At 55.5% G+C, this 57671-nt stretch carries 48 protein-coding genes and 1 tRNA gene (1 of these 49 only partly in view); 39 read left to right on the top strand and 10 right to left on the bottom strand.

Annotated elements, in window-relative coordinates; translation table 11 throughout:
• The first annotated feature begins 29 nt into the window (after positions 1–29).
• The 4 genes from CE153_RS05210 (at position 30) to CE153_RS05185 (ending at position 4842) form a co-directional block, all read left to right on the top strand.
• The gene (locus tag CE153_RS05210) at positions 30–2081 is read left to right on the top strand and encodes an MDR family MFS transporter (RefSeq protein ID WP_099595404.1); all 2052 of its coding nucleotides are present in this window, start codon (positions 30–32) and stop codon (positions 2079–2081) included.
• A 417-nt stretch (positions 2082–2498) separates the two neighbouring features.
• On the top strand, positions 2499–2738 hold the full coding sequence (locus tag CE153_RS08850) for a hypothetical protein (protein ID WP_180753426.1): 240 nt from the start codon (positions 2499–2501) through the stop codon (positions 2736–2738).
• 58 nt (positions 2739–2796) lie between these two features.
• On the top strand, positions 2797–3582 hold the full coding sequence (locus tag CE153_RS05190) for a hypothetical protein (RefSeq protein ID WP_099595403.1): 786 nt from the start codon (positions 2797–2799) through the stop codon (positions 3580–3582).
• Positions 3583–3777: 195 nt separating this feature from the next.
• Positions 3778–4842, top strand: a complete 1065-nt coding sequence (locus CE153_RS05185; RefSeq protein ID WP_099595537.1) for a YeiH family protein — start codon at positions 3778–3780, stop codon at positions 4840–4842.
• A 106-nt stretch (positions 4843–4948) separates the two neighbouring features.
• Here CE153_RS05185 and CE153_RS05180 read toward each other — a convergent pair whose 3' ends face one another.
• Positions 4949–6259, bottom strand: coding sequence for a Na+/H+ antiporter NhaC family protein (locus tag CE153_RS05180; RefSeq protein WP_236824475.1), 1311 nt, complete (start codon positions 6257–6259; stop codon positions 4949–4951).
• Between the two features lie 250 nt (positions 6260–6509).
• Between CE153_RS05180 and CE153_RS05175 the strand changes: the two genes are divergently transcribed.
• The 9 genes from CE153_RS05175 (at position 6510) to CE153_RS05135 (ending at position 16113) form a co-directional block, all read left to right on the top strand.
• Entirely contained in the window at positions 6510–7427 is a 918-nt protein-coding gene (locus CE153_RS05175) for a DUF362 domain-containing protein (protein ID WP_099595401.1), read from the top strand.
• Between the two features lie 11 nt (positions 7428–7438).
• A complete protein-coding gene (locus tag CE153_RS05170) occupies positions 7439–8035 on the top strand; it encodes a uridine kinase family protein (RefSeq protein ID WP_099595400.1) in 597 nt (198 codons plus the stop codon).
• Between the two features lie 37 nt (positions 8036–8072).
• Positions 8073–8663, top strand: a complete 591-nt coding sequence (locus CE153_RS05165) for an ECF transporter S component (protein ID WP_099595399.1) — start codon at positions 8073–8075, stop codon at positions 8661–8663.
• A 120-nt stretch (positions 8664–8783) separates the two neighbouring features.
• Positions 8784–9623 (top strand): sulfite exporter TauE/SafE family protein, encoded by an 840-nt coding sequence (locus CE153_RS05160; RefSeq protein WP_099595398.1) that lies wholly within the window; start codon positions 8784–8786, stop codon positions 9621–9623.
• Between the two features lie 74 nt (positions 9624–9697).
• Positions 9698–10444 (top strand): helix-turn-helix domain-containing protein, encoded by a 747-nt coding sequence (locus tag CE153_RS05155; protein ID WP_099595397.1) that lies wholly within the window; start codon positions 9698–9700, stop codon positions 10442–10444.
• A 224-nt stretch (positions 10445–10668) separates the two neighbouring features.
• The gene (locus CE153_RS05150) at positions 10669–11481 is read left to right on the top strand and encodes a histidine phosphatase family protein (RefSeq protein WP_099595396.1); all 813 of its coding nucleotides are present in this window, start codon (positions 10669–10671) and stop codon (positions 11479–11481) included.
• 160 nt (positions 11482–11641) lie between these two features.
• Positions 11642–12931, top strand: coding sequence for a uracil-xanthine permease family protein (locus tag CE153_RS05145; RefSeq protein WP_099595395.1), 1290 nt, complete (start codon positions 11642–11644; stop codon positions 12929–12931).
• A 292-nt stretch (positions 12932–13223) separates the two neighbouring features.
• Positions 13224–13934, top strand: coding sequence for an SDR family NAD(P)-dependent oxidoreductase (locus CE153_RS05140; RefSeq protein WP_099595394.1), 711 nt, complete (start codon positions 13224–13226; stop codon positions 13932–13934).
• Positions 13935–14040: 106 nt separating this feature from the next.
• Complete coding sequence (locus CE153_RS05135) at positions 14041–16113, top strand: DEAD/DEAH box helicase (protein ID WP_099595393.1); 2073 nt, start codon at positions 14041–14043, stop codon at positions 16111–16113.
• Positions 16114–16253: 140 nt separating this feature from the next.
• On the opposite strand, the gene CE153_RS05130 is transcribed toward CE153_RS05135, so the two are convergent.
• Together CE153_RS05130 and CE153_RS05125 are read right to left on the bottom strand one after the other, a co-directional pair.
• The gene (locus tag CE153_RS05130; RefSeq protein ID WP_099570725.1) at positions 16254–17042 is read right to left on the bottom strand and encodes an ABC transporter permease; all 789 of its coding nucleotides are present in this window, start codon (positions 17040–17042) and stop codon (positions 16254–16256) included.
• Positions 17039–17836, bottom strand: a complete 798-nt coding sequence (locus CE153_RS05125) for an ABC transporter ATP-binding protein (protein WP_099595392.1) — start codon at positions 17834–17836, stop codon at positions 17039–17041. Before CE153_RS05125 ends, CE153_RS05130 begins: the two co-directional genes overlap by 4 nt.
• 284 nt (positions 17837–18120) lie before the next feature.
• Between CE153_RS05125 and CE153_RS05120 the strand changes: the two genes are divergently transcribed.
• The 3 genes from CE153_RS05120 (at position 18121) to gndA (ending at position 23767) form a co-directional block, all read left to right on the top strand.
• Positions 18121–19524 (top strand): alpha/beta hydrolase, encoded by a 1404-nt coding sequence (locus CE153_RS05120; protein WP_099595391.1) that lies wholly within the window; start codon positions 18121–18123, stop codon positions 19522–19524.
• A 109-nt stretch (positions 19525–19633) separates the two neighbouring features.
• Positions 19634–22183 carry a bifunctional lysylphosphatidylglycerol flippase/synthetase MprF gene (locus CE153_RS05115; protein WP_099595390.1) on the top strand — a complete coding sequence of 850 codons (2550 nt, stop codon included), beginning with the start codon at positions 19634–19636 and terminating at the stop codon, positions 22181–22183.
• A 135-nt stretch (positions 22184–22318) separates the two neighbouring features.
• On the top strand, positions 22319–23767 hold the full coding sequence (gene gndA / locus CE153_RS05110) for an NADP-dependent phosphogluconate dehydrogenase (RefSeq protein WP_099570721.1): 1449 nt from the start codon (positions 22319–22321) through the stop codon (positions 23765–23767).
• A 130-nt stretch (positions 23768–23897) separates the two neighbouring features.
• Here the strand turns inward: gndA and CE153_RS05105 are convergent, their stop codons facing one another.
• Positions 23898–24695: an SDR family NAD(P)-dependent oxidoreductase gene (locus tag CE153_RS05105; RefSeq protein WP_099595389.1), complete on the bottom strand. Its 798-nt coding sequence runs from the start codon at positions 24693–24695 to the stop codon at positions 23898–23900.
• A 102-nt stretch (positions 24696–24797) separates the two neighbouring features.
• On the opposite strand from CE153_RS05105, the gene CE153_RS05100 reads away from it, so the two are divergent.
• From CE153_RS05100 to dtd, 7 genes are all read left to right on the top strand, one after another.
• Complete coding sequence (locus CE153_RS05100) at positions 24798–24998, top strand: hypothetical protein (RefSeq protein ID WP_143433094.1); 201 nt, start codon at positions 24798–24800, stop codon at positions 24996–24998.
• 54 nt (positions 24999–25052) lie between these two features.
• A complete protein-coding gene (locus tag CE153_RS05095; RefSeq protein ID WP_099595387.1) occupies positions 25053–26240 on the top strand; it encodes a MalY/PatB family protein in 1188 nt (395 codons plus the stop codon).
• Positions 26241–26366: 126 nt separating this feature from the next.
• Positions 26367–27938 carry a glucose-6-phosphate dehydrogenase gene (gene zwf / locus CE153_RS05090; RefSeq protein WP_410050011.1) on the top strand — a complete coding sequence of 524 codons (1572 nt, stop codon included), beginning with the start codon at positions 26367–26369 and terminating at the stop codon, positions 27936–27938.
• Positions 27935–28891, top strand: a complete 957-nt coding sequence (locus tag CE153_RS05085) for a glucose-6-phosphate dehydrogenase assembly protein OpcA (RefSeq protein WP_099595535.1) — start codon at positions 27935–27937, stop codon at positions 28889–28891. Before zwf ends, CE153_RS05085 begins: the two co-directional genes overlap by 4 nt.
• A gap of 43 nt (positions 28892–28934) precedes the next feature.
• Positions 28935–29726: a 6-phosphogluconolactonase gene (gene pgl, locus CE153_RS05080; protein ID WP_099595534.1), complete on the top strand. Its 792-nt coding sequence runs from the start codon at positions 28935–28937 to the stop codon at positions 29724–29726.
• Positions 29727–29940: 214 nt separating this feature from the next.
• On the top strand, positions 29941–31671 hold the full coding sequence (locus CE153_RS05075; RefSeq protein ID WP_236824473.1) for an MFS transporter: 1731 nt from the start codon (positions 29941–29943) through the stop codon (positions 31669–31671).
• Between the two features lie 120 nt (positions 31672–31791).
• On the top strand, positions 31792–32262 hold the full coding sequence (gene dtd / locus CE153_RS05070) for a D-aminoacyl-tRNA deacylase (protein ID WP_099595384.1): 471 nt from the start codon (positions 31792–31794) through the stop codon (positions 32260–32262).
• 101 nt (positions 32263–32363) lie between these two features.
• On the opposite strand, the gene CE153_RS05065 is transcribed toward dtd, so the two are convergent.
• Positions 32364–33206, bottom strand: coding sequence for a DUF3737 family protein (locus CE153_RS05065; protein ID WP_201797253.1), 843 nt, complete (start codon positions 33204–33206; stop codon positions 32364–32366).
• A gap of 265 nt (positions 33207–33471) precedes the next feature.
• Between CE153_RS05065 and CE153_RS05060 the strand changes: the two genes are divergently transcribed.
• Positions 33472–33762 carry a branched-chain amino acid transporter permease gene (locus CE153_RS05060; RefSeq protein ID WP_272896713.1) on the top strand — a complete coding sequence of 97 codons (291 nt, stop codon included), beginning with the start codon at positions 33472–33474 and terminating at the stop codon, positions 33760–33762.
• 52 nt (positions 33763–33814) lie between these two features.
• On the opposite strand, the gene CE153_RS05055 is transcribed toward CE153_RS05060, so the two are convergent.
• On the bottom strand, positions 33815–35050 hold the full coding sequence (locus CE153_RS05055; RefSeq protein WP_180753415.1) for a glycoside hydrolase family 3 protein: 1236 nt from the start codon (positions 35048–35050) through the stop codon (positions 33815–33817).
• 133 nt (positions 35051–35183) lie between these two features.
• On the opposite strand from CE153_RS05055, the gene CE153_RS05050 reads away from it, so the two are divergent.
• The 14 genes from CE153_RS05050 to CE153_RS04985 all read left to right on the top strand — a co-directional run bounded on the left by CE153_RS05050 (position 35184) and on the right by CE153_RS04985 (position 51822).
• The gene (locus tag CE153_RS05050) at positions 35184–38432 is read left to right on the top strand and encodes a UPF0182 family membrane protein (RefSeq protein ID WP_099595381.1); all 3249 of its coding nucleotides are present in this window, start codon (positions 35184–35186) and stop codon (positions 38430–38432) included.
• 106 nt (positions 38433–38538) lie between these two features.
• Entirely contained in the window at positions 38539–39051 is a 513-nt protein-coding gene (locus CE153_RS05045) for a GNAT family N-acetyltransferase (RefSeq protein WP_099595531.1), read from the top strand.
• Positions 39052–39138: 87 nt separating this feature from the next.
• Complete coding sequence (gene pth, locus CE153_RS05040; protein ID WP_099595380.1) at positions 39139–39738, top strand: aminoacyl-tRNA hydrolase; 600 nt, start codon at positions 39139–39141, stop codon at positions 39736–39738.
• Positions 39728–43276, top strand: coding sequence for a transcription-repair coupling factor (gene mfd, locus CE153_RS05035; protein WP_099595379.1), 3549 nt, complete (start codon positions 39728–39730; stop codon positions 43274–43276). Before pth ends, mfd begins: the two co-directional genes overlap by 11 nt.
• Before the next feature lie 137 nt (positions 43277–43413).
• Positions 43414–44712, top strand: coding sequence for a phosphopyruvate hydratase (gene eno, locus CE153_RS05030; protein WP_099570708.1), 1299 nt, complete (start codon positions 43414–43416; stop codon positions 44710–44712).
• A gap of 78 nt (positions 44713–44790) precedes the next feature.
• Entirely contained in the window at positions 44791–45348 is a 558-nt protein-coding gene (locus CE153_RS05025) for an FtsB family cell division protein (RefSeq protein ID WP_099595378.1), read from the top strand.
• Between the two features lie 8 nt (positions 45349–45356).
• Positions 45357–45923 (top strand): DUF501 domain-containing protein, encoded by a 567-nt coding sequence (locus CE153_RS09015; protein WP_099595377.1) that lies wholly within the window; start codon positions 45357–45359, stop codon positions 45921–45923.
• A 27-nt stretch (positions 45924–45950) separates the two neighbouring features.
• Positions 45951–46946, top strand: a complete 996-nt coding sequence (locus CE153_RS09010; RefSeq protein ID WP_065447412.1) for a Ppx/GppA phosphatase family protein — start codon at positions 45951–45953, stop codon at positions 46944–46946.
• A 40-nt stretch (positions 46947–46986) separates the two neighbouring features.
• Positions 46987–47069, top strand: a tRNA-Leu gene (locus tag CE153_RS05010).
• A 251-nt stretch (positions 47070–47320) separates the two neighbouring features.
• Entirely contained in the window at positions 47321–48445 is a 1125-nt protein-coding gene (locus CE153_RS05005) for an MFS transporter (protein WP_236824471.1), read from the top strand.
• A 326-nt stretch (positions 48446–48771) separates the two neighbouring features.
• Positions 48772–49347, top strand: coding sequence for a cadmium transporter (locus CE153_RS05000; RefSeq protein WP_099595375.1), 576 nt, complete (start codon positions 48772–48774; stop codon positions 49345–49347).
• Between the two features lie 33 nt (positions 49348–49380).
• The gene (locus tag CE153_RS04995; protein WP_099595374.1) at positions 49381–50841 is read left to right on the top strand and encodes an L-serine ammonia-lyase; all 1461 of its coding nucleotides are present in this window, start codon (positions 49381–49383) and stop codon (positions 50839–50841) included.
• Positions 50842–50892: 51 nt separating this feature from the next.
• Positions 50893–51300 carry an FKBP-type peptidyl-prolyl cis-trans isomerase gene (locus CE153_RS04990; RefSeq protein ID WP_080788427.1) on the top strand — a complete coding sequence of 136 codons (408 nt, stop codon included), beginning with the start codon at positions 50893–50895 and terminating at the stop codon, positions 51298–51300.
• 42 nt (positions 51301–51342) lie between these two features.
• Positions 51343–51822, top strand: a complete 480-nt coding sequence (locus CE153_RS04985) for a GreA/GreB family elongation factor (RefSeq protein ID WP_003835271.1) — start codon at positions 51343–51345, stop codon at positions 51820–51822.
• 132 nt (positions 51823–51954) lie between these two features.
• Here CE153_RS04985 and trhA read toward each other — a convergent pair whose 3' ends face one another.
• A complete protein-coding gene (gene trhA, locus CE153_RS04980) occupies positions 51955–52842 on the bottom strand; it encodes a PAQR family membrane homeostasis protein TrhA (protein WP_099570703.1) in 888 nt (295 codons plus the stop codon).
• A gap of 143 nt (positions 52843–52985) precedes the next feature.
• Here trhA and CE153_RS04975 point away from each other — a divergent pair, with 143 nt between their 5' ends.
• On the top strand, positions 52986–54470 hold the full coding sequence (locus CE153_RS04975; protein ID WP_180753414.1) for a sensor histidine kinase: 1485 nt from the start codon (positions 52986–52988) through the stop codon (positions 54468–54470).
• A gap of 120 nt (positions 54471–54590) precedes the next feature.
• Here the strand turns inward: CE153_RS04975 and CE153_RS04970 are convergent, their stop codons facing one another.
• The 3 genes from CE153_RS04970 to CE153_RS04960 all read right to left on the bottom strand — a co-directional run.
• Positions 54591–54869, bottom strand: a complete 279-nt coding sequence (locus CE153_RS04970) for a WhiB family transcriptional regulator (protein ID WP_003835265.1) — start codon at positions 54867–54869, stop codon at positions 54591–54593.
• A gap of 109 nt (positions 54870–54978) precedes the next feature.
• A complete protein-coding gene (locus CE153_RS04965; protein WP_099595373.1) occupies positions 54979–56757 on the bottom strand; it encodes an FtsK/SpoIIIE domain-containing protein in 1779 nt (592 codons plus the stop codon).
• 84 nt (positions 56758–56841) lie between these two features.
• Positions 56842–57671: the 3' portion of an LCP family protein gene (locus CE153_RS04960; protein ID WP_180753413.1), read on the bottom strand. The gene runs 613 nt beyond the window's last position; only the last 830 of its 1443 coding nucleotides appear in the window; the start codon falls outside the window, past its right edge; the stop codon is at positions 56842–56844.

Raw genomic sequence — 57671 nt, 5'->3', positions numbered from 1 at the left:
ACATGCCGTTACCAACAGAAGGAAATGCTGTGACCTCACAGAAAACCGCGGAACTCGGGTCCGCCGCCAGTTCCGTAAAGCCTATTGATCCGCACACCCGATTCATCGTCGTGGGTGTGATCGTCGTCGGCTCGTTCATCGCGCTGCTCAATCAGACCGTCATGTCACCGGCCTTGCCGGCACTGATGCGTGATTTCAATATCACCACCGGCACCGTGCAGTGGGTGACCAGCGTCTACATGCTGGCCTCGGGCATCATGGTGCCGATTTCAGGCTATCTGATTGATAAATTCTCCACCCGAAAGCTCTTCGCCGGAGCTCTTGCCACTTTCATGGTCGGCACACTGCTGTGTGCCGTCGCGCCGAATTTCATGCTGTTGCTCGTCGGACGCATACTGCAATCCGTCGGCTCCGGCGTGCTGTTGCCATTGGTCGCCGTAGTGCCGATGCTCGTCTATCCGCCGGATAAGCGCGGCACCGCCATGGGCATGGCCGGTATCGTCATGGCCGCCGGCCCGGCTATCGGCCCGGTTGTCGGTGGTCTGGTGATTGACAGTTTCGGATGGCGCCCGATGTTCATTGGCATCGCAGTCGTGGCACTGGTCATCCTTGTCGGAGGCACGATGATGCTCAAGAACGTCAGCGAGTTGAAGAACCCAAAGCTCAACATCCTGTCCGTGGTCCTTTCGACCATCGCGTTCGGTGGCCTGCTCTATGGCTTCTCGTCCGCTTCCACGATGGGATGGGCCAGTCCGGTCGTCATTACCTCAATCGTCGTTGGTCTTGTGGCCTTCGTCGCATTCGTATACAAGCAAGTCAAGCTCGATGAGCCATTGTTGCGCGTTGACACCCTTGCCACCCGCAACTTCCGCAACTCCGCGATTCTGGTCACTCTGATCAACGCCGCAGTCGCCGCAACCAACGTGACGTTGCCTATCTTCATCCAGAATGTGCTCGGCCAATCCGCCACCGTCACCGGCATGGTCATGCTGCCCGCCGCGGCGGTCGGCATCATCCTGAGTCCGGTCGCCGGTGCCGCATTCGACAAATTCGGCCCGCGCGGCGTGGGTATCGGTGGCCTTGCGCTCATGACCATCTCTCTTGGTCTTCTCGGTACCATCAGCACCAGGACATCAGTGCTGTTTGTCGCCGTGCTCTGCGCATTGCAGGCATCCGGTCAGGCTATCGCCAACATGCCGATCAACACTTGGGGCATCAACGCTTTGCCGAACGACATGATCGCCCATGGCAACGCCATCGCCAACACCGGCCGTCAGATCGCGGCAGCCATTGCGACCTCGCTTCTGGTCACCGCAGAAACATCCGTGACCGCCTCGCACATGTCCCAGGGTGTGAAGTCCGCCACGGCCAGCGGCATCGCGTTCTCCTACCTGCTGTGCGCCGCCATCTCGCTGGTCGCCCTGATCATCTGCATCTTCACCGTCACCAGCCGTGCCAAGGAGAAGGCCGCACGCAACGCCAAGGCCTACGAGGCGCAAGCCTCCGCCGAAGTCGCGGCCGAAACCACTGAAGGCCAGCCCGCCGAGCATCACTACGCCGGCGCATACGTGGCCCCCGCCGCCTCCCTGTTCAAGCAGGCCCAGGAACAGTCCATCGGCGGGATCATGGACGATCAGCCCTACAGCTGCCTGGACAGCGATGACATCACGCATGTGGTGCGCGAGTTCATCCGCCTCAACGTCTCCAGCCTTCCCGTGGTGAACGGCGAGGGCAGGCTCGTCGGCTTCGTCAGCGACGGCGATGTCATGAAATCGATTGCCACCTATGAATCCCGTACGGTTTCCACCGGCACCGGTTCGACGATGGTGGTGTTCGACGACGAAACCGTGGCCTCCAAGGTGCAGGCACTCTCCGGCAAGAAGGTGATGGACATCGCCACGCGTAAGGTCGTTGCCGCCACGCCCGACCAGCATGTTGGAGAGGTGGCCCGAATCCTCGCCAAGAAGCAGTTCAAGAAACTGCCGGTGGTGGATGGTGATGGCAGGCTCGTCGGTGTGATCCGCCGTAAGTCCGTGATGGAACATGCCTTCGACGCGCTGTTCCCAAAGGATGATCGGTGATTAGGCGCCATCATCGCTGAATAGAATGAATGGAACATGAGGCTTCCTTCTCGCAGGGAAGCCTCATTGCTTTGTCCGCGGAGTCTTACGGCACCTGCGCAAGGGCAACGTCACGCCTTCGTGATGCACTATTTAAATAGTGTGTTCCTATCGTTGCATGGTGACGCTAACGCATGGCGTCACGATACTGAAGCCTGCCATCTAACGGCGGGTACGGCTCGTTGCTGGAGTCGTGCACGCATACGCGCGTCGGCGTGCGTATGCCGTGATGTGACCTTTGTAGTGGAATTGAAGAATTGAGGGGCTTCTGCTGTTTTCGTGGGTTAGGTTCTTGGTTGTGGTAGGTGTATGTCGAGTCCGCCGCAGCGGAGCATGACGAGCGCGATGAGGCTGCTGACGTGGTGGAAGCCATAGGTCATGCGGATGGTGACCTTGATGCGGCTGTGGGGCTTCATCCGTGGAGCCAGCGTGATCATCATTTCGACGATCACGGCGCTGTGGCTGTTGCAAGGCATTCCCGTGGTCGCCGGCACAGGCGGATTCACGCACGTCGACGATGTGCATGAATCCGTGTATGGTATGCCGACCCGACCCCGCTTCGTTGGTGTGCGTGGGATGTCCATTCAGGTTTTTCCCATCTTCGGACTCGTAAAATAGGCGAGGTTAACAAGACGAAGAACGATGACATCCGTCGATTCGCAAGGGGTGGACGCATATGGATTATCAGTATCAGGCCGTTGAACAGCCTTCCAATCCCCGCAAAACCTGGCCGATTGTCCTTTCCGTGGTCGTGGCGCTCACTGTGGCATGCGGCGCAGGCGTGTACGTCTATCACGCCAAACAGCAAGAGGCGCTCGCATCATGCCGTCAATCCGTTGCGGAATTCAGTGCGGCACGTAAGGCGATTCTCGACACGTCCGACAATAGTAGCGAATTGCAGAAAGTGCTGCGCGATGTGCTTGGCGTCGACGATATTCTGGATGCGTTCGCGGACGCCGCGACCAGCGCCGAAGGCACCGTCGACGTGGAAGGATGCAAAGCCAACGCCACCATCACGCAGCTCAATCTCGTCTCCAAAACATTGGACAGCGCAACTGACTCCCTGAACGGCAGTCTGAAGACAATCGAAAAGAACCAGCAGTCGCAAAGCGGCGGCGATACCTCCGATGGCACGTCGAATTCAACGCAATCCAATGATGGGACGAGTCAAAACAAGTCAGACGACAATGCCGAATCGTTGGAAGACTCCAAACTTGCTTTGCAGGAATCGCTTGACAAGGCAAACGCGCTTATCGACAAACTCGGCAATGACGGCGATCTCACCCTTATCGGACGCAAACTGTTGAGCGCGCTATCCAAAGCCGTTGATGCGGGCCAGCAGCTGATCGACAATAGCGGCGTCAAAGAATCCAAGTATTACAAGGCCGCCAAAACCACGCTTGATGAAGCCATCGAAATGGCCGACAACTGGGTGAATCAACAAGCAGCCAAAGCGCAGTAAAACATTTTCCAAAGTACCGCGTGGCATTCGAAATCTCGTTTGCGCTTACCGTGCCGTCAGTATGCGGATTCGCGCTGATTTTCGCCGCAATCATCTTCTCCGAAGTGCAACTCCCACATCGCAGCAAATCGTAATGCCGAATATGTGAACTTGACTGTTGATTCCACGCTGTATCTGCTTTATTCTTGAATGCTTGTGAAAGAGTTTTGTGAGAAGTGGTGGAAACGTATCTCCACCAAAGAGATGGTATTCATCGGCATTGTGACGCTGGCCGCGTCCATTATCGCCTCATGGCTGAAGCAATTCCCTGGATTCAGCCTGTTCGGTGCGCTGATTATCGCACTGCTGATCGGCATGGTGCTGCAGTTTCCGATTCGCAAATGGTATTCCAGCCGTTCACCAGAGCATAAGGCCGGTGTGAAAGACGCAGCAGGACTGATCTCCAACAAGCTGCTCCGCCTGGGTATTATTCTGCTTGGATTCAAACTCAACCTGCAGGTGTTGTTCACGCAAGGCATCAAATGCTTGCCGATTGCCGCTGTTGTGGTGACGCTCACCATCGTCGTGTGCTACAACATCGCCCGTAAGCTCGGCGTTGACCCGCAACTGGCCATCCTCGTGGCAGGTGGCACCGGCATTTGTGGTGCCGCAGCCGTCATGGGACTTTCCGGATCCATCAAGGTTCCACCGGAACAGGAAGACGAGAAAGCCAACAATGAAGTGATGGCCGTGGCCATCATCGCCATCATGGGCACGATCTTTGCCCTCGTGGAAATCGCGCTCGGCCCTCTTACCGGACTGACCAACACCCAGCTGGGCATCACAGCCGGCGCGTCCCTGCACGAAATCGCACACGCAGTGGCGGCTGGTGACGCGTTCGGCGCGGTCGACATCGCCACCATCATGAAGCTGTCGCGAGTGCTTATGCTCGTTTTCGCAGCCATCATCATCGCCATCTGGTGGGATAAGAACCATTCGCAGATGCCTTCGGACGGCAAGCGCAAGATCTCATTCCCGTGGTTCATGCTCGGCTTCATCGGAGCGTCGATCATCGGCACGTTCGTGCCGTTCATCGCCACCATCACCCCGCAGCTGGTCGATTTCGCCTACATCGTGCTTGGCATGGCCATGGCCGCATTGGGCATCACCGTGAACTTCTCGGCACTCGCCAAGAAGGGGCAGAAGGCGTTCCTTGCCAGCCTCATCACTTCGATCCTGCTCATGTGCTTCGCAGCGGGAGTGGCAGCGCTGTTCTTCTAAAAATCTTCTACATATCTTTTAGATATCTTCCAAATACCGTTGTGCCGTGCGCTGGGATAATCAGTGCACGGCACATTTTTTTATTTGCATTAAAAGTAATCTGGTATTAATCCGAAACTTTGCGACGATCCGCAATCAAGGTACGAACCAGCGAACAAATCGGCAGCAAATACAGAAAACAGCTCAACAACAGACTTTCCGTAGGAGCCCCAACCGAAGCAAGCGGCACCGCGCCGGCAATCGACCATGGAATCAATGGAGCCACCACAACGGCGGTATCCTCCAAATTAATAACCTTGCGCCGCTCGTCGTTTTCCAAATTGCCGCACAACTGATCAGTCAACATAATCGACAATGTCTGATTACAGGCAACCGCGCTCGCAACCACAGACGTGACCAAAGTCGCACCAAACACGCTGATGTGCTCCGCCATCGAAGCGATAAGCCGATGCGTGCCATCCAATAACCCCGTTTCCTGGAAAATACCGGAATACGACGAGGAAATGCAGACGATCAGTATCACCTTGATCATCGAAACAATGCCGCCACCGTCAATCAACGACGCCACCTGAGCGTTCGAACAATGAAAACCGAACACCAAAGCACGGCCAATCTCCAGCCAATCCATATGCTGCACCAGCACGCAAACCGGCAATGCGGTAAGAATGCTCGCGCCCATCGTAATACGCACATCCACTCGGGCGATCGCAAGCACCACAAGCACCAACGCGGGAATAACGGTAACCCAATGAAGATCGAACGCGCTTGAGAACAATCCCGTGATGTCAATGGAACCTGCGGAAGGATGCGTGCACAAAGCCAACACAGCATAAATCGCACACGTGATGATGAACGGAACAATAGATGTTTTCAACATCAGTACGATATTGTCGAAAATATTCGTATGTGTGAGTGTTTTGACTAATTGCGCGCTGGTGGAAACAGGGGAGCAGCGGTCGCCGAAATAGACGCCCGACAGAATCGCACCGCCGAGGAATACGGGCGAAACCTGCATGGACGTGCCGAGCGTCATGGTGATGACGCCCATGGTGGCGGCCGACGCGAATGATGAGCCGGTCAACAGCGACATGAGGCAGTTGAGCAGGAAGGCGAGCAGAATCACCACATGCGGACGCACTAGGCTGGAAGTGTTCGCCACGATGAACGGCACGGTGCCGGCGGCGCGCCATAGCGTGGTCAGCAGACCAATCAGCACGAACGTCACCACCACAATGCTTGCGGCGCGTACGGAGGCGAATCCTTTGGAAAGCATGGTTGTAAACCTGTGACCAGTGAGTTTTCCGTGGATGAGGAACATGACCACGCCGGCCAGCAGTGCGGGAACGATGGATATGTTGGTTATGATGCAGGCGATCAAAGCCGCACAGAACAGTGCCATCGTAACAAGTTCCGCCATGATGTTCCTTTCTTTAATGATTATCGCGCGGTACGTCAACGCCTTCGACATTCTTTTGGCGAATCGTGAGAACTCGGTAAGCGTAGCAGTCAACATGTAAACGCAATGAGTTCGGGTTAAGACATGGACATGGTCTTGCGCTGTTCCGATGGAATGGTTGAAATGACAGGAGTGTCGGTTTGGTTAAACCAAACTTGAGCTTGATAATCTGAAATCGGTTATGCTGAAGTGAGCAGAATCGAGGAGGATTATGACTGATTTCGATATTGCGAAAGCGCAGGAATTGGAGCATCGTACAGATGATGCGTCGGCTCCCGAGGTGTTCTTCACTCCCGTGATTACGCCGGAAAGCCTGGTTGTCGCGTACCATGCGTTGGGAGCCAAGACGGAAGGTAAGGTCGCCATCAAAATCCATTCCGGAGAATCCGAAAAATCCAATAATCTGAATCCTGCGCTGGTCAAGGATTTGGTGCAGGAGATTGGTGGAACATTGGTTGAATGCGCCACGGCATATGACGGCAATCGCGAGACGCCTGAGAAAAGCCTTGCCGTGTTCAAGGAACGTGGATACGCGGATATCGCACCGATCCAAATCATGGACATGGGCGGTGAAATCGAAATTCCGGTAGCCAAGCACCGTCATATCGCTTATGACATCGTCGGCAAGCATATCGACGACTATGATTCCATTTTCGTGCTCTCGCATTTCAAGGGGCATCCGATGGGCGGCTTCGGTGGCGCGCTCAAAAACGTGTCCATCGGCATCGCATCGTCGAACGGCAAACGCTGGATCCATTCCGCGGGCGTGGCCACCGACCGCTGGGTGGAAGCCGACCAAGATGACTTCCTCGAATCGATGGCTGAAGCCGACGAAGCAGTGATCAGCCACATGCATGGCAACATGATGTATCTGAACGTCATGAACCGCCTGTCCGTGGACTGCGACTGCTTCCCCACCCCATCCGAACCGGACATGCACGATATCGGCGTGTTGTCATCGCTTGACCCGGTGGCGCTCGATCAGGCATGCGTGGACCTTATCCACGTTGCCCCCGACGGAGCTTCCGTCACCGAACGCATCGCTTCCCGCCACGGCGAACACACGCTCGAATACGCCGAAGAGCTCGGCATCGGTTCACGCTCGTACCGGCTGACCGTGCTCGGCTGACAGTGTCCGCAATGACCACGAAACCAGCGGGAACCGGTGGTGTCGCAATCGCCCATATCGAAGCGCTGCTTGCCGAACGCGACCATGTGTTCGTTGCCATAGACGGGCCGTGCGCATCCGGCAAAACCACGCTCGCCGCAACCGTCAACAAGCGTTTCGGCGGCAACGTGCTGCATATGGACGATTTTTTTCTACGTCCCGAGCAGCGCACGACGGAACGATTCGCGCAGCCCGGCGGGAACGTGGACCGCGAACGGTTCGAAATGGAAGTATTGGCGCCGCTTCTCGCCGGAAAAACCGCGCAATACCGTCCATGGGATTGTCGTGCGGGCGATTTTGCGGCCTCTCGTACCGTCGAACCGGCACGTCTGACCATCGTGGAAGGCAGCTACAGCATGCATCCCGATCTGCGCGGGTACTACGATTGCATGATCTGCCTTGCGATTACGCCTGCTGAGCAACTGCGTCGGCTCGAGCAACGTAATCCGCGCATGCTGCGACGATTCGTCGATGAGTGGATTCCGTTGGAAAACCGTTATTTCGAAGAGACCGGAACCGAATCGGCTGCCGACATGATTGTCGACACTGCATCGCCGGATAACGTATGACGACCATTGAAGAGAAGAAAACAAAAGGAGAATGAATATGTCTGATTCCGCAACCATGTCCGTGCGCGCCTTGCGTCGTGCCGACCTGCCGAAGCTGAGCCTGAGCATCAAAGCCGCGGCCACTGTGCTGGCCATTGTGGCCGCGGTAGCATTGCCGCAGCTGTTCCATGTCATCGGTGCCGTTTCCGGGCAGGGCACCATGCTTGGCGTCGCGTTCCTGCCGATGCATCTGCCGATCATCTTCGTCGGCCTGATCGCCGGTCCTGCCGCTGGCGCCATCGCCGGAGCCGCCGCGCCGCTCGCCAGCTTCCTGCTGTCCGGCATGCCGATGCTGGCGATGCTGCCGCTGATGATGGTGGAATTGTTCGCGTATGGTCTTGTGGCCGGTCTGTTGCGTGAGGTCAAGCTGCCGAGTCTGGTGAAGGTGGTCATCGTCCAGCTGGCCGGCCGTGTGGTGCTGACCGCAGCCACTGCGATCGCTGTGTTCGCGTTCGGCTCAAGCAAGACGGTCGCCGCAACATGGACGAGCGACCTGGCCGCCGGTCTGCCGGGACTCGCCTTACAGTGGGCTCTGATCCCGCTCGCCGCCTACTGGACCGAGTCGCTGATCGCCAAGCGCAATCACTGAACAACGATAGTCCAAACGCGGCAGTCAGCCACGTTCTGAACAAAACAGGTATTTTCGGGAGCCAAGCCATTACGCTTGGCTCCCGTTGTCATATCAGTCGGGGAATCGGGAGTAACGGCCATGATCGCGGGAGTGTCCATCACCACATTGCTGCTGGTGCTCGCAGCCGGCGTCGGTGCAGGATTCGTTGGATACGCGGTCGGCGCATCCTCTCTGATCTCCTATCCGGCGTTGCTGGCGTTCGGCATTCCGCCTGTGCTGTCCAACACCACGAACACGGTGGGCGTGTGCGGTACGGGCATCGGCGGACTGCTTTCCGCCCGAAAGGAGCTTAAAGGCCAAGGCACGCGCGTGGCCGTCTATGCCTGCATCGGATTGGTCGGCGGCATCATCGGCGGGCTGTTGCTGTTGGAACTGCCGGCGAAGGTCTTCGAATTCGCGGTACCGCCGCTTATCCTGTTCAGCGCGATCATCATCGCGCTCAACCCACGGAAGAAGGCGGCCGCGCGCGACGCCGTGGCGCAGGCGCTGCCGCAATCGCATCAAGGCGAACTAGCCACGCGGATCGCCAGCAAAACCGCAAGCGGCACGTTGCGCAACGATCCGTGGTGGCTGTGGGTCGGCGTGAGTTTCGTCGGCGTCTATTCCGGCTATTTCGGCGCGGCAGCGGGCACGCTTGCCTTGGCGATCCTGGATTTGGGTAAGATCGGCCCGTTCCATCAGATCAACGCGTTGAAAACCGTGGTTGGCTTCGGTGCGAACATTTCCGCCGCAATCATGTTCATCATTCGTGGATCCGTGTATTGGCCGTTCGCCATCATGATGTGCCTCGGCTGTACCATCGGCAGTGCGATCGCACCGCCCGTCACCCGCCATATTCCGGAGAACATCATGCGTGCCGCCGCCGTGCTGACCGGCATCATCCTTGCCGTCAAACTCGGCTGGTCCACCTACTTCTAAGCAAAATAGATCGGTTTTTGTGTGCAATGGCGATATCCTTGAAAGAAAGATAGGTACAAAACGGCAGGGGAATAATGGCGATTGTCGATGAGGCGAAACTGGGGTACCTGGACTTTCTTTCGCGTGAGGATCGGGTACGCCACCATCGCTACGTTGAGGAAATGAAACAGTATGACATGATGCGCGCCGGCGACGTCAATGCCATTTCGGAAAGCGCGAAACTGTGGGATTCTGGACTATACGGCCATCTGTCGGACGATCCACTCAAAAACGCGAAATACCGTTTCGTTACCACCATTACCTTGGCCACGCGTTTCGCCATCGAAGGTGGCATGGACGAGGAAGACGCCTACAACGCTTCCGATCTGTACATTCAGGATCTTGACAATTGCAAGACTCCGGAAGACGTGCGCCGACTGCACACCGACATGATGACCTTCTTTACTTGGGCCATGGCCGACATGCAGAAAACCGACACCCATTCCAAAGCCGTCAACGAATGCATGGACTACATCCACTACCATCTGCATGAGAAAATCACCGTCGCGATTCTGGCACAGCACGTGCATTTGAATCCCACGTATCTGTCGGAACTGTTCGCACGCGAAACGGGAACGTCATTGTCGCAATACATTACCGACAAACGTATGGAAGCCGCCGAAAACATGCTGAAATATTCGGAATACAGCTTCAATGAGATCGCGCAGATCCTCGCATACCGGTCGCAAAGCCATTTCACGAAAGTCTTCAAGAAACATAGCGGCATGACGCCGGGGGAGTATCGCAAAAAATACTCGCAAACCGGCATTTGGCCGGAATAAACGGTTGATCGGTCGTGATTACGTCTGCATTGTCTCGTTGCATGTGGCGCAAGTGAATCGCAAGTAACCTGAACGCGAATTTCCGTGCACAAATCGCATAAATCAGCGTGCTTTGATGTGCGAAATCCTTGCAAATCAGCTACGGTGGAAACAATTCGATGACGATACGCGCGGATAGCGAATTACGAAGCGCGTGAGGTAAGTAGAAAAAGGAAAGAAATATTATGGGAATGCCCCTTGATTTGTATGTGATTCGACATGGCGAATCCGAAGCGAACGTGATTATCAGTGCCGGTGAACAAGGTGACAACTCGCTGTATACGCAGGACAACGTCACCGTGCCCGACCGTTCGTGGAGGCTTACGGCCACCGGCCGCAAGCAGGCGGATTGCATCGGCCGCTGGCTGGTCTCGCAGCAGCCGTTGTTCGACCGTTACCTCGTCTCGCCGTACGTGCGCACGCGTGAGACGGCTGCCACGATGGCCCTGCCTAAGGCGAAATGGGAGGAGACACGCGTGCTGCGCGAACGCTCCTGGGGTGAGATCAATACCATCACGAAAGACGATTTCAAAACCAATTACGCGCGCAACTGGATGTTCAAGAACACTGATCCGCTGTATTGGCGTCCGCCGGCGGGCGAATCGATCGCCGATGTGGCCGAAAACCGCGTGCATAATCTGCTCACGTCCCTGAACCGCAAGTCGGACGCAGAATCCGTGGTGATGGTCAGTCACGGCGACCTCATGCTGGCGCTTATGCTCACTTTGGAGGACCTGTCCGACGAGGAATTCATGCACCGTGCGGCGTCCGACGAATGGAAGATCACTAATTGTACGTGCTTCCATTATTCGCGCCGTGATCCGGCGACCGGGCGTACGTATAAGCGGTTCCGTTGGGAACAGACCGCGCGGCCGGTATTCGATGAGGCGGAAAATCGTTGGGTGGTGAAGGTCGAAGATTGGCGTGAATTCAAGCGTCCAGTGCTGTCGAATGGCGATTTGGTGGACGTTGTTCATGCGGTTGACCGTCACCTGTGATGTGTGTTGGTCTGTTGATTGCATGATCGGATTGGCTGATATCGACGATTGATGCCCCCATCTTGCGTGCGCAACGCGCCCGTGTCCACGCCCCACTACAATGGCTGTGACACGCGGCGCGTTTTTGCTTGCCGCGCAAGAGAGTTAAGGAGACAATCGCATGTCCAATCTGTTCACGTGGCAGGTCCACGGTGACGGCAAGACGCTGAAGCCGGGCGAAGTCGTTGAGCCTGACGAGCGCCTGACGTGGCCGCGCACCGCCGAAATCGGTGCGCAGCACGTCATCGCCATGTTCGGCGCCACGTTCCTGGTGCCGATTCTGACTGGTTTCGACCCGTCCACCACCTTGTTCTTCACGGCCATGTCGACCGCACTGTTCCTGCTGATCAACAAGAACGTGCTGCCGAGCTACTTGGGTTCGTCCTTCGGCTTCATCGCCCCGATCACCGCCGTCACCACGGCGAACAAGGGCATTGCCGTCGCATCCTTCGGCATTCTCGTCACCGGTTTGCTGCTGGCTCTGATCGGTGTGCTCGTGCACTTCGCGGGCGCCAAGTGGATTGACATCATCATGCCGCCGGTGGTCAACGGTGCAATCGTGGCCATCATCGGTTTCAATCTGGCTCCGAGCGTGTGGAACAACTTCCAGGTCGCTCCCGATACCGCTATCGTGACTTTGGCTGCCGTGCTGCTGGTAGCAGTGCTGTTCAAGGGTCTGCTTGGCCGACTCAACATTCTGATCGGTGTGATCATCGGTTACGCATACGCTTGCATTCGTGGCCAGGTTGACTTCTCCGCCATCGGCAAGGCTGCTTGGGTTGGTCTGCCGACTTTCCACCTGCCGCAGGTTGATTTCACGATTCTGCCGATGTTCGTTCCGGTGGTGCTCGTGCTCGTTGCCGAAAACGTCGGCCACGTCAAGTCCGTTTCCCAGATGACCGGCCGCGATTATGACGACCAGATCGGCACCGCCCTGTTCGCCGACGGTCTTGGCACCACCATCGCCGGTTTCGGCGGCGGTTCCGGCACCACCACGTACGGTGAGAACATCGGCGTGATGGCAGCCACCAAGGTGTATTCCACCGCAGCCTACTGGTGTGCGGCTGGTTTCGCACTGCTGCTGAGCCTGTGTCCGAAGTTCGGTGCCATCATCAACACGATTCCGGCTGGCGTGCTCGGTGGCGTGACCACCCTGCTGTACGGCATGATCGGCATGGTCGGCATCCGTATTTGGGTTGAGAACAAGGTCAACTTCGACAAGCCGCTGAACATCATGGTTGCCGCAATCACCATGATCATCGCCATCGGACAGTTCGCGTTCGCGTTCAATGGCATTTCCTTCAACGGCATCGCCATCGGCACCATCGTGATCCTCGTCTCCTACCACGGCTTGAAGGCCATCGGCAAGGCCACCGGCACGATCGACAAGAGCGACCCTGACATCCTGTAATGCAAAGGTTTTTGTGTGCTAGAGCCTGAATAAACACGGGGTATGAGACGGCCGTCGACTTGTTGTCGGTGGCCGTCTTTTGCATCTACGGAGAAGGGATTAATGAGATTTGCGATGAGTTTCTGTGCGGGACATACGAATCTGAAGAATGAGCTCAAAGTTCTTGCTCTGCTTGTCTGGTGCTTTCGAGTGTGGTTTTAAGAACGTCAATCGTTTGACTTCATGTGGGGCTGAACGGTTATGATGGTGCAAAAAGGGGCTATGTTCTTTTTTGAATGAAGGAGTTCGTCATATGAGTACCGCAGCAGGAAAGAAAATCGCTATCGTCACCGGTTCCGCGCTTGGATTGGGGTACGAGCTGACTCGACAGCTGATCGCCAAAGGATGGTTCGTTGCTGGTATTGATTTCAATGGCGCACGCCAGGCGGAGTTGTCGAAGACTTTTGCTGCCGACGAATACAGAGCTTTTGTGGGCGATATTTCCGACGAATCGTTCGTGAAGGACTCTGTTGCCGCAATCTCGAAAATCGGTCATATCGATTTGCTGATCAACAATGCCGGCCAGCCTTCGTTCAAAGTCCCGACCGCATACGAGGCGGCCGATGTGGACAAGTGTCTGAAGGGCCTGAAAGGCATGGTGTTGTGGAGCGTGGAAACACTGAAAGCGGATGGTGAGCAGGATCTCAAAATCGCCAACGTCATGTCTACTGCGGCAACGCGAGGTAATCCCAACGAATCCGTGTACTGCGCCACCAAGTGGGGCGAGAAGGGCTACACCAAGAGTTTGCAGGCCGCATACAAGGGGACCAGTGTGAAAATCGTGGGTGTCTATCCAGGTGGCATCGACACCCCGTTCTACCGTGACAGCCATGACTACGTTTCGGAAGAAAAGCAGCATACCTTCATGCGTGCCAACCAACTGGCCGAAGTGATTCTGTTCAATCTGGTCAACGAAGCGAATCTGACCGTCACCGATATCGAAATCAACCGCAATCCGGCGTGAATATAACGGATATGAAGGATTGAAGGAACGTAAGAAAAAGTATCGGGCATAGGCTACAGTTATCAGGTTTGCGCAACGTGCGTAATATTTGACATGAAAGGCCATTGTGCCCGATACCGTTTTTGATGAAGATACCCTCGCAGCCGCTTCCGAAGCGATGGGCGAGGAAGAGGAACGCCCGCTGACGTTCGCCGAACTCGGCGTTCCTGGTCCACTGGTCCGCGTGCTTGCGGCTGATGACAAGAAAACCGCTTTCCCGATTCAGGCCGACACGCTTCCCGATTCGTTGGCTGGGCGAGACCTTCTCGGCCGCGGTCGTACCGGTTCCGGTAAGACGTTGGCGTTCTCGATTCCGCTGGTCGCTCGCCTGGGTGAAGTGGATGCCAGCGAATATGAGACCATGAGCCAGTTCCGCCATGAGGTTGATCGTGTGAAGCGGGCTCATGCCGAGGAGCGTCGCGCCGACGATTTCGTGCCTCATCCGCGTGGCTTGGTGCTTGCTCCGACCCGTGAGCTTGCCAACCAGATCAACGACGTGCTGATGCCACTTGCTCAGATATACGGCATCAACACCACCACCGTGTACGGCGGCGTACGTTATGCCCGCCAGATCCGTGACCTTCAGGCCGGTGCCGATATTGTGGTGGCCTGCCCTGGTCGTCTTGAGGATCTGATCGAACAGGGCGCGCTCACCTTGGACAAGGTTGAGGTTGCGGTTATTGATGAGGCCGACGAAATGGCCGATATGGGCTTCCTTCCGCCCGTCAAGCGACTGCTCGGCCAGATTTCGTTCGATGCGCAGATCATGCTGTTTTCCGCCACGCTCGACCATGGCGTGGACGAAGTGGTGGAAACCTTCCTGTCCGATCCGAAGGTGCATAGCGTCGATTCCGCGACGGCGACCGTTGACGAGATGACCCACCATGTGTTCAAAACCACGCTGAGCGACCGTCACGAGCTGGTGCGCACCCTCGCTTCCGGCAAGGGCCGTCGCATTCTGTTCACCCGTACCAAATTCCAGACGCAGAAGCTTGCCAAGGATTTAACGCAGAACGGCATTCCTGCGGCTGAATTGCACGGCAATCTGAGCCAGAACCAGCGTGACCGCAATCTGGCCGCCTTCAACTCCGGCGATGTGAACGTTATGGTGGCCACCGATGTGGCCGCGCGAGGCATTGACGTTTCCGGTGTGGAACTCGTGGTGCAGGTCGAACCGCCGGAAGATCCGAAATCCTTCCTGCATCGTTCCGGACGAACCGCGCGAGCCGGTCATTCCGGTGACGTGGTGACCATCATTCTGCCGAACCAGCGCCGCAGGACCCGTCGCATGATGCGTGAGGCCGGACTGACGGTCGAACCGATTGACGTGACCCCTGATTCGCCGGAAGTGTTGGAACTCGTAGGTGAAGTGGCCGAGCCGGTATTCGGCTGGACACTTGAGCAGTCGCAACCGGCAGGAAATCCGCGCCGTAGGAAGAACGGCAAGGGGGGTGCCGACGGCGAACGTTCCGGCAGGCCGAACCGTTCCGGCGGGCGTAACAAGGATCGCGGCAAAGACAAGGGCGGCAAGCCGTTTAAGTCCGAACGCAGGGATCGTCGCGATCGCGACCAGCGTGAGGAACGTAACGACAGCGCGAAGAAGTTCGAACCGAAGAAGAACCGTGCGGAACGCCGTGCCGCCAAGTTTGAAGGTCGTGACAATCGCGAATTCGAAGCGCGTGAACATCGTTGGGAACATCCTGAAATTCAGGAGGAACACCGTGAACAGCGTGAGGAAAAGCGCAACAACAAGCGTCGTGAAAAGTACGCGCGCCTGCATGAGCAACAGCGCAGTGACAACGAACAGCACGAAACGGCGAACAAGCGTAGGCACGACGGCGATTACGGCAATACCGACAATCGCAGGGGGCTGGGAAAGAAGAAGTCCGCGCAGCTTGCGAAAAAGCAGGGGGCGCCAAGCAAGAAGCAGCGCAAGTCTGAAGCCCGTGCCGAACGTCGATATGACGACGATCGTCGTTCCAACGGCAAGAAGCATGACGAGCGTTCCTCGGATGCGAAACGCTATGACCGTCATACGGAAGTCAAGCGTGGCGGCCGTGACAGACGTCACGACAAGCATGCAGGGCAGTCACGCCATCGCCATGCGAACATCAGGAAAGCGCCATTCCGCACGCGTTGATCGCTGAAATGCAAAATCAAAGCTTGCATAACTGGTAAACAATAGAAAACGGTGTCCGCCAAGGTTCATGAACACTTGGCGGACACCGTTTTCTATTAAAACTGATCGTCTATTAATTTGATTGGCTATATGAAAGTCGTTCAGTCTGCAATCGGATTATATTGGTCGTCTGCAGTGAAGCACTTGCGGTACGCCATCACCATAATGAGACTGTCAGCTAGAAGTGTCAACGCTGCAATGGCGGCGAGAACCAGGAACTGGTATTTCGCCGCATCGATAGGATTGCCGCCGGCGATGATCTGACCGGCCATCATGCCAGGCACCGTCACAATGCCGCTGGACGCCAGCGAAGCGGTAGTTGGCAGCAAACCCAAACGAATCGACGAGACGATGGACGGGCGCGCGGCCTCCCAGGCGGTCGCACCCAACGCCAGCAGCGTATCCACTTCGTCACGGCGTTCCTTCATGCTTTCGAAAAACCGGCTCAATCCAACCGCCAAAGCGGACACGGTATTGCCGAGCAGCATGCCGGTCAACGGTACCACCAATTGCGGCGCATACCAAGGTTGCGGGCGAATGATCAATTCGGTGACCAACGAAATCATAATAAGCATGGTGATGACCAAGCTCAAAAACACGGGACCGGCCAAGCCCTTCGGCACACCTTTGGCGCGAGACAGGGTGATCTGCACGGCCGCGATCAGCATGAACATCACCAGCAGCAGCACCAGCCATGGATTGTTCGACTTGATGACGAACTCCATAATGAAACCCATGGCGCACAATTGCAGCAACGCGCGGCATGCCGACCATAGCAGTGTCTTGCCAATGCCCATGCGCATCGCTTCGGAAATGCCCGCGGCCACGCCGACCATAACCAATGCGATGAGCAGACCCCAAATATCAATGGAATAGTAATTGCCGCTCATGCCTGCACTCCTTGCACCGAATCGGACTGTGCCGTGAAATCATTGGAATCATTGGTTGCTTCGGTGAGCGGAGCATTCGCACTCTGCAATACGCCTTTGGCCAGTGTGAGAATACGCGTGGCACGCCCGTCCGGTGGACGATGGCGAATACGAATCACCGTCATGCCCTGCTCTGCGGCCTGAGCCAGGATGGATGCCACCTTATCGGCGTTCTCATCATCCAAACCGGCATCAACCTCATCGGCAAGCAGCACTTTCGGCGACGTAAGCAAGGTGCGCGCCAAACTCACCCGGGCGGCCTGGCCTCCAGACAAGTCATGCGGAGCGCGCCCCAAATCAATATCCGCGCAGCCAATGGCGTCAAGCGTGGCTCGAATGCGATCATCCGGCAGCAGATCGGCGGGTTTGAGAGACTTGCCAGCCGACCATTTCCTGCTGAATCCGTGCTTGTCTTCGCCGGCACGAATAGCCAATGTAAACGGCAAACGAATCGCCTCGGCCACGCTCGAACCGATTAATACCGGCTTCTGCGGCAAATACGCCACCTGACTACGCCACTGTTGCGGTGTGAATTCGCTGGCAGATCGCCCTTCAAGCTGAAAATCGCCGGTCGCATTCGGATTCAATCGTGCGAAAGCGGTAAGCAGACTACTCTTGCCCGATCCGGAAGGTCCGACCAAATCCACAATCTCACCAAACTTCACATCAACGGATAATCCGCTGAAAATCGTGCGCTGCTCACCATCGACAGGCACGATACAGGAAACATTCGAAGCTGAAAAAACATACTGCATAGTCCAACACCATACCGCTTGACTGCCGGTCGGGAACATTGGATGTGTTTCTTAACGTATTCTAAGCTGGAATCACATTATTTGATCAAACCATTGGAACGTGCGTTCGAGGCGTTATCGGCAAAGGCAAGAACGCTGCCGAATAGCATCGTCCATTCAGCTTACTCACAGTATTTTTCGTTGATCTTCCAAGGAAAATCAGTCTCAAGGATGAGGTCGTGCCAACGTTTCGTGGACTACAAATGGCACATTGGAAATGAAGAATATGAAAGCAAGAAGTGCGCATGCGTACATGGTTGATGAACATAAGTTTGGTGGATGGCTGGTTTCCGGCAACGTTGTTTTCGATAACTGCGGTACTGGCGGCGACACTGTTGGGTATTGCAATATGGGAGACGGTTGGCGAAAGCCGTGGCGACGGTAAACGTGCAATTGCCGTAGTTGCGTGTCCGATGGTGATTGCGGTTATTGCCGGCATTGTTGGATGGGTGATTGCCTGGTTGCTGTCGGACGTGTTTGTGGTGTTCGGTGTTGGGCTGGGCCCGCGTGTGATCGCATGGGCTGGTTGCGGTTGTGCGATCATCGGATTTGCGGTCAGTCATGCGATGCTGCATAGGGGAGTGTTGCGTGCCGTCGCCGTAATATTGGTGGCATGCGCAGTGCTTTCCGCCGCCACCGGCATCGATCAGGCGTATGGAGAATATGCCACCATCGGATCACTGTTCGGCCAAGACACCTATCACGAAGCCGACCTGACGGGAATGGCGAAACGCAGCGATTTGATTAGCGTCACGCAATGGAAGCAGGAAGCGGCAGACGGTAGCATCAGCGATATTCCCGCACATGGCGAAGTCAGTAAGGTAAATATTCCAGCCACAACATCGCATTTCGAGGCGCGACAGGCGCTGGTATATCTGCCGCCGGCAGCGATTGCCACAGCCAAGCACAAGCCGGCGTTGCCGGTCATACTGATGATGAGCGGCCAGCCGGGTTCTCCGGGGCGCGCGTTTGCCGCGGGCGGCATCCAAACCATGATGGACGATTATGCGCAGCATCATGGCGGACTCGCACCCATTGTTATTGCGGCCGACCAGTTGGGAGACGATTCGCATAACACCCTATGCGTGGATTCGCCGGTGTACGGCAATGTGCTGACCTACTTGACGAAAGACGTGGTCGACTGGGTGAGAACCAATCTTCCTGCGGCATGGCAAGCACAAGATTGGGCAATCGCAGGTTTTTCGCAGGGAGCCACATGTTCGTTGCAAATCGGTGCGAACCATCCGTATTTGTTCGGCACCATCATCCCCACCGGCAGCGAGCTCAAACCGACCAATGGCAGTGAAAGCAGTATGATCAGCCGGTTCTTCCGCGGAGATCGCACCGCATACGAGAAGCAGATTCCCATCAACGCCATTCGCAACCGTGCGCCTTCGAACCAGACGCTTGTTATCGGTGCGGGGGAGCGTGATCACGAGTCCGTGCGCAATGCCGAACGCATCGCACCGGTTGCCCAACAGGCGGGCATGCATGTTACGGCGGTCGAATCGCTTGGCAATGCGCATGACTGGCATGCCGTGCAAGACACGTTGCGGTACGGACTTGCCGTATTCGGCTGTAACACGGGACTGAGCGACGCCAAGCCGAAATTGGCGGACTATCCGAATCTCAAACGCATCGCGATCTGACATGTCGTTTTGACGCGTCGGCAACTCGCGATCACAAGTATCAATCTGAATCGTCAATCTGAATCATTTATAGAATCATTAATCCGAATTATCGAACGGAAGCATTGTCATGACAACGCAATCGCAGGAATCAGCAGTAAAACCATTGTTCGGCTTTCGCGCGCTCATATCCGATCTTGCCGACTGGATGCGTCGGCACCGTATGACCTTGGGCTTCGTGCTGTTCATCACGCTGTTCAATGTCGGCATGCAGCTCGTATGCGGCATCAGACATATGCAATTTCCGCCGCAATTATCGCGCGTGAGTTTTGACGCGCTCGCGCATGGGTGCTGGTATACCGCGCCGATCTCACTGCTGTCAGTACCTCATTTGGGTCGTCTGCTGATCGACATTCCACTGATACTCATCGCATTCGGCTTATGCGAAACGGTGATTGGAAAGGTGAAGACGGCATGGGTGTCGCTGATCACCACGCTTGGCGGCATAGCGCTGGGCATGGGATTATGTTCGCTGTTCGCAGGCAAAAGTCCGCAATGGCATGCGATTTCGCATGATGGCGCGATTTTGGGGCCGCTGGTTGTTGTGATGGGCACGCTGATGTGCGCCAGCGCATTCACCGCCATGCTGTGGCGTCGGCGCATTCGTGTGATCGGCTATAGCGTGGTGCTGATCATGTTCCTCTACCGTGGCGAGGCCAGCGATTATTGTTTGCTGGCTGCCGCGCTGATCGGTCATGTGCTTGGTTATTTGATGGCGTCCGAAAGTCAAGGCGATGTGTATAGGCATGGTGCCTTGTACGAGATGCGCAGGCTGATTGGTATTGCTGCCGGCGTGCAGGCGGTCGGTTCGCTGGTTGCCGTTTCCTCAAGGCAATCATTTGGATTGCTTTCCATGTTCGGATTGCTGACCGGTTCCACGGAATTCGATACGGAACAAGTGTTGGATTGCCTCAACGGTTCCTCGCATGCCAGCTGTTTCGCGCAATATCGTATGATGCGATTCACCATGCCCGGAAACTGGCTGGTGTCGTTGATGCCGACGCTGATGCTGCTGTTGATCGCATGGGGTCTGTACCGCGGACGCCGCATTGCCGCCGTGTTAAGCGTGCTGTTCAACGCGTGCACGGTGGTATTTGCGATGCTGTTCTATGTGATGCTTCCGCTGCGAAATGTTGGCGATTCGCAGGCTGATGCGTTGCCTGCGTTGGTTCGTCACGGTGCGTTTCACGCAATGTTTTCCACTATGGCATTGCCATTGATTTTTATCGTTATCGTCATTGCGTTCCGTCAGTGTTTTATGATTCGCACCAGAAGTGAGATTATGTTGCGCGCTGCGGCAGGTGCATTGTCGGCTTTTCTGTTGTTGGGATTGATGTATGTCGGGTATGGGCTTGCCTCTCCCGAGGATTTCAACGAAAGTCCGCAATTGATTGCATTGCTTGCCGATTATGTGCAACGATTGTTGCCGATCGGACTGCTGAGTGCGATCGAACCTGAGTTTGTACCCGTCGGGCAAATCTCCGTGCTGGTATATCAGTGCGTCGGTCCGGTGTTTTGGGTTATCGCCCTGCTGTGTGTTTGGGATTGTTTGCGGGATCGTTCCATGGTGAATGACGCTTCGCGCCATCATGTTGACGCGATTATTCCGCTTGGCGGCGAATCCATGTCATTCATGGCAACTTGGGAAGGCAATGATTATTGGTTTTCTGCAACCGGACGTTCCGCAATCGCCTATCGAGTGTCGTATGGCATCGCATTGACGGTGACAGGACCATTCGGAGATCCACACGAATATGCGGAAGATCTCACTGATTTCGCAACATTCTGCGCGCAGCATTCCTGGACGCCCGTATTTTACAGCGTACACGAGTCGCAGCGAGCCGAACTTGCCAAAGCCGGATGGGATTCACTTGACGTCGGCACGGAAATGATTGTCAATCCCAACGAATGGCAGACCCGAGGCAAGAAATGGCAGGACGTGCGCACCGCCATCAACAAAGCCAAACGAGACGGCATCACCGACGTGCTCACCACTTTCAAGGAAGCACCCTTCTCAGTGCAAACGCAAATTCGTGAGATTTCCGCACAGTGGGCCGGCAAAAAGGCCCTGCCGGAAATGGGATTCACCCTGGGCGGCGTCGACGAACTGATCGACTCCCGGGTGCGCCTGCTCTACGCGGTCGACGGCAACGGCAAAGTCCTTGGCGTAACCAGCTGGCTGCCCACCTATCGTGACGGCACAATCATCGGTTGGACGCTTGACTTCATGAGGCACCGTACCGACAGCGTCAACGGCATCATGGAATTCCTGATTGCACGCATGGCTGAACGACTACGTGACGAAGACAACGTGGAATTCATGAGCCTATCGGCGGCACCACTAGCCGGCATGGGATCCAGCGAAAGCGAACACGAGGAAAGCGAAGTGTTGCGTCATGCACTGCAAATGGTCGCAGACATCATGGAACCAGCATACGGATTCCACTCACTGTTCCGTTTCAAACTGAAATTTCACCCCGACGAAGAGAAAGTGTATATCTGCTATCCCGATGCGGCCAAACTGCCGCAAATATCGCTTGCTGTGGCGCAAGCCTACGTGCCATCACTCACACCTGCCGAAGCTATGCGTTTTGTACGCACCATCGCGCCACATGATTGACGATACGTCAGATTTGGCATGGTATCAGCTTTGACAGGATGTCAGACTTGAGACGGTCCATGGTTCTGGGGTAGCTCGGGTCTACACTAAAGAACGGTTCATAAAGTACTACTTTTCCTGATGGAAGGGGTCAGCATGTCAGCTGAAGCAAACGTCGGCGTAGTCGGTCTTGCCGCAATGGGCGGTAGCCTCGCGCGTAACCTCGCACACCACGGCAACAAAGTGGCCGTGTTCAACCGCTCCTACGGTCGTACCGAAAAGCTCATGAACGAACACGGCAGCGAAGGCGAATTCTTCCCGGCAAAAACCCTCGAAGAGTTCGTGGACAGCCTCGTCAAGCCGCGTACCGCCATCATCATGGTCAAGGCCGGAGAGCCGACCGACGCCATGATCAACGCGCTCGCCGACCTGATGGAACCGGGCGACATCATCGTCGACGCAGGCAACGCCTACTTCCCGGACACCATTCGTCGCGAGAAGGAAATCAGCGCTCGCGGCTTGCATTTCGTCGGATGCGGCGTGTCCGGTGGTGAGGAAGGCGCTCTGCTTGGACCTTCCATGATGCCGGGCGGCTCCGAAGAATCTTGGAAGACGCTGAAGCCGATTTTCGAATCCATCGCAGCAAAGGCCGAAGGTGATCCGTGCGTCACCCATATCGGACTTAACGGTGCCGGCCACTTCGTCAAGATGGTGCACAATGGCATCGAATACTCCGATATGCAGCTCATCGCCGAAAGCTACGATCTGATGCGTCGCGGCCTCGGCATGACCCCGGCTGAGATCGGTGACGTGTTCGAAGAGTGGAACAAGACCGAACTCGACTCCTACCTGATCGAAATCACCGCCGAAGTGCTGCATCAGGTCGACAAGAAGACCGGCAAGCCGCTGGTTGATCTGATTGTCGATCATGCTGGCATGAAGGGCACTGGCACGTGGACCGTGCAGACCGCACTGTCTCTGGCCGTTCCGGTCACCGGCATTGCCGAGGCCGTGTTCGCCCGTGGTCTTTCCTCCGAAGCTGATCTGCGTGAGGAAGCCGCCAAGCAGGGCTTCAATGGCCCTGACGGCAAGCTGAACCTCACCGACGATGAGAAGAAGGCCTTCATCGAAGACATCCGTCAGGCACTCTACGCTTCCAAGATCGTCGCCTACGCCCAGGGCTTCAACGAGATCACTACTGCCGCCGAAGAATATGGATGGGATATCGATCTGGCTGCCGTGTCACGCATCTGGCGTGGTGGCTGCATCATCCGTGCGAAGTTCCTCAACCGTATTTCCGAAGCGTTCGAATCCGGTGAGGCTAACGTGTCGCTGCTGTTTGCCCCGTACTTCAAAAACGCCATCGAAACCGCCGAAAACTCGTGGCGCAACGTGGTGGCCGAAGCCGCACGCAATGGCTTGCCGACTCCGGCTTTCGCATCGTCCCTGTCGTACTTCGACGGCTTGCGTTCCCCGCGCCTGCCTGCCGCTCTGATTCAGGGTCAGCGCGACTATTTCGGCGCTCACACCTACCAGCGTGTGGATCAGCCGGGTGCATTCCACACCCTGTGGGCTGAGCCGGGTCGCGAAGAAATCGAAGCCTGATAGCGATTTCGTAACGAAACCAATACGCTGACGAACGTAACGAGCCGCACGCTTTATGAAAAAGTGTGCGGCTCGTTACATGAAGGCGGGTCTGTCTGGGCGTGAAGTCTCCATTGAGTTGCTTGGCGAATCATCTGCGATGTTGGTTGTGTGGATCGCCCCCGTTCATGACTGCGGCGACCCGTCGAGTCAGGGCGCGGGGGAGTAGCCGTTCCGCGGTCGCGCCGGCTTTGGTGAGATAGCCATGGTAGGCAAGCGTGCGCCCCTGCTTCATCTTTCGATAAGCGTAGACGGCAAGCTGGTAGGCGGTGGCCGGTTTGGTCAGTGTAAAGAAATTCATGCCACGCATGTTCGCGGCCTTGGCGAACCCCGTGGATGTTGGCCCCGGGCATACACAGGTCACACTCACTCCGGTATCGTGCAGCTCATACGCCACCGCTTCGGAAAGAGAGCGCACGAACGCCTTCGACGCGAAATACACCGCCATATACGGGCCTGCCATCATCGAAGCTACAGAGGAAATATTCAAGATTCTGCCGTGTCCGTGTGCCCGCATGTCACGACCATAACGGTACGTAAGCTCAGCCACCGCGGCCATATTGAGCTGCATCATCTCATGCTGGCGATGCCAGTCGGCGTCGAGAAAACCCGTCCAATCCGCAAAACCGGCGTTATTGACGAGATGATCCACCTCAAAATCCTGCGAAACCGTGTAATCATGCAACTTTTGCGGTGCGTCAGACTCGCTTAAATCAAGTGCGACCGTTTCCACATGCACGCCATAGCGATGTTCCAGCGTGCGTCTCACTTCATCGAGCTTGCTTTGCTTGCGTGCCGTGATGATGAGATCATACCCGTCAGCCGCAAACAATGACGCCATTTCGCGCCCAATACCACTCGAAGCCCCCGTTATCAACGCATATGCCATAAGACCACCTTCCTTAAGTATTGATGTTCATGGTAGTCAATGCGTATGCAGTAACGCCATTTGCAACGCAACGGTCCGGAACTTTTTGACTGGGCTGACTGATTGACAGTTTTCATGCACTTCTCGCATGGAAAGCAATACATCATTTACATTGGTTATTTTGGTTTGGTTCGTTCACAATGGGTGCGTCAGCATGAACGCGAAAGAACCGGCATGGAATATCCGAAAGGCCATGTTTTTGAACTTATGCAACAGGGCGGCCTGACCGACAAAGTCATTAAAATGCATGTTGTGAAACCATGATCATTCACAGCTTGCATTTGACTTCGTCCACTTGAAGTCCTTAAGTTTGATGGCATGACTTACGATTTCGACACTCCCATAGACCGCTCCGGAACATATTCGCTCAAGTGGGAAGAGGCAGGGGACGCGCTGCCCATGTGGGTGGCAGATATGGAATTTCAAACCGCTCCACAGATCCGAGCCGCATTGCAACAGCGTCTTGACCACGGTATTTTCGGATATTCGATTGTTCCTCCTGAATGGAATCAGGCATATGTTAACTGGTGGCGCCGTAGGCACAATCTTGATATCGACCCGGAATCGTTGGTATTTTGCACCGGCGTGGTGCCGGCAATCTCCAGCATGGTACGAAAACTCACCACTGCCAACGAGAATGTGCTTATCCAAACTCCGGTCTACAACATTTTCTTCAATTCGATTATCAACAATGGATGCCGAGTGCTTGAATCACCGTTGAAATATGACGGTTCCGGACATTACTCCATCAACTGGGCCAATCTGGAATCCAAGTTGGCTGATCCGCAAACCACGCTGATGATTCTGTGCAATCCGCACAATCCCGTAGGCCGAATCTGGGATCGCGACACCCTCGCACGCATAGGTGAGCTTTGCTGGAACAATCATGTGACCGTAATCAGCGACGAAATTCACTGCGATTTGACCGATCCGGGATACGATTACGTACCCTTTGCCTCGGTGAATGAGCAGTGCGCAATGAACTCCGTGACCTGCATGGCACCGACCAAAACGTTCAATATCGCCGGTCTTAACACGGCTGCCGTAATGATCCCGAATCCCGTGCTGAGGCATAAAGTATGGCGCGCGCTCAATACCGATGAAGTGGCCGAGCCGAACGCTTTCGCCATGACCGCCACGCTCGCCGCCTTCAACGAAAGCGAGCCATGGCTTGAGGAATTGCGCGCATATCTGGCCGATAACAAAGCCGAAGCGCGAGCCATGATCGACGAATACAACGCTTCCGCCGCACCGGAACGACGCATCACCTTGATCGAAAGCCATGCCACCTACCTGCTGTGGGTCGATTGTTCGAAACTGACGCACGATACCGCTCTGTTATGCGAACATCTCAAACGCAATCACCGGGTAATGTTCTCCGAAGGTGCCGAATATGGTGGCAATGGGTATGATTTCATCCGTATCAACGTGGCTTGCCCGCGAAGCGTCATGCAAGAAGGTTTCAACCGCCTGCTCGCCGGATTACGTGATTTTTCGGTGAATTAGTATAAGACTATCGTCTGTGATATTGCTCACAGCCGCTAGGAAACGGCTGGTTTTGTGGGTTTTCACAAAATATGGAAAGGACGTTTTTCGGATGGTCACTGCCGTCCGTGACCTGTTGGCGATACTATGAGGCATATGACTGAAACTGTTTCATCCGTACTTGGCACGCCTGAAGAGTGGACGAATCCGCTGCGCGATCCACGCGATCTTCGACTTCCACGTATTGCAGGCCCGTGCAGTATTGTGATTTTCGGCGTGACCGGCGATCTGTCACGCAAGAAGCTGCTTCCCGCCATTTATGATCTGGCTAATCGTGGCCTATTGCCGCCAAGCTTCGGTTTGACGGGGTTTGCCCGTCGTGATTGGACCGAGGATCACTTCAAGGATTTCGTGAAGGAGAACGTGCAGGCGCACTGCCGCACGCCATTTAAGGAGGCGACCTGGAAGCAGCTCGCCGACGGCATTCGTTTTGTGCAGGGCACGTTCGATGATCCGAAGGCGTTCGAACGATTGTCGAACACTGTTGCCGAGCTTGACCGCGATCGTGGCACACGAGGCAACCATGCGTTCTACATGTCGGTGCCGCCGCGCGCGTTCCCGCAGGTTTCCCGGCAGTTGGCCGATTGCGGTTTGGCGAAATCGTCGGAAGGTGCTTGGCGTCGTGTGATCATCGAGAAACCGTTCGGGCATGATCTGGCAAGCGCCAAGGAGCTGGATCGTGTGGTTTCCGAGGTGTTCGACCCATCGAGTGTGTTCCGTATCGATCATTATCTCGGTAAGGAGACGGTGCAGAATATTCTGGCGCTTCGTTTCGCGAACGCGATGTATGAGCCGATCTGGAACAACAATTACGTCGACCACGTGCAGATCACGCATGCCGAGGATATCGGAGTGGCGGGTCGTGCTGGCTATTACGACGGTATCGGCGCGGCGCGTGACATCATTCAGAACCATTTGCTACAGCTTATGGCGTTGACGGCGATGGAGGAGCCTGTTTCGTTCTCTGCTTCCGATCTGACGGCGGAGAAGACGAAGGTGCTGTCCGCAGTGCGCTTGCCGAAGGATCTGGCGGCGCATACGGCGCGTGGCCAGTATGCGGCCGGTTGGCAGGGTTCGCATGAGGTCGTGGGATATTTGGATGAGAAGGGCATCGATCCGGAGTCGACGACCGAGACGTATGCGGCAATCCGTTTGGATGTCGATACGCGCCGTTGGGCCGGTGTGCCGTTCTATCTGCGTACGGGCAAGCGTTTGGGAAAGCGTGTCACGGAGATTGCCGTGGTGTTCAAGCGCGCCCCGCATCTGCCGTTCGAGTCGACTGCGACGAAAGAGCTCGGCAAGAACGCGATCGTGATCCGTGTGCAGCCCGATGAGGGTGTGACCATGCGGTTCGGCGCGAAAGTGCCGGGTGGTACGGCGATGGAGGTTCGTGACGTGTCGATGGACTTCGGTTACGGCCGGTCGTTCACCGAATCGTCTCCGGAAGCCTATGAACGTCTGATTCTTGACGTATTGCTGGGCGATCCTCCGCTGTTCCCAACCACGCGCGAAGTGGAATTGAGCTGGCAGATTCTCGACCCTATCGAGGAATTCTGGTCCACGCTCGGCCAGCCGCAGCCGTATCGTTCCGGAACATGGGGCCCTCAGGAAGCCGTTGAAATGCTTGCCCGTGATGGACATCGTTGGAGGATGCCGTGATCATTACCATGAAGGACACCGAAACCCGTGAGATTTCGGCGAAAATCGACGAATTGCACGAGGAGCGTGGTGAAGCGGCTTTGGGTCGCGTGCTCACACTGCTGATCTCCACGAATGAAGCATCGTTGGAACATGATTTGGAAGTCGCGAACAACGCCAGCCGTGAACATCCCTGCCGTGTGATTGCCATTGCACCGAACTCGCGCAAGGCTGACATGAATGTGGAAGATGGTAAGAAACGCACCTTCCTCGATGCTGAAGTGAGATTCGGTTCCGATGCCGGCGCGGGCGAAATCATCGTGTTGCGTCCGATTGGCGGGCTGGTTCACCACCCTGACACGTTGGTGATTCCATTGTTGGTACCGGACGCTCCGGTGGTGGCCTGGTGGCCAAACGAAGCTCCGGCGAACCTGTCGAACGATTTGCTGGGTTCCATGGCACGCAGTCGCATCACCGATGCCATGCATTCGTCGAATCCGATGCGCACTATGGATGATTTGCGCCGCAACTGGTCTTCGAAGAATGTGGACATGTCGTGGACTCGCTTGACTGTTTGGCGCGCGATGCTCGCTTCGATGCTTGACCAGCCGCCGCATCTTCCAGTAAGTGGCGTGCGTGTGACCGGACCAAAGGACTTCTTGCCGTTGAATCTGCTGGCCGCATGGCTTCGTCTTCGTTTGAACGTGCCTGTTGTGGTGGAAGACGATCCGAATGCAACCGCCGTGACCGGCGTGTATCTGACCCGTTCCGATGGCGTGCTGAGTTTGGAACGCCCATCCACAGACGATGGCGTCGCCGTATTGAACGTTCCAGGGCAGTCCCCGCAAACCATGAGCGTTCCCGCACGAACCATCGAGGAATGCCTGAGCGAGGAATTGGGTCGACTCTATCCGGACGAGATCTATGCGGAAGTCGTGACCCAAGGCTGGGATCTTATCAATTCGAAGCACTGAATCGATTCTCCGAAACAGTAAAGGAACAATGCAGGAAAAGCATATGGCAGAACGCACCACCGTTGTATATCCCAATCCTCAGATTCTGGCTGAAGCCGTGGCCGCTCGTACGCTGCTGACCATCATCGATCTTCTGTCGGAACCGAATCGCACTCGCGTTGACATTGCCGTGACCGGTGGGACTGACGGCAACCGAGTGTTCGACGCCATGAACTCGAGCCCATTGAACGATGCCGTGGACTGGAGCCGTGTGCACGTATGGTGGGGCGACGAACGATTCGTGGCCGCCGATGACGATGATCGCAACGCCAAGCAGGCGCGTGAGGCATGGTATGGCAAACTGGTTGCCGACGGCCATATGCCGGCAGGCAACATTCATGCGATGCCGTCCGATGAGCGTAACTCGGAAAGCGTCGCGGCAGCCTCGCCCGAACAGACCGATGCGGTACTGGCTGAAGCCGCCGCGCAATACCAGCGTGAACTCATTGAACAGTTGGGGGAGAATCCAGCTTTGGACATCGCCATGTTCGGTATGGGACCGGACGCGCATTTCGCATCCCTGTTCCCTGACCACGGCGAGTCGGAGATCGACGATCCGCATGTGCTTGTTGCCGGTGTGCGCGATTCACCGAAACCGCCGCCACTGCGCCTGACGCTGACTGTGCCTATGATCGCACGATCGAAGCACACGTGGGTGTTCACATCCGAAGCACGCAAGGCGGACGCGGTTGCTGCAGCATTCGCGCAACGCAACAATCCACATGCGCCAAGCTCCTACGCCGATGGTGAGGAACTGCTGTGGCTCATCGACGAGGGTGCCGCCTCCAGATTGTGATGCAAGAACCGGGACTATTGAATCCCGAGAGCCAGGTTCCATTGGTTCCGTGACGGGCACGTCACCTAAGTCTCTGCCTGCCATGGATTACTCCCATGGCTAAACATCAAGGCTGAATCGTCTGGATGAGTGAGCGCGCAACGCCATGCGTAGTAGTATGGCGGCAGTCAAACATGCCAGACCCTGCATTATGACTATGAGAGGAAACGCCATCATGGAACAGTCATCTAAGTTCCAACATCAGCCTCAGCCCGATACGCCATCGTCCTCCACGATGTCCCCGTCACTCCATGCGGAACAAACTCCGCCATGGGGCGCGCTATGGGTGTTGGCTTTGGGGCTGGCCATGATTGTGCTAGACAGCTCAATCGTCAATGTCTCCATCCCCACCATTATCGACGATATCGACATCGACCTGACCGACGCCCAGTGGGTCACATCACTGTACAACATCGTGCTCGCCGCGCTGTTGCTTCCCTTCGGCAAGCTTGGTGACGCCAAAGGACGCAAACTGGTATTCCAAATCGGAACTGTGATTTTCGTGGCAAGTTCATTGCTCGCCGCCACATCACATGACGCTGGCATGCTGCTCATCGCTCGCGCGTTGCAGGGCATCGGAGGCGCGATGATCATGCCGAACACCCTGTCCACGGTGTCCGCCACGTTCCGTGGCAAGTATCGCGCTGCGGCTTTCGGAGTCTGGGGCGCGGTAATGAGTTCAGCCGCCGCTCTCGGACCGTTGCTCGGCGGCGTGCTTACCGAGACCTTGGGGTGGCGGTGGATTTTCCTAGTGAACCTTCCGCTAGGCATCATCATCTTTGTGGCCACCATTCCTTTGGTGCCAAAGACTGGTGGACATACCTCGAACATCACTTCCTCAACCACTTCTTCTACCATTCGATTCCAAAGCATTGATGTGGACATTCCAGGCGTGGTGCTGTCCGCACTGACTTCTGCCTTGCTCGTATTCGGACTTATCGAAGGCGAGACCTACGGCTGGTGGAAGCAGACTTCCACTCAGTTGAAGATGGGCGGTCTGACATGGGACCACGGCTGGCTGTCGCCGGTTCCGATTTGCCTGGTCGCCGGTATGCTCCTGCTGGTCGTCTTCATAGCCGTAGAACTTGCACGAGGCAAAGCCGGACGTCCGGTGATGCTGGACATGACCCTGTTCCGCATCAAAACGTTTTCGTGGGGCAATCTGTCGGCTGCGGCCATCGCCGCCGGCGAGTTCGCGCTGGTGTTCGCGCTACCGCTGTACCTCATCAACGCGCGCGGACTCGACACGCTACAAGCCGGTGCGATGCTGGCCGTGATGGGATTGGGCTCTATTATCGCCGGTAGCAGGGCGCACATGCTGGCCGCCAAACTCACTCCGGTCGGCGTGGTCCAACTTGGCTTGGTGATTGAGATCATCGCGGTAGCCGTGATTGCAGTCCTCATGCCGGTGGGATTCGCAGTGTGGTGGCAGCTTCTTCCTCTGACCGCCTACGGCTGCGGCTTAGGACTCGCCTCCGCGCAGCTGACCAGCGTGGTGCTGTCCGAAGTGCCGATTCCCCAGTCCGGTGAAGGATCGGCCACCCAGTCCACCATCCGTCAGCTTGGCACCGCCATGGGTTCGGCCATCTCAGGCGCGGCATTGACCATGGCCATCAATGGAACGTTGCCGGCACGACTTGAATCCCTTGGACTGCCCGCCAAAGTCGGCGATGGACTGGCCAAGGCAGTCAGCAGCTCCGCTGGCGGTGTAATTGGCTCGTTCCGCAGCGGCGATGGACCGGCAGCCCAATTCGGTGACGAAGCGCCGAAAATCGCCGATGCGATGACTTCCGGGTTCATTGAGGGCAACCGTTGGACACTCTTGGTGGCAGGATGCATGCTGCTCATCGGTTTGCTGGCTTCGGTCGCTGTGCGACGCGCGGCATCATCGCACAGCACACACTGACAAACATGAGGCAGGGCGATCTGCTGAATGGTTTTGGTGGGCCAGCAGCTCAACGGCGAAAAGCTCTACTGAAGCCGGCTGATACCAAGACGAAACTGATCGCGCGGTAAGGTGGGGTTTATGAAAGTAGTAGTGCAACGAGTGAGCCAAGCCAGTGTTGACGTTGTTAACGAACTGGGCACCGTAGACCCCACCTTTGAACCGCAGCAGATTGGACCGGGATTCATGCTGCTGGTCGGTGTAACCGATGAGGATGGTGAGGAGCAGATTTCTTGGCTTGCCCACAAAATCCTCAACCTGCGTGTTTTCGAAGACGAGCAAGGCAAAATGAACCGTTCCATCAAAGACATCGGCGGTGAAATCCTATCCATTTCACAGTTCACGTTGTTTGCCGAAGTGAAGAAAGGCAACCGCCCAAGCTTCGTCAAAGCGGGCAAGCCGGAACATGCCAACATTACTTGGATCAAATTCAACGAAGCGCTGCGATCCGGTGGCGTGCCAGTACGCGAAGGCCGCTTCGGAGCGCATATGCGCGTTGGACTGATCAACGACGGTCCGGTCACCATCGCCATTGACACCGACAATCTGTGATCAATAGTAAAGCGCCGATTGCTTGGTGATATAAAAATATTTGAGGAGCTGCAGTATAATTTGCAGCTCCTCAAATATTGTTTTTTGATCGACAGTGATGTTTACCTGTTGTCAGTAATTATCGTCACCTTGTTCGGATCAATCTTCGTTGGGTCAAGCGACAATTCCTTGATGGCATCCGCACGAATCGTGCCAGACGAAGGATTGAACACACTGTCGACGGTGCTGTGAATATCGGCGTCCACATTCGAATATTCAAAAGCAAGCGTCGTATTGATCAAACGACAATTACGCAACAAGAGATTGTCCACATAGCACAAGCCCTGCAGGCTTTCGATCGTACAATTCTCAAACGTGACATTACGAGAGTTCCAAGCCAAATACTCGCCAGCAATAAACGAATCGCGCACAGTCACATTCTCGCAATTCCAGAAGCAATCTTTGGAAATCAATCGAGAATTCGAAATCTCAATATTGCGTGCGCCATCAAACGGATAATTACCAACCAAACGCAGATTATCAGCCTTGAAATCAGAACAATTCATTGCTAAATAATCACCGCGCGCACTCACATTATTCAGTGAAACATTTGAACAATCCCACAATGTTTCCTCGGCATTGACGAAATCAACGTTCCTCAACAAAACATCATGGCAACGGCGGAAATTCTTCGGCGCTTCAAATGTGCAATCCTCGACGCGAATGTTGTCTGTGTACCACACGCCTGCGCGTGCCATCTCGAACCACGTGCAATCCTTCGCCGAAATATCCGAGCAATACCACAGCGGATACTTCCATTTGAATGAACTCGACTCAAGCTCAATAGCATGTGCATGCTTCAATGGCGACTCGCCATCGTCGAAAATCGTGTCAATATACCGTTTGTCCGATGCTTGAAATTCGGCGCGTTCGCCGGTCAGCAATGCCTGACGGACCTCTTGCATGTCGCTCATTGATAACTCTCCTTGGAAAAACGCTCTGTTGCCAAGATAGAAACCTCGAGTACTTGAAGTCAAACGTATGGCCATGTTTCGCAGGAGGCGGAATAGGTCGAGAGGATTAAGCGCGTTATAAGCAATGCCGATATGCAAGCGGGTGTTTGCGGAACATGAATGTCGGTACCATAAATTGGGCGATTGAACAATTAAGCAATCGCAAGGTATTGCAGTCATATATGAAACTTGCCGTGTAAGGCAGAGAGGAATGCGGATGAGCCAGCAGCGTGGGGGAGTGAGGACGCATGCGCTCAAAGCCACGTTCCCCAAAGTGCTGCCGCGTATCGTCGACTATCTCGGCAACGTGCTTCCGTACGCCATGATCGGACTACTGGTGGTGTATTCGCTCAAAAACGTCAATCCTCTTGCCGGAAGCCATGGCATTCCCGAAGCAATCGCCATCGTCGTAATCGTCATACTGCACATATGGAAACGCAACATGTTGCTCTCTATCGCCGGCGGCACCGCCATATATATGGTATTGCTTCAGCTTGTTTTTGTTTGATTATCTGTTTTGTAGTATTTCTCAAAATTGAAGTGCGTCCTATGGAGATTGTTTAGTAGGCAAGTCCCATGCTGTATTTCAATGTCATCACGCGAATCGCGGACTGCTTCACCTTGCTCGCAAAAGTCGGATCGGATGCGGCTTTTGTATTTAGCCCGTCCAAAACCTGCTGAACATGACCAAAAGCGCCAATGCAGGCAAGATCGCCGCCGGCCTCAACCAATCGCACGCCCAAATCACTCGGCTGAACACCGCTCAAAGCAGTGGCGGAGAGGGAATCCGAAGTGATGACACCCTGAAAACCAATCGTATTACGCAGATAATCAGTTACCAAAGCGCTGGAAAACACAGCGGGATTGTTCGGATCAATGGCCTGATAGGTGGCCAAAGACATCATCACCATGGAAGGGTTCGCCTCCAACACGCTATTAAACGCGTTGATTTCCGCACCATCCAACGTGGTGGTGGTGTCAAGAATGCCGTTGGCGGTGAAATCGGTATTGCCGGTTACCGAGCCAAGCCCCGGATAATGCTTGATGGCGCTGCCAACACCCGAATCCGCCATGCCCTGAATGAACGCCTTGGCGTGGTCGGCATTACCGGCCGCGTCCAATCCAAAATCACGATCCAACGCTCCGACGGGGTCATTCGTGGCGCGATCCACCGTCACCGTGCCGACCACCGGCGCCAAATCGACATTGATGCCAGCCGACTTAAGCTGGGAACCCCATACGGCCGCCGACTGACGAAGCTGATCGGTCGACATCGTTCCCTGATAAGTGGCGGAAGGAATCTGGTCGAAACCAGAGCCCTGAAGATGCTGCACCAAACCACCTTCCTGATCGGTGGTCATCAGCAGCTGATTATTGTCCGGCGCATACGATTGCAATGCGGATGTGGCTGCGGCGACACCGTCCGTTCCCGAATTCCAGTTGCCGATGACCAGCACCGAACCGACATGCTGGTTCACGATGAGATCCTGCAATGAGGAAGGATCAGATCCCGCGTAGAGGGGTGCCATGACAAGCTGACCGACGCGCTCTACAAGACTCATGGCCTTGACTGCAGCTACGGCTTTGCCATGCGGAGAGTCGTCTACCACGTTCGGCACACTGAATTTGTCAAGCGAATCATGCGATGTGTCGGATCGCTGCGAATTCGATTGCTCGGATTGACTGGAACCAACACTCGAACCCGTGTTGGATGAACATCCGGCGAACGATAGCGGCAGTGCTATGGCGCACAGTGCGACAGCAAAACGAGCGAAATGAACATGGACCCTTTTCATGGTGTCATTATCACATGCCGGTGATGACGAATCCTCTCGCATAGGGAAATGCAGGCGGATTCGTGTTCGTGGATTGCGTAAACGTTAGGCTGGCGGCGTAAAGCCGTTCCGTGCCTATCGATAGGCTATTAACATGTCTTTCTTTGATATGTTTGGTCCCATGTTTGACCCGGGAAGCGGCCCGAACCGTCCTCAAGGGCAGCGTGCCAATAAATCCGGTAACGATGATCCCATCATTCTCAATGTCGAAACCGATGGCGACAACACCGCCCGGTCTTCGGCGAACATGCCTCCAAGAGGCCCGTCCGGTCCGCGCATCACACGCAAGCCGAACCGCCCACGAAAACCGTCGAATGGCAGCAAAATTCTGATCGGAGTGGTGCTGGCGCTCGCCATTATCGTCGGACTGTTCTTCGGTCTGGCGCAGTTCATCACCGACGTCATGTGGTATGCGCAGCTTGGCTTCCAAAGCGTCATTTGGACGCAGCTGGGCACTAGGATAGGCCTGTGGGTGGCATATGCGCTGTTGATCGCCGCGGTCGGATTCCTTTCTGCGTCGCTTGCGATCTGGGCTCGCCCCGATGCCGCCGATGGTTCCACCATTCGCATTAACGGCGACACCATCGAAGTGGGCAAGAGCGTAAGTTCGAAGAGCGCACGTCGTGTGGCAGTGGTGATTTCATTGATCGTCGGTTTGATGTTCGGATCGCAGTTCAATGCGAATTGGTCTGAGATCCTGCTGATGTTCAATGCGCAGAGTTTCGGCACCACTGATCCGCAATTCGGCATTGACAATGGTTTCTACGTATTCGTGTTGCCTGGCTTGAAGTTGATTGTGTCGGCGGTGTCGCTGCTGTTGCTTGCAGGCATTATCTTCTCCATCGTCACGCATGTGATGATGGGCGGCATTCGCATCACCATGCCAGTGCATGGTCGTGGACTGTTCCACATCACTAAGCGTGCGCGTAGGCAGATCGGCATCTGGCTGATGCTCAACATGTTCGCATGGGCGGCGAATCAGGTGCTTGGTGTGTTCTCTCACCTCACGCAGGAGGGTAGCCGCATTACCGGCGCCACCTACACCACGGTCAACGCCACGATTCCCGTTACCTTCATCATGGCCGCCATCACCGCCATATTGGGTGTGATTCTCGGCGTGTGGATCATGAAATCGCATGCTCTGGAAGGCCAGGCCCCGATCGCGGTGCGCGCCTCCGAAGCGCTCAAGGCGTGGAAAGTGCCGACTGTGGCCATCGCATCCGCCATTGTCGTGAGCCTGGTGCTTACCGTGGCATGGCCGATGCTGCTACAGCGTTTCCGAGTGAACCCGAATGCTCAGGAGATGGAATCAACCTATATCCAACGCAATATCGACGCCACGCGTGAAGCTTACGGTTTGAACAATGTGAAGACGGAACAATACCAAGCCACCACCGAAGGCGAGGAAGGCGCGCTGGCCGATTCCGCGGAATCGACCGCGCAGATCCGACTGCTCGATCCGCAGATAGTTTCCCCAACGTTCAAGCAGTTGCAGCAATCCAAGCAGTACTACACGTTCGCCGACACTCTTGCCGTCGACAAATATGAGGTCGATGGCGTGAGCCAGGACACGGTGATCGCGGCACGCGAACTTGACCTTGCCGGTCTTGACAATCGCAACTGGGTCAACGACCATACCGTGTATACGCACGGCTATGGTGTGGTGGCCGCCTACGGCAACAAGGTGACCGCTGACGGCCAGCCGAAGTTCTTTGAGGCGGGCATCCCAACCCAAGGCAAGCTCACCGAATCCGAACAGTATGAGCCACGCATCTACTTCTCGCCGAACGCTTCCGAATATTCGATCGTGGGCGCTCCGGAAGGCACGCAGTCGTGGGAGTTCGATTACCCGACCGGTTCCGAAGGAGCCACGAACACCTTCGACGGCGACGGCGGTCCAAAGATCGGTAATGTCTTCTCCCGACTGCTGTATGCCATCCGTTTCGGCTCCGACCAGATTCTGTTCTCCAACCGTGTGAACTCCGAATCGCAAATCCTCTACGATCGTTCCCCGAAGGAGCGTGTGGCCAAGGTCGCACCATACCTGACGCTTGACGGTCGTGTGTACCCGGCGGTTGTGGATGGCCGCGTCAAGTGGATCGTCGACGGCTACACCACTTCCGACGCCTACCCGTATTCGCAGATGACCGATCTGGGCGAAGCCTCTAAGGATTCCACCACGGAATCTTCTGCCACCGTGAGCGAGTTGGCTTCGAAGAACGCCAACTATATTCGCAACTCCGTGAAAGCCACCGTCGATGCATATGACGGTTCCGTGGACCTGTACGTGTGGGACGAATCCGATCCGGTGATTAAGGCATGGCAGAAGATCTTCCCCGGCCAGTACCACCAGCTGTCGGAGATTTCCGGCGATCTGATGAGCCACCTGCGTTACCCGGAAAGCCTGTTCAAGGTGCAGCGCGAACTGTTGACCAAATATCATGTGTCGAGCGCCAACCAGTTCTTCTCTGGTGAGGATTTCTGGCAGACCCCGGTCGATCCGACCGAATCCCAGCAGGCGCAGGAACGTGACATTTTGCAACCGCCCTACTATTTGACGCTGCAGACCGGCGGCTCCAACGAGCCGGTGTTCTCATTGACGTCATCGTATATTCCCGCAGGCACATCAACCCGAGAGATTCTGACGGGCTTCCTGTCCGTCGATTCCGATGCGGGCAACGAAAAAGGCAAGATCGGCGCGAACTACGGCACGCTTCGACTGCAGGAGCTGCCGAAGGATTCCAATGTTCCAGGCCCGGGCCAGGCACAGAACAACTTCAATGCGTCGGCCGACGTATCGAAGGAACTTAACCTGCTCGAATCCGGCTCCACCAATGTGCAGCGAGGCAATCTGCTCACACTGCCGCTCGGTGGTGGACTGGTATACGTGCAGCCGGTGTATGTCAAGTCCTCCGGTTCCACCAGCTTCCCGCTGCTGAAGAAGGTATTGGTGGCCTTCGGCGATCAGGTCGGATTCGCCAACACGCTGGACGAAGCGCTTGATCAGGTGTTCGGCGGCAACTCCGGCGCGTCCGCGGGCGACGCCGAAAACGTCAACGGTTCCACCAGCAGCAAGACCGACACGAGCGATACCAGTGACGGTTCTTCCGGAACGGACGGCACTGACTCGTCATCTGGATCGAATTCCGGCAATGGCGGCAGTTCCGACAGCACTGGCGGTTCCAACACGATGAGCAACGATCTGAAGAGCGCGCTTAACGACGCTTCTCAGGCCATGAAGGATTCCGACGCGGCCATGAAGAAAGGCGATTGGTCCGCTTATGGCGAAGCGCAGAAGAAACTTCAGGAAGCGTTGAACAAGGCGCTCGAACTCGAACAGTAGTTTTCGCACGGTTTCCGAACGAGCGCTGTTTGCATAAGGCGGAAGGACTGTTCCTCATATGGAACCGTCCTTCCGCCTTATGCGTATGCCCGGTATGCTCAAATGCATGACCGAGTATTTCTATCGCGTCGCAACGCAAGACGACATCCAAGCAATCACCGACATTTACAATGCGGCAGTCATACGAGGGGGATCATCAGCCGATACAACCCCACGCACATACGAACAGCGCAAAGCATGGGTTGAATCGCATCATGATCCGTACGCGGTGTTCGTCACGGAAACGGTAGATGATGACGGAACACGGCAGATTATTGGATTCAGCGCGCTTTCCGTTTTCTATGATCGCGCGGGATATGACGGCGTCACCGATCTTGCCTACTACATTGAACCGCAATGGCAGGGCAGGGGAGTCGGTACGTATACGCTCACCAAACTGCTTGAAGAATGCCGGAAACGTAATATGCGTAAGGCATGCGGCATTATTTTCGCAGACAATGCCGGTTCGATCGCGCTCATGAAACGGTTCGGTTTTACACAGTTTGGACTCATGCCAACCGCCGCCACCGATTCCACCGGCACCATGCGTGACATGAGTTACTGGTATCTCGACCTGTAAGTACAATCTTTGCGGTTATCAAGACGAGACAACGTGGCGCAATATGAATGCGCGCAATCGTATGTATGAATGAATGGAACGATTTCAATGGCATCTGATTTCTGGCTGATCGCAGGACTTGGCAATCCGGGCTCCAAATATGAAGGCACCCGTCACAATATGGGATTTATGGCAGCTGATCTGCTTGCCGAACGTTGGTCGGTCAACTTTTCCGACCATAAAGGGCTTGCCATGCTCGGCAAGGGTGTGATGAACCTGTCCGGTCGTAACGTCAAATTCTTCCTGGCCAAGCCGCTCACCTACATGAACGAGTCAGGCAATGCATTGGCTTCCATTAGCGCCTACTACCAGATTGAACCGGACCATATTGTGGTGATTCACGACGACATGGATCTTGATTTCGGACGTATCAAAGTCAAGGCAGGCGGCTCCGCAGGCGGCCATAATGGCATCAAGTCGATTGATCGCGCCTTGGGAACACCGAAGTATGCCCGTGTACGCATGGGCGTTGGCCACGCGCAGCGAGGTGCCCACGCCCACGACAACACTGTGAACTGGGTGCTGGGCGGATTCGGACCGGATCAGCGCAAGCAGCTTCCGGAATTCCTCGCCGATGGCGCTGATGCCGCTGAAACCATCATCTTCAATGGCCTCACCAAGGCTCAGGAGCAGTTCAATGGCCGCTGAACCGGTGCAGTTGCCGACTTCAGGTTCTCTGGCTGGCATTCTTGACGTACTCGAAACCGACGAGGATTTTCGTGCACTGATTTCCGGTGAGATCGAGGTGCCGGAATCCGACATAGACCCCAGCATTACCGTTGGCATTCCCGAAGGATTGCGCCCGGCACTGGCCGCTGGAGCATCGGGAACGCGGCCGGTTGTGCTTGTGGTGGCCTCTGGCCGCGAAGCCGAGGAAACGGTCGAGGCGATTCGTTCGTGGTATTCCGGCGATCCAAACGACGTGGCACAGCTTGAAGCATGGGAAACTTTGCCGCATGAACGCCTTTCGCCACGTGCCGATACCGTGGCAAGCCGCATGGCGGTGTTCCGCAGGCTAAAGCACCCTCAAGAGGGAAGCAAGCTGTTCGGACCCATCCGCATTCTCGTCATGCCGGTGCGATCCCTGATCCAGCCAGTGGTTGCAGGTTTGGCCGACGTGGAGCCTTTGGTGTTCTCTCAAGGCGAGGAATTGGCGCTCGAAGAGGCGTCGAGTCGACTGGTGGAAAACGCCTATACTCGAGTCGACTTGGTGATGGATCGTGGTGAATTCGCGGTGCGAGGCGGCATTATCGACGTGTTTCCGCCGACATTGCCGCATCCGGTGCGTATTGAGTTCTTCGGTGATGAGATCGATACCATCAGGGAGTTCCACGCTTCGGATCAGCGCACGTATGGCGGGAATGTTCCTGTGGTTTGGGCCACGCCATGCCGTGAACTGCAACTGACCGACAAGGTGCGCAAGCGTGCGAAATCCCTGATCGGATCCATTCCCAACGCCGAAGACATGCTGGAATCCATTGCCAATGCCATTCCGGTCGAAGGCATGGAATCGCTGCTTCCCGCATTGGTCGATGACATGGAGCCGGTGCAGGGCATGTTGCCCAAGCATGCGCTGGTCATGTTGTCCGATCCGGAAAAATTGCGTCGTTCGGCTGACGATCTCGCAAAAACCGCCAACGAGTTTCTTGCGGCCAGCTGGCATGTCGCAGCATCCGGTCATGGTGCCGGCGCTCCGATTACGTTCGATCAGGCGAATTTCTACGATTTTGACGAAACGATTTCATCGCTGGTTTTCTCAAGGCACGACGTATGGAAGCTTACGAGTTTCGGCGTGGACCCAAGCAGGGAAGGACACGTTCAGCTCGACGCTGCCAATCCCGGCGAATATCGCGGGGATGAAGTCAAAGCAGCATCCGGCATCGAAGGTCTTCTTGATGCCGGCTATGCCGTCACCGTCACTGCAGAAGCGCAAGGTACTCTTGTCCGACTTAAGCGTGCTATCAACGAAACGGGAATCGCCAACTTCGACTGCATCAGATCGCGTGCCATCGACGGATTCGTTGACAACGCGGCGAAGGTCGCGTTGCTTACCGAGCGCGACCTGACCGGACGCACATCGGCTGCGGGGCAGACAAAAACACCGAAACGCCGCCGTAAGGCCATCGACCTAATGGAGCTCAAGGCCGGCGATTACGTGGTGCACGAGCAGCATGGCATCGGCCGGTTCCTCGAAATGCGCCAGCGTACCATCGGAGCGGGTGCCAACCAGACCACACGCGAGTATCTGGTCATCGAATACGCATCCAGCAAACGCGGCGCCCCTGCCGACAAACTGTTCATCCCCACCGATCAGCTTGACCAAGTCAGCAAATACATCGGTGCCGACGCTCCGAAACTCAACAAACTGGGCGGATCCGACTGGGCTGCTACCAAGGCGAAAGCGCGTAAGCATGTACACGAAATCGCCGAAGATCTGGTCAAACTGTATTCGGCACGTCAACGCATGCAGGGGCATGCCTTCAGCAAAGACACCCCTTGGCAGAAAGAATTGGAAGACGCTTTCCCATACCAAGAAACCGCCGATCAGCTGACTACCATCGACGAAGTCAAATCCGATATGGAAAAGTCCGTGCCGATGGATCGCCTGATTTGCGGCGACGTGGGATTCGGCAAAACCGAAATCGCCGTACGTGCCGCATTCAAGGCAGTGCAGGATTCCAAACAAGTGGCTGTACTGGTGCCGACCACATTGCTGGTGCAACAGCATTTCGAGACGTTCACCGAACGTTTTGAAGGATTCCCGGTGGAAGTAAGGGCGATGAGCCGTTTCCAAACCATCAAGGAAATCAACGACACCATCAAGGGACTTGAAGACGGTTCCGTCGATGTGGTGATCGGCACGCACAAACTGCTTGGACCGAAGGTCAAATTCAAGGATCTGGGACTGGTCATCATCGATGAGGAGCAGCGTTTCGGTGTCGAACACAAAGAGACGTTGAAGGCGCTGCGTACCAATGTGGATGTGCTGAGTCTGTCGGCAACGCCGATTCCGCGTACGCTGGAGATGGCCGTTACGGGCATTCGTGAAATGTCCACGTTGGCCACGCCTCCGGAAGACCGCTTGCCGGTGCTTACTTACGTTGGCGCGTATGAGGATGCTCAGGTCACTGCTGCGGTCAGGCGTGAGCTGTTGCGCGGTGGCCAGGTGTTCTACGTGCATAACCGAGTGCAAGACATCGCTTCAGTTGCCGCGAAGATTCACGAGCTGGTGCCGGAATCGCATGTCGGCATCGCCCATGGCAAGATGGGGGAGAAGCAGCTCGACGGTGTGATCCGAGACTTCTGGCATCGCGACATTGACGTGCTCGTGTGTACCACCATCATCGAAACCGGTCTTGATATTTCCAATGCGAATACGTTGATCGTCGATCATGCCGACCGTTTCGGCCTAAGCCAGCTGCACCAGCTGCGTGGCCGTGTCGGGCGAGGCCGTGAACGTGCCTACGCGTACTTCCTGTACGATCCGACCAAGCCGATGACCCAGCAATCGCATGACCGACTGGCCACCATCGCGCAGAACACTGCGCTTGGTTCAGGTTTTGACGTGGCGATGAAGGATCTCGAGCTGCGTGGCACCGGCAATCTGCTGGGCGACGAGCAGAGCGGGCATATCGAGGGCGTTGGCTTCGATCTGTATGTGCGCATGGTTTCCGAAGCTGTCGAACAGTACAAGGAGCCGGAACGTACGGAATCGGTTGCTGTCACAATCGATCTGCCGATCGAAGCGTCCATTCCCGTCAGCTACATCGATTCCGACAAGTTGCGATTGGAAGCCTACCGCAAGCTGGCAGGGGCACGTACGGAAGCCGATCTCGACGAGTTGCGCGATGAGCTTACGGATCGTTACGGCAAGCCCCCGGTCGATTTCGAAGCATTGTTCGATGTGGCGAGATTGCGATTCAAAGCAAGAAAGCTTGGCATTACGGAGATCATCGGTCAAGGGCGTAACATTCGCGTGTCCAAATTCCAGCCACGTGAATCCGTGCAGATGCGCATGGCACGAATCTACAAAGGCATCCAGTACAGGCCAGTCACCCAAACGTATGTGATCCCCACCCCGTTTGCGGGTTCGCTTGGATCCGGGCCAATGAGTTCCGATGAGGTCGTTGGATGGACGAACCAGCTTCTCGACGATCTTGACTGGAAGCCGACGCCAGGGAAATAACAGGTGAAGTTCCGGACGCATCCGACACGATTTACGTGAGCGTTCACATAAATCGTGTCGGATAAGTTTGCCATACGTCCACAAAACGCACTATTCTAGGCAATGTCATCACAACCTAACGTTTATAAGGAGTAGTTGTGGCAGTAATTGAAAGCGTTTACGCGCGTCAGATTCTCGATTCCCGCGGCAACCCGACCGTTGAGGTCGTCCTCGACACCGAAGACGGTGCCCAGGGTCTGGGTCTCGTTCCGTCCGGTGCTTCCACCGGCGAAGCTGAGGCTTGGGAGCGTCGCGATGGCGACAAGTCCGTGTACCAGGGCAAGGGTGTTCTCAACGCCGTTAAGGCCGTGAATGAAGAGATCGCTCCGAAGGTCATCGGCATGGACGCTTCCGACCAGCGCGCTCTCGATGAGGTCATGATCGAGCTCGACGGCACCCCGAACAAGGGTCGTCTGGGCGCCAACGCCATCCTCGGCGTGTCCCTGGCTGCTCTGTACGCCTCCGCTGAGTCCGCAGGCCAGCCGCTGTACCGCTACATCGGCGGCACCAACGGCCACATCCTGCCGGTTCCGAACATGAACATCATGAACGGTGGCGCTCACGCTGACTTCGCCACCGACATTCAGGAGTACATGATCTCCCCGTACGGCTTCGACACCTACAGCGAGGCTCTGCGTGCAGGCGTTGAGGTCTACCACACCCTGAAGAACGTCCTGAAGAAGGAAGGCCTGGCCACCGGCCTCGGCGACGAGGGCGGCTTCGCTCCGAAGATGAAGTCCAACAAGGACTCCCTGAACTACATCATGGACGCCATCTCCGCCGCCGGCTACGAGCCGGGCAAGCAGATCGGCATCTCCCTCGACGTGGCTTCCTCCGAGTTCTACAACAAGGAGACCGGCAAGTACCACTTCGAAGGTGATGATCGTGAAGCCGGCTACATGCTCGACTTCTACGAGAACCTCATCAACGAGTACCCGATCGTTTCCATCGAGGATCCGTTCCAGGAAGAAGGCTGGGAAGACTGGGCTGCCATCACCTCCAAGCTCGGCGATCGCCTGCAGTTCGTCGGCGACGACCTGCTGGTCACCAACCCGGCACGTCTGGCTAAGGGCATCGAGCTCGGCGCCGCCAACTCCCTGCTGGTCAAGCTGAACCAGATCGGTACCGTTACCGAGACCCTCGACGCCATCGAGCTGGCCACCAAGAACGGCTTCACCTCCATGGTTTCCCACCGTTCCGGCGAGACCCCGGACACCACCATCTCCGACCTGGCTGTGGCAAAGAACACCGGCCAGATCAAGACCGGTGCTCCGGCTCGTGGCGAGCGTATCGCCAAGTACAACCGCCTGCTCGAGATCGAGGAGGAGCTTGGCTCCACCGCTCAGTATGCTGGCTACAGCGCTTTCAAGGCTTGCAAGAAGTACATCGCCAAGTGAGCGTAAGCGCATTGAATATGCGCTGATATAGAATGCCCGTCGTGTTCCTCGTCGAATGCGACGGGTATTTTCGTTGCTATGAGTTCAAAGTCACGCAAGAAAGCATCCAAAAAAGGCAGCGCTGGTCCCATCGCGTTCTTTGTGGCGTTATTTATCGTGGCTTTAGGGATCATCCAGTTGGCGTCGACCTTCCATGTCTATGCGTTGAATATGGCTGAATTGAATGGCTTGAAGAAGCAGGAAGCCTCATTGATAGCGCAAAAGCAGGAATTGGAAAACGACATCGCGCGTTGGGATGATAAAGCCTACGTTACGGCGCAGGCGAGGGATCGTCTGGGATTCGTATTTCCGGGAGAACAGGCTATTCGTGTGGAACATCCCGAAGCGGTAACCGGCGAAACCACAGAAGATAAGAAGACGACGGACGAATCGCAGAAAACCGTACTGCCTTGGTACAAGGAGATGGCGTATTCGTTCAAACAAGCCGACCAGTCGGATGAAGCGAAGTCGATGGAAACGTCCGGAAGTCCGTCAGCCGGCGAATCGGATGCGAATGGAACTGGCCAGGAATCTGGTGACCAGCAGCAAACTTCACAAGACAATAACCAACAGCAATCAGGAGATCAGCAGGAGTGACACAGGGTATGACAATCAGCGAACGGGCCAAAATCTTGGCGAAGAAGGTTCTCGACCAGCCTGCTACCGAGCATGATATTGCTGTGGTCGAGCGTCAGTTGGGTCGTTACCCGCGTGGCATGGTGGCTGTCGGAGCACGTTGCGTGTGCGGCAGGCCTTTGGCTGTGGTCACGCGTCCGCTGCTGCCGGGAGACGTGCCTTTCCCGACCACTTGCTATTTGACTGGTCCGGAAGCGGTGAAAGCCATCTCCCACATCGAAGCCGAAGGCAAGATGAAGGAGTACAACGATCTTTTGGCTGAAGATGACGATCTGAAAACCGCCTACGAGCGTGCGCACGAACTGTATTTGGCCTTTCGGCATGAAATCGCCGTTGCCATGGGAGACAGTGAGGAGCATATCGAAGGCACCAGCGCTGGCGGCATGCCTGTGCGCGTCAAGTGTTTGCATGCCTTGTTGGCGCAAACTCTGGTGATGGGCGAGGGCGCCAATCCGATCGGAGACATGGCATTGGAAGCGATTCGTCATGAATTCGACCCCAGTGTATGTCGTTGCACGGTGGAAAACGAAGACTGAACCATATTCAGACAGAAAGAAGAAGCAATGAAATCCGTTACTGTTGCCGGCATTGATTGTGGTACGAACTCGATTCGTCTGAAGGTCTCCCGTGTCAGTGAAGACGGCGTTGAAGATATTGTTCCGCGTATTCTTCGTGTGATTCGTCTTGGTCAGGATGTTGATAAGACGCATCGTTTCGCCGATGAGGCATTGGAACGTGCTTACGCCGCTGCTCGCGAATTCGCCGAGGTGCTGAAAGAGCATCCGGTGGACGGCATTCGTTTCGTTGCCACTTCGGCCACTCGTGATGCTGAGAACCGTGAGGAATTCGAAGACAATATCGAGCAGATCCTTGGCGTGCGTCCGGAAGTCATCCCCGGTACGGAAGAGGCTGATCTAAGCTTCCTTGGTGCCACGAGCGTGGTTCGTCGCGACGTCGAGGCCCCGTATCTGGTGGTTGATCTGGGTGGCGGCTCTACGGAACTGGTGCTTGGCGGCGACGGTGTAAGCCATCCGAACACGCAGGTGCAGGCCGCGTTCTCCATGAACATTGGCTCTGTGCGCATGACCGAACGCCACTTGAAGAACGATCCGCCTACCGAGGCGCAGATCCAAGAGGCTATTGCCGACATTGACGAGCATATCGATGAAGCGTTCAAAACGGTTCCTGCAGGCAAAACCCGCACTATCATCGGCGTGTCCGGCACAGTGACCACCATGACCGCTCTGGCCATGGGATTGACCGAATATGACCATTCCGCGGTAGATGGTGCCAGCTGCTCGCTGGAAGACGCTTATGCGGTCGATAACAAGTTCCTTAAGATGCCGCGCGAAGAGCGCTTGACTTACAAAACCATTCATCCGGGTCGTGTTGACGTGGTTGGCGGCGGTGCCTTGGTGTGGAATCGTGTGCTCGCCAAAGTCAGCGAAGCGGCCTATGCCGACCATGGTCAGCGTATCGACTCCTTCATGGCCAGCGAACACGGTTTGCTTGATGGCATTGTGTTGGATTACGGCACGCGATTGCTTGCCGAACGTTAACGTGGCATAATAATTTGGGCGTCGGCTTGTTCGATGCCTTGCCGCCATGGCGAAACTGGTATACGCAACCGACTTAAAATCGGTCTCTTCGGATTGCGGGTTCGATTCCCGCTGGCGGCACCATGTGACCCAATCAGAATATACTGGTTGGATCTTGTTTTATCTCGCGCTGAGATGAGCTTAATGTTGACTCAAAATCCAGTGTTCACATGGTGAACAACGCATGACAATCGTCGTGCAGGGGGCTAGTTTTCTCTGCTGTGAGAGTGGTGAACGGCGAACAATCTATGCGACGCAGAAGATATGCGTCTCTATCTATTGACTATTTGACAACGAATCTAGCATACAGTGCGGTACTGTCGATGCTTCCGATAATGCTCACCCAGCGTGTCGGCTCAGCGAGTGTTTTGTCGGGTGTGATGCTTGGTGTTCTATCGGCTGCAGCACGGGGAAGTACACTGTTTTTAGGCCGGTTGATTGAGAAAATATCAACACTATGGCTCATGCAGAGCAGCTTGGCGATTATCGTACTGGGGCTAGTATCTTTTGCGTGGCTATTGCAGGTTTCGCCTGTATTTGCTTTGCTTGGCTTGATGTTGTTCGGTGTTGGCATTTCATTGGTGAATTTCACTCTTCGGGGACACATCATTGCAGCCACTGCAGATAGCAAGGAGCAAGCATCATTCTTTTCGCTGGCAACCTTGTCTGCGAACTTAGGAGCTGCTATTGGTCCTATCACAGCGTCTTATGTACAGCGCAGACTTGGTTTCGCCAACTTTCTCATCATCATTTGTCTGATATATGCCGTCATATCCGTTATCACCGGAATTTGTTTTGAGCGACATGTTTATCTACGAACTTCAGATAGTCCTTCAGAGGAAAATTCGATTCTTTCCACCATCGGTACATTGTTGAGCAGTCGAAGAATGTTGCCGGTATTGCTGATTGTCGTTACTGGCAGTGTGATGAATGGGCAGCTTTTTTCTGGCATGTCGCTCGTATTTCATGGTTTTTCTTCAGATCTGCTGCCGAGTGGACTGTTCTTCACTGTGGATGCCATTGCTGGGATAGTTTTGCAGTTCCCCATCAGCAGGCTGGTGGTACGCATCATGGATACAGGAAAAACATCAACGTATTGCATGGGCTTAAGCCTAGGGTTGTACGGCATCGCTTTTGCGCTGTTCGCAGCGGGAACGTTGACGCAATCGGTATGGTTCATATTTGCTGCTCTGCTGGTATTTGCATCTGCGGAATGCACGTACGCACCGTTGACGAATGTCGCCATGGTGGAATCCGGAGAAAACATGCCTCTTGTCGACATACTCAATTGTCGTCTTATTCTGACAGCCATTGGTGAATCCATCGGATCGTTTTGTGGCGGATTTTTCGTGCCTCTTCTCACATCGGCTTTCCATGCAACATGGATGTATTGGCTGGCTTTGTCCATTATTGCAGTTTGTGGGCTTTTTGTTAGTGTATCCGAAAGGAAATGCAGATAAATGAATAAGAAATTTGACGTTGTGTCTCAAATACTACGTAATGCAGAAATTGCTCCTAAAAAATCGCCGTTGAAGATATGTCTGGATGCCTCACATATGAACAACTAGTTCAACAATCGATGAATCTCAAACAAAAGATACTCTCTCAGTATGCTATTCAATGATGATGACTTGTCATTCATAGTCCGATCTCAGGTCTTCTGGCTGCGATGACGGCCTAATGGTCGAGGTCGTTGTGAAATACTGCTGGATAGCACGTACGAAACAATCCGTTATTACACTGGCGGCATTGATAACCCCAAGTAGCCGACTGGAACGGAAAAAGTATGACGTCGAAAGATATCAAGCCAGTAATCGAACAGCCCGATACGGAAATTCCGCTGATGCTCTCCCAAGCGATTATCGTCGCAGGAGTTTTGGCTGTGGGCGAACTAGCTTGCTCTCCGCTGTATTTCTCGTTGTTGAAGTCGTCGTTGGCGTTGATTCCATGGGCTATGGAAGCGGTGTTCATGGCAGTGGCGTTCACGTTCGTTGTGGGCTTTGCGTTGCTGTGGTGCGCCGAATCGTTCACGCTTAAAATGTGTGAGCGGTTCCGTCCGTTCGCATATGCGATTGTTGGACTTATCGGTTACGGTGTGTGGAGCCTGCTGGTGTTCTCCGCCACCATCAATTCCGTGCTTGCCATGGTGAGGGAAAGTGTGCTCACCAATGGCCAGATTAGTGCGATTGCGCTGAATGGCGCAGCTCTTGGCTTCGTCGCCTTCCTGTTCGCCAAGTTGCTTGACGTTAAACTCGGCAATCGTAAAACCACGGCCATCATCATGCTGGTGGTGGAAGTTGCGGCCGCCATCATTGGTGTGATTATTATGATTCTCATGTTCCGTGCATTGTATGCAGCCTGAGCAAGGCACCTGAGAGGCAAGGCGGCGATTGATATGTTCAGTATTCTCGAAATGTTCAAGATAGGCGTTGGGCCAAGTTCCTCACACACTGTTGGTCCGATGGTGGCGGCATTCAAATTTGTCGAATCCCTTGAACATACGGGAACGCTTGACCGTGTGAGCCGCGTGCGTACGGTACTGTATGGATCTCTTGCGTTAACGGGCTTGGGACACGGTACCGATCGTGCGACTGTGGCAGGGCTGGAAGGCAACATGCCGCAAACCGTCGATACAGACCATGTGAACATCATTCGTCATGAATGCGAGGCGAGTGGGGAACTGTTGCTGGCGGGTAAGCATCGCATCGATTTCGACTATGAGCATGATGTGGTGATGGACGTGTGGCATCGCATGGCCGCGCACCCTAATGGCATGCGTTTCCAAGCATTTGACCAGCAGAACAATCTTGTTGATGAACAGGTCTGGTATTCCATCGGTGGAGGCTTCGTACGGCAAGGCAATGCCGAGGATCTGATGATCGGCATTCATGAGCGTCCACCGGTCGGAACGTCTTTCACCGATCAGCAGAGTGATTCCTCACTTGATGACGGCTTGGATGTGCCATATCCATTCATGTCATGCGACGAACTCATTGCATTATGCGAGAAGCACCATATGAGTATTGCCGACATTGTGTGGGCCAACGAAACGGCCATGCAGTCGGCGGTGCAGGTTCGCAGCGAACTGGATAACGTGTGGCGGGTGATGCGTCGTTGCGTGCAGCACGGATGCCATACGTCGCAGACCGTGTTGCCCGGCGGCTTGAATGCGCCCCGCAGGGCACCGAAAATGTATGCGAGGCTTGCCTCCAACAGTGATGTGCTTGCACGAGACAAGAAACGCGTGGATGCGGTGCTCGAATCGTCGGATGCGGCATGGGTGGATTTGTTCGCTTTGGCGGTGTCGGAGGAAAACGCCGGCGGTGGGCGAATCGTCACCGCACCGACCAACGGTGCTGCAGGAATCATTCCGGCAGTGCTTCACTATTACTGGCATTTCGTTGACCATGCGAACGAAGAGGGTGTTATTACCTTCCTGCTCACTGCAGGCGCGGTAGGGTACCTGTTTAAACGCAATGCCTCCATTTCCGGTGCGGAAGTCGGATGCCAGGGAGAAGTCGGTACGGCATGTTCGATGGCTGCGGCCGGTTTGTGCGCGGTGATGGGCGGTACTCCACAGCAAGTGGAGAACGCTGCGGAAATCGGCATCGAGCATAATCTGGGACTGACCTGTGACCCCGTGGGAGGTTTAGTACAGATTCCATGCATCGAACGCAACGCCATGGCGGCGAATACTGCTATCAATGCGGTTCGTATGGCCATGCTGGGAGATGGAACGCATATCGTGACCTTGGATCAGGCCATCAAAACCATGAAAGACACGGGCGAAGACATGATGGCCAAGTATAAAGAAACCTCAAAAGGTGGTTTGGCGGTCAATGTCGTTGAATGCTAGCGGTGGTTGGTGCTAGTCTAGGTGGCATTGTGCTTTTCAAGGAGGTTCACCATGGCATCTCAAATGCCCATTGTCAATGTTGAGTTCGGCGATCGCCCGACCATCGAATTCTCGTCCGAGACCGCTCCGGCAGGTCTGAAGGTTGTGGAGCTGCTCGAGGGCAATGGCCCGATGGTTCGTCGCGGCGACACCGTCACCGTTAACTATCACGGTGTGGTCTGGGGCAAAGACACCCCGTTCGATTCCAGCTTCGACCGTCACCAGCCGGCCAGCTTCGGCATCGGTGTTGGACAGGTCATCAAGGGTTGGGACCAGACCGTTCCGGGTCACAACGTCGGTTCCCGCTTGGTGGTGTCCATTCCGCCGGAGTATGGCTATGGTTCCCGTGGCGTTCCGCAGGCCGGCATCGGCGGCGAAGACACTCTGGTGTTCGTGATTGACATCATCTCCACCCGCTGAAACTAAGCGGTATAGAGTAATTTCCAAGGTCAAGGAGGCAACATGGCCGAAGAAAAAACGCTTCTGCTGACGCAGGAAGCTTATGACAAGATGAAGGAAGAGCTCGCTTGGCGTGAAGGCGAGTATCGCGACGAAATCCTTTCCAAGGTTTCCGCGGCACGCGCCGAGGGCGATTTAAGCGAAAACGGCGGCTATCAGGCCGCTCGTGAGGCTCAGCGAGTAAATCAGGGACGCATCGAGGAACTGACCGTCAAGCTGCGCAACGCGAAGATTCTGACCGCGCCCAAGGCCGGTGAAGTCGGCGACGGTTCTTTGGTGACGCTGGATGTCAACGGCCGTGAAATGGTCTACGTGCTTGGCACGCGTGACCTATCCATCGCCACGGACTACAGCATCATCAGCCCGGAATCCCCGATCGGCGCAGCCATCAACGGCGCTCACGAGGGAGACACTGTGTCGTACACGGCTCCGAACGGACGTGAGATTTCCGTGACCATCAAGGAAGCCAAGCCGCTTGCCTGAGTGATGTTCGTCATAAGCCGAATCTGATATTCCAACGACATAAAGCGATATAACAAGGCTGGTTCATCGAATAAAATGATGAACCAGCCTTGTCATATATTTCGTCAAACTGCAATCAGATATGAGCTGAACTTACGGCCATAGCTGCACGATCACCATGTAAATCGCCACCATGTGGCATGCGTAACCGGCGACGGTGCCGCAATGAAAAATCTCATGGAAGCCGAACACCTTCGGCCATGGATCAGGCTTACGTAGCGCGTATACGATGGCTCCGGCGATGTAGCAGGCGCCGCCTGCGGCCAACAGCACCACAACCGCCGGGCCGGCGTATGGTGAAATCCAGAACAATCCCATGAATGCCACGCCGGAAACGCCGAAAATAATATACACAATCACGTAAAGCCAGCGTGGGGCACTGATCCAGATGACGTGAATGATGAGCGCCACGGTAGTGCAGATCCACATGCCTGCGATGATTGAATTGCGCCAGAACGGTTCGAGCGCAAAGGAGACCGGCGTATAAGTTCCTGCGATCAGCAGGAAGATATTCATGTGGTCGATGCGTCGTAGCACATCGGTAACGCGAGGCGACCAATCGCCCAAATGGTAGCAGGCGGAATTGCCGAACAACACCAGCGAACACGTCATGAACACGGCACACGCCCACTTCAAACCGGTACCGTGAGCCAGGCAGATCAGTACGATGCCGGCCGCCAATGCCAGGGGGGCGGCCACGGCATGAATCCAGCCGCGCATCGCCGGTTTGGGCCGACCGTGCACGTCAAGGCGAATCTTCCGTTCGATTTCCGTCGGAGTGATGCCTTCTATTTTTGCGGCACGAGCTTCACCCTTGGCAATGGCCATTTTCGCCTTGCCATCGGCCTTCTTGCGAATGTTCTCGGCCTTGTTGCGTGCCTTCACGCGAATTATATCGGCCTTGGCTTGAAGCGCCTGTTCGCGCGCTTCTGCGATGATCGCGCGTTTTTCCTCGATCTGAGCGTCTGTGGGTTTCGCCATCTGCGTGCCTCCACTGTAAGTTACGGAACCGTAACCTACGTTACCGTAACTCATGGATATGTCAATTCCTCTTCCCAATGATATGCGGCTAATATGTGCACGTGTCGTGCAAAACCTCTGGCGTAATGCGTATGATGGACTGCATGGCTGATTTCTCACATATCTTGACGACCCGTCCCGATTTCGATGACGAAGATCGTGAATGGCTGCATCATTTGGTCGCCGACTGGCAGGTGATTGCCGACCTGAGTTTTGCCGACCTGCTGCTCATTTTGCAAAATGGCGAGGGCAAATACATTATCGCCGAGCAGTGTCGTCCATCCACGGTGATGAGCCTTATAACCGATGACGTCGTTGGCGACGTTGTTGAGGAGGGGATGCGCGCTGAATTGGATGCTGCGATGGCCTCCGAGTCGGTGTTCCGTTCCACGGTGCTTCGCACGGTGGGTGGGTCCACGGTATGCAACGTATATGCGCCGGTACGCCACAACGGCAAGACTCTGGGTTTGGTGGTACGTGAAACCAACTTGGCCACCCGAGAGTCGAATGGACGTTACGAATCCGAAAGTATCAGCGCGGGCAAGCAGCTGTATGAGATGATTCCGCGCGACCAGTTCCCGTACCGCAACCCGATCATGAACCAGCGTCATAATGCGCGTGTGGCGGACGGCTTCATCGTACTCACCGTCGACGGCATCGTGCGATATGCTTCGCCGAACGCCATCAGCTGCTTCCGACGTTTGGGGTCGGTCAGCACCATACAGGGGGAGTACCTGAGCGAAATCGGCACTAAACTGCTACGTGAGAACGATCCCGTGCTGGAAACCCTCCCTCTGGTGCTCAGTGGCAAGGCTGCCGTCGACTCTGAACTTGACGCCAACAAGTCTGCAGTGTCCATGCGTTCGCTGCCGTTGATGGAGGCCAATGGCCGTGTTGGCGCTGTCGTGCTATGCCGAGATGTGACCGAGCTTCGTCGCCGTGAAAAGGAATTGCAGACTAAGAATGCGACGATTTCCGAAATCCACCATCGCGTCAAGAACAATCTGCAGGCGGTTTCCGCATTGCTGCGACTGCAGGCACGTAAAACCAAGTCCGAAGAAGTCAAGAAAGAGCTGAAAGAGGCGCAGCGCCGTGTGCAGACCATCGCCATGGTTCATGAAGGCTTGAGTCAGACCGCCGATGAGATCGTCGACTACGACAAGGTCATTTCCAGTCTGTTGAAGATGGCTGTGGATTTGGCTACCATGCGCGACCAGCACATCGACATTGATTTCATCGGACGATTCGGCATGATGCCGGCGCAGGATGCCACGCCGCTGTCTCTGGTGCTGACCGAGCTGATCACCAATTCCGTGGAACATGGTTTTGAAGGCCGAAAAGACGGGCACATCACGATTTGCGTGGGTCGTGGCGGCAACAACCTCAATGTCATGGTTGAAGATGATGGCATCGGTTTGGCCAATGAGGAGCATGACGGCATGGCGCGTTCCTCCGGGTCCGGTCTGGGCACGCAGATCATCAGCACGTTCGTCAAGAACGATTTCGGCGGTACGGTCCGTTGGGAACCTCGCCGTGGCGGCGGCACCCGAGTGGTGCTTGACATGAAGCTGCGTGCGGCGCAGGACTGATGAACGCGAAAGCGATTCGGAAGGCATAAAAAAGTCCGGTTGGCTGTTAGGCGTCAACCGGACCTTTTTGTAAGTTGCTATTCGCAGAGCGTATGCGAATGACGGATCTTCGAAAAACCTTTAGATCTGCATCTGCATAGCCTGGGAACGACGGGCGCGCATGGCACGACGCTTAAGCGCGCGGCGCTCGTCTTCGCTCAGACCGCCCCAAACACCGTAATCCTGATTGGTGTCGAGAGCACATTTCAGACACGCGTCAATCACCTTGCAGGTGCGGCAAACGGCCTTGGCCTCTTCGATCTGCTGGTAGGCGGCGCCTGTGTTGCCGACCGGGAAAAACAGCTCCGGATCCTTGTCTCGACATGCGGCCTTGGCGCGCCAGTCAAAAGCACTGCTCATATAATTAATCGCCTTCCTCTTGCCATGTAAGGCATGTAAGTCCGTTACTCAGATAACCACGAATCGTGCGACTTTTCAAGAGTTTCCACGAAAAGAATCCCACGAATCGTCAAAAACCTTGAAATTCTACACACTGAATAGGGCAGGCTTTGGCCTGCTGAATAAGCACGCCACGACCGTGGAGGGTATAGTCATCCGCTGAGAATCCGTCCAGAATCGCGCCGGGAATGCCCAACATCAGATCGTTGGAACGTTCTCCGCTGGGAAAAGCCACACGGGTGGGGCATCGGTCCAACAGTGCGGAAGTGGGTTTTTCCGTAGCTGCGATCACGGTGATATTGGGATTTGCCAATGCCTCCCGCAGTTCGTTCGCTTCAGGCGAAGTGGAAAAAGGATTGAGCGGATCGTCCGCATCATCCACAATCCAGATGCTGCGTTCATACAAAGACGAGGGCCTTCCGTCATCCGTCACCATGCCATGTTCGCTTTTGCGTGTGAAACGAATATTGGCACGACCTGTGTCGTACAGCCAACGTGCGCAATGCAGCAGCAGATTGGTTTTACCGCTGCCATAGGCGCCGATAATGGCGATGTTTTGTTGGCTCACGTCAAGAACGGCGGTATGTACAAGCACGCCATCGTCAGCAAGAGCGAAAGGAATTTCGTGCCATGGCCGGTTCGTTGTGGTCGACAGATCGGATTGCGTCGCATGCCGGGCGAGCGGATCGGAAAACAAGAGATCGGGGTGTTTGCAAGCATGGAATCGTGCGGCTGTGTCGATGTTGCGGATAAGTCGGTTGACATCTCGAACCGCGCTGCACAGGAAGGGCGTGGTGCGCTGTCCGTCATTGCAATAGGCGGCGCCAGGCATATGGGGAGGAATCAACGCCGCGTCTCGTATGCCGATCAATTCGTTCGACTGCATCTGGTCCGTAACCCTTAAGCATATGCTTAGCGACATGTTGGCCTTCATATCGGCATGAACCTGGCCCATGGGATTTTGCGTGCAGACAATCAAATGCATGCCGAGGGAACGGCCGAGCGATGCAAGACGGTTCAACCGTTGCATATAGTCGGGCAGACGGTCGCGAAGTGCGTGGAACTCGTCGATGACCACGACCAGTCTTGCCGGAGGATTGGCCAGCTGGTCGAAACGGGAGACACGTTCGGCGCTCACCAAAGTCTCACGCCGAATCAGTTCCTGTTCGATGGCGTTCAGTGCACGGACCGCATGGGACAGGTCAAGATCGCAAACATTTCCAACCGTGTGCGGAAGCTGTTCCAAGGCATTGAACGTCGATCCGCCCTTGAAATCCAGAAACACGAAATGCAGATCGTCCGGGCTGTGCTGCATGGCGAGCGATAGACACCAACTGATGAGCAGTTCCGATTTTCCCGATCCTGTGGTGCCTGCAACCATCGCGTGCGGGCCTGATCGTTGCAAATCCGTATGGAACAAGCCACGTTGCGTGATTCCTAAGGGGCAGGAGGATGTGGGGGAGAGCCACGTTCGGGCGATGGTACGCCACGGCAGCATGTCGTCATCCAAACCGTAGAGGCGTTCGAAACATACACGGGGCATCGCGGCGAATGGTGATCGGTCAATGGCCCGCTCTAGCGTTTCCGCAACCTTCGACGGCGCCGGGTCCGTAGGTTCGTCATGCTGCTGTTTCTGACGAAACCGCAATGCCATGGATATCAACGACATTGCGCTGCCGACAAGCCCCGGAGCAAGCATAGCCACGTACAGCCATTGTCGTTGCGCGACCATCGCGACAAGCATGACGAACTGCGCCAGCACAGGCGCGGCCCAGCTGATGAGCATCAGCCGGTTTTCATTGAATCCATCGGTATGCTTGCGTTTGTTCTTGCCATTCATACCCGCCATAGTGGGCAATGCGGATAAGTGGGTGCAAGCTGAAACCAAGGTTGTGGTCGGAGGATGAGTTATCCACATCCTCCGACTGGAATGTCAGCCCTGCTGTTCGGCAAGCGTGCCTACAGTGCCTGCCTCGTGGGTGCCTTTGGCCAGCTCGGAGAACAATTCGAGATTCTTCTGCTCATCCAACAACACGCTGGAGCCAACGCCATCAACGTAATAGTCGGGGTCGGTCCAGTAGACGCTTCCCGAAATGCCTTGGTCTCCGGAAGCGCTTTTGAAGGCCAAGGCCATGTGCAGCAGCGATGAGGTCGAAGCCTTCTCATCCACGGTCACGGAGCTTAACGCCGCTTCCGCTACTTTCTTGACCTTACCGAAGTTCAGAAGCGTATTCTTGGATGCGCCCTTTTTCACTATGGCGTTGATGACCTGGCGCTGACGGGCCGCACGTCCGAAATCACCTTGCGCGTCGGCATAACGCATACGAGAGAACGCAAGCGCGGTGTTGCCGTCGGCAGTATGGCAACCGGCAGTCCAGTGCAGTTGGGAGTACGGGTCATCCACGTCTTGGTCGTAGCACAATTCAACACCGCCAAGGGCGTCGACCACTTTGACAAGGCCGCCGAACTGCACCATGGTAACATGGTCGATTTTCTGCCCTGTGATGTCTTCAACCTCGTTGACCAGCTGTTTTCCGCTATACAGTTGCGCGACCGCATTGATTTTCATATAGTTTTGGTCGATTTCCACCAAGGAATCACGCGGAATGGAAATCAGTGAGGACGAGCCGGATTTCGGCTTGGTGAGTACGAGAATGGTGTCCGTTCTGAAACCGGTCACGTCTCCCGCGTCGCCAATGGTGCCTTCGCGCTCGTCAGAACCGAGAATCAGCCAGCTTTCGCCGGCGGTATCGGCTTTGCCGG

Origin of the sequence: Bifidobacterium sp. N4G05, assembly GCF_002742445.1 — a bacterium.
Lineage (GTDB): Bacteria > Actinomycetota > Actinomycetes > Actinomycetales > Bifidobacteriaceae > Bifidobacterium > Bifidobacterium hominis.
This window is presented reverse-complemented; position numbering and strand designations above follow the sequence as displayed.

Coding starts and splice junctions, on each gene's coding strand:
- CE153_RS08850 (WP_180753426.1), top strand. CDS start 2,499: ATGCGGATGGTGACCTTGATGCGGCTGTGGGGCTTCATCCGTGGAGCC.
- CE153_RS05190 (WP_099595403.1), top strand. CDS start 2,797: ATGGATTATCAGTATCAGGCCGTTGAACAGCCTTCCAATCCCCGCAAA.
- CE153_RS05180 (WP_236824475.1), bottom strand. CDS start 6,259: ATGGCGGAACTTGTTACGATGGCACTGTTCTGTGCGGCTTTGATCGCC.
- CE153_RS05175 (WP_099595401.1), top strand. CDS start 6,510: ATGACTGATTTCGATATTGCGAAAGCGCAGGAATTGGAGCATCGTACA.
- CE153_RS05170 (WP_099595400.1), top strand. CDS start 7,439: ATGACCACGAAACCAGCGGGAACCGGTGGTGTCGCAATCGCCCATATC.
- CE153_RS05165 (WP_099595399.1), top strand. CDS start 8,073: ATGTCTGATTCCGCAACCATGTCCGTGCGCGCCTTGCGTCGTGCCGAC.
- CE153_RS05160 (WP_099595398.1), top strand. CDS start 8,784: ATGATCGCGGGAGTGTCCATCACCACATTGCTGCTGGTGCTCGCAGCC.
- CE153_RS05155 (WP_099595397.1), top strand. CDS start 9,698: ATGGCGATTGTCGATGAGGCGAAACTGGGGTACCTGGACTTTCTTTCG.
- CE153_RS05150 (WP_099595396.1), top strand. CDS start 10,669: ATGGGAATGCCCCTTGATTTGTATGTGATTCGACATGGCGAATCCGAA.
- CE153_RS05145 (WP_099595395.1), top strand. CDS start 11,642: ATGTCCAATCTGTTCACGTGGCAGGTCCACGGTGACGGCAAGACGCTG.
- CE153_RS05140 (WP_099595394.1), top strand. CDS start 13,224: ATGAGTACCGCAGCAGGAAAGAAAATCGCTATCGTCACCGGTTCCGCG.
- CE153_RS05130 (WP_099570725.1), bottom strand. CDS start 17,042: ATGAGCGGCAATTACTATTCCATTGATATTTGGGGTCTGCTCATCGCA.
- CE153_RS05125 (WP_099595392.1), bottom strand. CDS start 17,836: ATGCAGTATGTTTTTTCAGCTTCGAATGTTTCCTGTATCGTGCCTGTC.
- CE153_RS05120 (WP_099595391.1), top strand. CDS start 18,121: ATGCGTACATGGTTGATGAACATAAGTTTGGTGGATGGCTGGTTTCCG.
- CE153_RS05115 (WP_099595390.1), top strand. CDS start 19,634: ATGACAACGCAATCGCAGGAATCAGCAGTAAAACCATTGTTCGGCTTT.
- gndA (WP_099570721.1), top strand. CDS start 22,319: ATGTCAGCTGAAGCAAACGTCGGCGTAGTCGGTCTTGCCGCAATGGGC.
- CE153_RS05105 (WP_099595389.1), bottom strand. CDS start 24,695: ATGGCATATGCGTTGATAACGGGGGCTTCGAGTGGTATTGGGCGCGAA.
- CE153_RS05095 (WP_099595387.1), top strand. CDS start 25,053: ATGACTTACGATTTCGACACTCCCATAGACCGCTCCGGAACATATTCG.
- zwf (WP_410050011.1), top strand. CDS start 26,367: ATGAGGCATATGACTGAAACTGTTTCATCCGTACTTGGCACGCCTGAA.
- pgl (WP_099595534.1), top strand. CDS start 28,935: ATGGCAGAACGCACCACCGTTGTATATCCCAATCCTCAGATTCTGGCT.
- CE153_RS05075 (WP_236824473.1), top strand. CDS start 29,941: ATGGAACAGTCATCTAAGTTCCAACATCAGCCTCAGCCCGATACGCCA.
- dtd (WP_099595384.1), top strand. CDS start 31,792: ATGAAAGTAGTAGTGCAACGAGTGAGCCAAGCCAGTGTTGACGTTGTT.
- CE153_RS05065 (WP_201797253.1), bottom strand. CDS start 33,206: ATGCAAGAGGTCCGTCAGGCATTGCTGACCGGCGAACGCGCCGAATTT.
- CE153_RS05060 (WP_272896713.1), top strand. CDS start 33,472: ATGAGCCAGCAGCGTGGGGGAGTGAGGACGCATGCGCTCAAAGCCACG.
- CE153_RS05055 (WP_180753415.1), bottom strand. CDS start 35,050: ATGAAAAGGGTCCATGTTCATTTCGCTCGTTTTGCTGTCGCACTGTGC.
- CE153_RS05050 (WP_099595381.1), top strand. CDS start 35,184: ATGTCTTTCTTTGATATGTTTGGTCCCATGTTTGACCCGGGAAGCGGC.
- CE153_RS05045 (WP_099595531.1), top strand. CDS start 38,539: ATGACCGAGTATTTCTATCGCGTCGCAACGCAAGACGACATCCAAGCA.
- pth (WP_099595380.1), top strand. CDS start 39,139: ATGGCATCTGATTTCTGGCTGATCGCAGGACTTGGCAATCCGGGCTCC.
- mfd (WP_099595379.1), top strand. CDS start 39,728: ATGGCCGCTGAACCGGTGCAGTTGCCGACTTCAGGTTCTCTGGCTGGC.
- CE153_RS05025 (WP_099595378.1), top strand. CDS start 44,791: ATGAGTTCAAAGTCACGCAAGAAAGCATCCAAAAAAGGCAGCGCTGGT.
- CE153_RS09015 (WP_099595377.1), top strand. CDS start 45,357: ATGACAATCAGCGAACGGGCCAAAATCTTGGCGAAGAAGGTTCTCGAC.
- CE153_RS09010 (WP_065447412.1), top strand. CDS start 45,951: ATGAAATCCGTTACTGTTGCCGGCATTGATTGTGGTACGAACTCGATT.
- CE153_RS05005 (WP_236824471.1), top strand. CDS start 47,321: ATGCTCACCCAGCGTGTCGGCTCAGCGAGTGTTTTGTCGGGTGTGATG.
- CE153_RS05000 (WP_099595375.1), top strand. CDS start 48,772: ATGACGTCGAAAGATATCAAGCCAGTAATCGAACAGCCCGATACGGAA.
- CE153_RS04995 (WP_099595374.1), top strand. CDS start 49,381: ATGTTCAGTATTCTCGAAATGTTCAAGATAGGCGTTGGGCCAAGTTCC.
- CE153_RS04990 (WP_080788427.1), top strand. CDS start 50,893: ATGGCATCTCAAATGCCCATTGTCAATGTTGAGTTCGGCGATCGCCCG.
- CE153_RS04985 (WP_003835271.1), top strand. CDS start 51,343: ATGGCCGAAGAAAAAACGCTTCTGCTGACGCAGGAAGCTTATGACAAG.
- trhA (WP_099570703.1), bottom strand. CDS start 52,842: ATGGCGAAACCCACAGACGCTCAGATCGAGGAAAAACGCGCGATCATC.
- CE153_RS04975 (WP_180753414.1), top strand. CDS start 52,986: ATGGCTGATTTCTCACATATCTTGACGACCCGTCCCGATTTCGATGAC.
- CE153_RS04970 (WP_003835265.1), bottom strand. CDS start 54,869: ATGAGCAGTGCTTTTGACTGGCGCGCCAAGGCCGCATGTCGAGACAAG.
- CE153_RS04965 (WP_099595373.1), bottom strand. CDS start 56,757: ATGGCGGGTATGAATGGCAAGAACAAACGCAAGCATACCGATGGATTC.